Source organism: Salegentibacter maritimus (assembly GCF_016236975.1).
Classification (GTDB): Bacteria; Bacteroidota; Bacteroidia; order Flavobacteriales; family Flavobacteriaceae; genus Salegentibacter; species Salegentibacter maritimus.
Genome location: NZ_JAEHNY010000014.1, coordinates 1 through 57,671, shown reverse-complemented (window position 1 = coordinate 57,671; position 57,671 = coordinate 1). Strand labels below are relative to the sequence as shown.

Sequence of the window (57,671 nt, the reverse complement as noted above, 5' to 3'; positions counted from 1 at the left end):
TTCCTTTAATTACATTAGCAAGGCTATCGGCCAATGCTTCAGCTTCTTCTTTGCTTCTGGTTACATCTGGTGCAAATTGTTGCCCCTGGTAAGCCACAAGAATATGACTTGCTTTTATAGAATCTGGAACCTGCTTGGTTTCTACCAATTTAGAAAGCTTAAAATAACCTTCGTGTTGGTATGGCCCAAAAGTTTCACCTTCATTTAAATTGAAAAGCTCATCAGCAAATTCTGAAGGCAGTTCGTTTTTGAATTTAAACCTATTATCGTAAGGAAGGTCTGAATTTGCCTCTACAAAATCTTCATAATCGGTTGTTGAATTAAATCCAGCTAAAGTATCATTGCTGCTGGTTACTGCATTATATTCTACACGGTTTTCCAACAATGCATTTAAAGCTTCTTCTGTTTCTTTTACATCTTCATCTGAAGCTGTTTCTTCAAAATAAACATATCTGATATTTCTGGAAGCTTCGGTTTCAAACTGTGCAGCATGATCTTTAATATAAGCTCTAATTTCATCTTTACTCACCTCTACTTCATCATCTGAAATAGAAGAATACGGTAATTGAACAAAACGAAGATCTACCGTATTATTTTGAAAACGGTAAGCTTGTTCAGCCTCAACAATAGTTGCGCCAATCCCGGCAGTTACCATTGAGAAATACATATTTTGACGAGCAATATCGCCCATATTTTCTTCCATTTGTAGCCATTGTTGGTATGCCTCCGGCTGTGTAGACCTTAAGCTTGCAATATATTCACGCACCCGGTTTTCATCAAACATACCAGCTTCATTTCTAAAGGCAGGATTACTTCCCATCTGTGTACGCATCACCTCTCTAATTTGAGCTTTACCAGCTCTAATGCCAAGCTTTTCAAGCTCTTCTTTAAGAATAGTTTCACGAAGGGTTTGTTCCCAAACCTGGTTTACAGCCTGGCTGGTACTTACATTTGCCCCCATTTGGCGTTGAAAACCTTCTACCTGCCGGGCAAAATCTTCCCTACTCACCTCTTCACCATTTATGGTTGCTATGGTGTTTTGGTCTTTTTGCGAAGAAAAGCCTCCGTTACGTATTACATCGGCAAGCACAAAAGAGAAAAGTGCCAATGCAATAATGATGATCAAGAAAACAGAACGCTGTCTGATTTTATTTAATACTGCCATTTGTAGTTGTTATTTATCAAAATATAGTGGGCGAAAATAATGTTTTTAACCTAATTATAAAACTTATAATTAGCAAAATACTAACTAATCCTTATTTAATCTGCCGACTTTATTTTTAATTCTATTAATTCTATTTTAGTATTGGAAACTTCCAATATTTTAAATGAAAAATTATCTATCTGTAATTCTTCATCTTGTCGGGGAATTTCTTCGGTATGGTTTACAATATATCCCCCAAGGGTCTCGTAATTCTCCCCTTCAGGAATATTCAGCTTATAGTTCTCATTAAGATAATCTACCTCTAATCTTGCTGAAAATTTATAATGCCCTTCTCCCAATTCCTCTTCGGTAAGTACGGCGGCATCATGTTCGTCTTCAATTTCTCCAAAAAGCTCTTCCACAATATCCTCTACCGTAATCATTCCGCTGGTACCCCCATATTCATCTATTACAACCGCAATACTTTTTCGCTTTTTGGTAAGATTGTTTAAAACATCTTTTACCCACATTGTTTCCGGTACAAAAACTACCGGCAAAAGTATAGACTTTATAGATTCGGGTTTTTTAAAAAGCTCAAAAGAATGCACATAGCCAATCACATCGTCTATGGTCTCGTTGTAAATTAAAAGTTTAGAAAGTCCTGTTTCGGTAAAAGTTTCCACAAGGTCTTTAGGTGCCAGGTGTTGATTTACAGCAACAATTTCGGTTCTAGGCACCATCACTTCCCTGGCTTTAATATCTGAAAACTGAAGAGCATTTTGAAAAATTTGAATTTCAGAATCAACCTCCTCATCATCCTCTACCGTCTCCATCTGCTCATTGATAAAGTTACCTAATTCAACTTTACTAAAAGCTAATTGCACCTCATCTCCTTCGGTTTTAAAAAATCTTTTTAAAATAACGTCGGAAACCCATATTACAAAAGAAGAAACGAAACTAAAAAGTATGTAAAAGATATACGCAGGAATGGCAAAAAATTTAAGCATAGAATTTGCGTAAATTTGAAAAAACACCTTCGGAAGAAATTCAGCAGTAAGTAAAATAACCAGTGTAGAGATCACGGTTTGTGTAAATAAACTTAAATCGACCACCAAATATTCTAAAAAGGCACTGTTTAAAGGCTGAAGCCCCTGAAGCCAATTCATTAATAAGTCTCCCATAAAAAAGCCATAAACCACCAGGGCAATATTATTCCCCACCAACATGGTAGCTATAAATTTTGAAGGCTTTCTTGTTAACCTTTTAAGAATAGTTGCCAAAAAATCATTTTGGCGCTTTTCAATTTCAATATAAATTTTATTGGAAGAAATATAAGCAATCTCCATCCCGGAAAAGAAAGCAGACAAAATTAGGGAAAGAATAATTATAAGAATTTCAGCTTCCATTATTCCTGCTTATTACGCTCTTCAATCTTGCGCCTAAATCGTCTTTTAAAGAAAAACATAAAGATAGATATTACCACAAAAAAGATAAATAAATAGGCCCTACTGCGCTCTGTATCCCAAATTCTAAAACTTTCAAAAAGAAAAAAAGCTGCTATAAATAAGTAAGCGTATTCAAAATATTTAAAATATTTACTCATCGGGTTTATCGTCTTTTATTATTTGAACCCCTACATTGGTTCGCGATCGAAAATTACCGAAATTTTGATTAGCATCAAAACCTTCACCTTCGTTAAGCGCTCCATTAGGAAATTTTATGGTATTAGGTTTATCGGTAAAAATCCAGTTTATATTTTGATCCCAATATAATTGTGAAGCTTCAAGCCGCATGCTATCGGCGGTAAAAACCACCACATTTCCCTGTAAATCTATGAGATTGGTACCATCGTAAATTATCCCGTAATCTGAGGTAACCGTGCTTTTCTCATTATTTTCATCGTAAATTTCCAATTCCAATCCGTCGGGAAACTCACGGTACGGAAACTCTTTATTATTAAAATCCATCATTTTAGGGCTTTTTAAATTAGCCACCATCCTACCGGAATCGGTATATTTTAGATTAATTCCCTCGGCAATGGCTTGCGGAGCATCACCCTCTATATCCAGGGCTCTAATTTCATTTAAATTACCCTGACATGAAAAAAGCATTGTCACGCCTATTAGCGTGACAATGCCTGTTATTATTTCCTTGTATGTTATACTCATATTACATTTGCGGGATACGTACAGTTTCCCCTATCCAACATCCAATTTTTATAGCTTCACCGGCACTTCTACCCTGCTGAAAAACATCGGCTTTTTGCGGAGCTCTACCTCTATAAGCAGTTGCTGTTTGATTTGCATTAGAAGCGATAGATGGATCTACTCTTGCAGCCCTTGCAGCGTAATCGGCCGCTAACCAGTATACAGCTCTTTTGTCAAATGCTGTTTCACCACAATTATTGGCACTTTGCGCAATCATATTAGCAATTTGCAAGTATGCTCTTCCTAAAGATGGTTTAGCGCTAATTGCCTTTCTAAAAAAGTTTCTAGCTTGAGAGAAGCTACCTCTTTCTTTATAGTTAGATGCAATTCTATAGTAAATTCTAGCCTGATCGCTTGGATCTTCTTCTAATTCTGCTGCTTCATTATAATACTCCAAAGCTTTAGCTCTATCACCATCGGCTTCAGCTAACTGCCCTAAAGAGTATGCAGAATTTGCAGAAGGCTTTAATTGGTGCAATGCTTCAGAAACCTGGAAGAACAATGGATCTTCTGTACAATCCTTAGCAGACAACCTTGCGTTTGCATTCTGCAACCAATCTACATCAGACTTTTTCTCTTCAAAATCTTTCTTATAAAGCGGGATTAGGTTATCGCAATCTGCTCTGGCACCAAGCTTAGCATTCAAAGCACCTTTAACCATGTTATAGTTTTTCAGGTTAATTTCAGCATATTTAATCTGTTTTTTCTCCTTGGAAGTAAGCTCATCGCCTGCATCCTGCTTTTCAATAAGCGGTGCCAGGTTTTTAGCTGCCTTATTTTCTTCTTCTTCAATTTTCGCCATTACTTTATCGTAATTATCAAAAACATCCTGAAGCTCTCTTTCCCCGGCATCCTGCATATCTACCATTAACTGGAAATAAGCATAAAGACCTTTTGGGCTGGTAAAGTTATCTCTATCTTCGGTATATGCCTTATCAAAAGCATTATACAATTCTTCTGTATTTCCTATTTTATGATCAAACTTCAACTGAGCAATATCAGCATAGATTTTTCCTTTAGAAGTTTTACTCGGAAACAATTCTAAACGCTCTTCCCATAAACCAATAAGCTCTTTTATATATTGCTCCTTCTCTGCACCTTCGGCATTTTCAATTTTATAATTAAGAGCACGCTCTCCATATTGGAAAGTAGCTAAACTATATTTTGGACACTCTTCCCTAACTTTCATTAAGGGTTCGTAAGCAGCATCATAATTTTTAGCCTTAGCATCATCATACGCCAAAGCAGCCATTGTTGCACAATCATTAGACTGTGCGCTTAAAACACTTGAGCCTAAAACAGCCCCTGTAATTAATGCTATAAATCTCGCTTTCATGTTCTTGTTTTATTATCGTGGTTAATTAAATTTTCTTCTTTCGAACCATTTTCTAGCTGCAGTTAGGGAAAGCCCTACTGAAAGCCTAAAGTAATCTTCCTGAATTAAACCTGAATCTGTGGTACCGCGCTGTCCATACTCCAATCCAAGGTTTATATTAGAATTTCCCGGCCCTACAGGTAGTCCAACTCCAAAAGTAATGCCAAACTCATTAATATCCTGATTGTTGAGATTTAAACCTGTCTCTTCATACCTAAACCCAGCGCGATAAACAATGCGCTTAAAGTAATTGGTAAAAGAATCATACTGTGGAATAAAATACCCACCAAATTTATATTGGGCAGCATTTGCAAAATTTGCGTTAGTGCCCCCTGCTCCATTCACACTTAAAAAGGAATTATCGTCTGTACTCACATACTCACCACCAAAAAACCATTTATTAGGCCTTCCAAGACCAAGACCTATGGTATATTTTGCTGGTAAGCTAAGTTCAGAATCTGCAACATCTATATTGCGTTCTTCCACCACTGTTTCACCTCCGTTTCCTGAGAAAGCTATAGTTGCCAATCGTCTTGAGTTTTCTGCATCAATAGTAGTTCTGGGAGAATAAGAAGCCGCTGCATGTAACTTAAGTCCGTTTTTAAATTTTTGCTGAAAATCGGCACCAAAATTATAATTAAAGCCTAATAAATCTGTTCTACTTACATCACGGGAACCTAATTGCACTTCGTTACGTACCAGGGTTCTTTGATTTTGGAGGTTTCCAAAGTTGTATTGCGCATCAACCCCAATACTCAAAGAAGGAATAATTTGATAACCAGCTGAAAGAAAAACTTTATTCATTCCGCCACGACCTTCCAGCCTACTGGCTACAGACTCCCTAATATCTAAAATTTGATATCCAACCGAGGTATATGGCAACACACCAATACCAAAACCGAGATTTCCTCCCACGGGCACCCCAATGGCCAGGTAATCTAAAGAAGTAACCTTTGCATTATCTTCGGCCGTAGCCGAGCTTAAGTTTACCCTTTCATGAGAACCCCCTACCGCATAGGTTGTTCTTCTTAATCTCCCATAACCAGCGGGATTTCTAAGGTTTAGATGAATACTATCTGAAAACACACTTAAGCCACCCATAGATCTGTTCTCTACGGTTCCTTTAAAAGTTGTAAGGCCAATCCCGTAATAAGAATAGGGCGATGATACATTCTCCTGCGCTGAAGCAACCACTGTAAAAAAAACAGCTACGATTACTATAAATCGTTTAATCATTGAGTTTTGTTAAATTCTAAAATGTAGTTTAAACCCTCAAAAAGAAAATTCGGGTTGGCAAATATGCTATTTTTTACCCGCTTTGACAAAATTTGCGTATCTCCACCTGTTAAAATAACTGTTAAATATTTATAATCAGCTTTATAGCGATCAATAATTCCATCCAATTCTGCGCTCACACCGTTCAACACTCCCGATAAAATACTGTTTTGCGTAGAATTTCCAATTAAAGGAGCTTTTTCATCTAAGCTTACCAGCGGAAGTTTAGAAGTAAAATGTTGCAATGCCTTTAAACGCATTTGCAAACCGGGAGAAATAGCACCTCCAAGATATTCATTTGCAGCATTTTTAAAATCGAAAGTTATACAGGTACCCGCATCTATTATCAAAACATTCTCGTATTGAAAGTTTAATGAAGCGGCGGCGGCCAATGCCAATCTATCTTTCCCTAAAGTTTGAGGCGACCCATAATTATTTTTAAATGGGAGTTTTGTGTTTTCACTTAAAACATACAGATTGGTTTCTTCCTTAAGAATTTTCTCAAAAGCTGAAGTGTCCTTTACAACCGAAGATAGCATAGAAAAGCTTATTTGAGGATAATCTTTTTTTATTTCTTGAATTTTTTTAAAAAAATTTTCAGCGACACACACATAAGACCTAAGAAGTTTAGACTCCTGAAAAACAGCAACTTTTACATAGGAATTCCCTACATCAATAATTAAATTCATAGGCATTTGATTGAATTGGCTAAATTACAAAAGCATTTTTTTAAAATTTCCTTTGTGAGATTATAAAAATGGATATATATTTGCACCCGCTTACAACAAGCAACTGGTGCCTTAGCTCAGTTGGTAGAGCAAAGGACTGAAAATCCTTGTGTCCCTGGTTCGATTCCTGGAGGCACCACCTTTAAAAACCCGTATGAAGCTAAAATTCAGCTGATTACGGGTTTTTATATTTTATTAGGGTGCTTGGAAGGGTGTTTTGAAGATGGAACTCCAATGAGCTCAACTTTATTTTCGAACTTTAAAAATTGGAAGCCGTTGGAAAAAACCAACTATATGTTTTATAGGGGGGAGTTAGGGAAAAATAACCTTTCTACACATCTATCAATAAACCGGCTGTTATTAGGGAGGCGCATTCAAGATTCCGCTTACAAAAAAATTAATTTATATTTTATTACTTCACACGTAGCATAATTAATTCTTCAATTAAATCGTGTAAAGACTCTCCTTCATTATTTAGAGTACCATCCACAATCCTCCAGTAAGCTATTTTATCTAATAGTTTGTTTCTTTTAATCTCTTCTATCTCACTTCTCTGTTTTAATTTATCTAGCCTAAAAAATTCATTTCTTTCCTGTTGGCTTGGCTTTCTTTTTATCACTTCTTCCAAATTGCTTCCCACAAATTTTTTAATCGTTAAACTATCAGCAATCCCTTTTTTAATTTTCTTTTCGAGAATTAATTGACGCTCTGAAGCAACTTCCTTTTGCGAAGGAAAACTTTTCCCTTCAGGTTCAGTATTTGTCCTTTTTGAAGGATTAACCTTGGAGAAAATACTGCCTGCTTTTAAACTCTCAATTTCTAAAATCGCCTCATCCTTATTAATCGCAAAAACTATATCATTATATTTTTCATTCTTTAGATGATAAACTGTATGTAATTCTTTTTTTACAGGAAATCTCATCAAGTGTAAAAACATATGTGAATGGAGCGATTTAATTTCAATTTTTGCAGAATCACCCTGATACTCATTTAGATAAACAAGAACTTCCACAGGTTCAATTCTATTAATATTTACGCTTAAATTAACTTATCTTGAGAATTCTGATTGGAAATAATATTGTCCAATTAAAGTTCGCTTTTCAGGCTTATAACCCATATTTTTTTTAAACCAATCTATCATTTCTAAATATTTTGAAAACTATATTCATATTAAGAGACTATGAAACGCATTAACATTTTAGGCTTTGAAATGTCAATACAATTTCTATTTTACCACCCCAAAAACCGTTAAAAAAACCATTAAACCTAAGAAATTAGCTGAAAATAACTATGAAAATTCCAATCACGGCCAGTACATTCAATAAAATATGAAGATTTTTGGCCGTCTGTGAATTTCCTCTTAAGTGCTGCGGTGTATCGGAATAAGCAATAAAATTTATTAGAAAACCTATAACCAGCCACCCTACTATAATCCCAATAATAGATAAAATCATAATTATTTATTTTGAAGTTCTTCAATTTTTTTATCAGCTTTAGATTCTTCCATAAACACAGAACCAACTTGCTTATAAACCATTCTTTCCCCACAGACATTTAAAGAATAGGTAGCACCGTGCAAACCTTTAACACTATCTACAACTTCAATATTTTCTTTATCGCAATCCTGTTCAATAGCAACAGTTTTTACTAGGGTTTTTTCGGTAGTTCCAAATAAAGTCCGATTTACTGAACCACAGGAAATAAATAAGATGATTGTTAAGGCTGAAAGAAATACTTTTTTCATAAATATTTATTTAAATTAGTGTTATTGCTTAACCAGAATTGAATTTGCCACCTGATTCCAAGTTATTTCGCTACTTGATAGTTTTGAAAATCTTAGATTCACAGTTGGAGCGTTATTAAAATCAAGATGTAAAGAATAGTGTTCCTCTGAAATATTTTCAATCACTTCAATTTCTTGCCCTAATTCCCTAGAGTTTTCAATTAGTTCCCGTTGACTGGTTTCAGTAAAAACTTGAATTAATATTAAATCATTTGAAGTGAATCTTACTCCGTTATCTCCCGTGGTAGACCCTTGAACTAACCAAGTTCCCTGAATCCATTCTGGAGGATTAATACTACTTGCATTTATTTCATCATTATCTGAGGAACAGGACAAAACAATTAAAGGGAAAAGAAATAAATAAATTATTTTTCTCATAAAATGAATTTTAGTTACAAAGCTATCACCATTGAATGCTTTAAAAATGTGGTTTTCCACATATCAAGTCAAGAAAACAAAAATAGCGCATATATGAGTTCATAATAAAAACAAGCATTTTTCACCTTTAACGGGTGCAAAAAATAAAAGATCAATCCTTCATTAAATCATTCGGCAATAAGCTTCGAGAAACAAGAAAACTCAAGAATTTTTCTCAAGAACAACTTGCCTTTGAAGCCGATATTCCCATTTCGCAGGTAGGGCGTATTGAAAGAGGGGAAGTCAACACAACTATTAGCACTGTTTCTGTTTTGGCGAAAGCTTTAAAAGTTTCACTAAAGGAATTATTTGAATTCTAATAGTCATAATTTACTGTATAGATAAAACATTTATTTATAAAAAAAAAATCCCCGCATTTCTGCGAGGACATTTTTTCACTATTCCTATAACATACATTATCACCTAAGCAGCCATAATATAGGTATTACAATCTAGATTATCCTGGAACTGTTTAATTAATAAATCTCTTACTTTTCTTTTTGATTTATCAAAGGAATAAAACTGTATATACTCATTACATTTTCTTCTCCTTTTATAATAAGCATTAGCCGACAGCTCTTTTTGCAGATTTAACCAGTAATGAGAGTTAGTATATTGCTTTAATATATGGATTTCATCCTCTCTAAGGGCTTTTCTCATTATTTGGTAGTCAACCATTAATAATTTCTCATATTGCTCTAAGAGGAACTCAAATAACCTTCTATAGCTTTCTGATTCATATAAATCTACCAAACTAAAGATTCCTAAATCCTCCAATTTCCTTTTACTAGTAATTTTAACCTCTATTCGCAAAATATTTTCTTTCCGCTTATATTGTTTTCCCTTATTATAAACCTTAAGAGAATAGTCACTTTTCTTAAATTGCTTTAAATAGCCTTTAGAAGAAAATGTTTCAATTACCGACGGAGCCTTAAAATCCCACATCAAACAATTATCAATAAAAATGGAGGGGTCATACTCCAATGGAATATTTAAACCAAATTCTAAATTCGTTATTTTAGTTTTATCTGGTCTAATATAAAACTGGTCAATTAATATTTCTAAAGCCTCGTAATTGTCACACAGACTTAAATTATTGTAATTATGTTTACCAAACCCAAATTCAGTATTCCGCATTTTGTGCAAACTCCCCATTATATAAGATGATTTTTCCGTAATCCGCAATTCCATATTATGAAACCTCCCAATTTTAGGATATTCAAGAAATTCACCCGATTCATTGTCAATTTTGGAAAATAGCGGAATTACTCTTTTTCTTTCCGTTCTAAAATCAAAACTCTCTTTATCTATGTTATAAAATCTTATAAAATCTATCATCTTATGCAGCAATTTTATAGTTAGACAATTCAATTTGCTTTAACAATTCCTCATAAAGATATAGGGGTTTCCTACCTACCTTATGCGTTGGTACTAAAATTTTCTTTTGTTTTAAGTTGTGAAGGGTGACTAGAGAAACACCCAGTAATTCACTAACTTCTTTTCTGCTTAGCAGTTTTTCATTTTTACTCATAATTTTCTGTTTTTAAATTAGGAGTGCAATATGACACTGTATTAAGGGAAGGAAAGGGGAGAATTTTCAATCAAAGTCTATAGGCTTGAATCACGTCAACGAAATACCTAAAACATTGAATAACGGTAATTTAAAACAGGAATTAATATTAAAAAAAAGGGAATTAAGAGGGAATGAGCTTTAATTCAGTAATCAATTCTTTAATTTCTAGCTGAAATTTAGGCTGAATTTCTTGATTATTTAGCTTATTCAGCAATTTACTAATGTCGTCTTTTGTTTTCTTCTTATCATTAAAATAGAACCTCTCGCACCACCAGTTATGATAGTTACCTCGATTGGCAATTAACTCAGGTATAAATAAACTCTCTAACTCTAAAATTAAAAACGCATAATCAGCTAACCGACCCCCTTTTAAATTAATTCTCCTAGATATTCGTGAATTATGTGGATTAAATATCAAAAGGAAATCATATAATTCAATGTTTTCAGGAACAAAATAAATTTTTAACCAAGCATATAAATTTTTTGATATTTGTAAATTATTTCCAAAAACCGAATAGGGTACAATCTTAGAATTTTGTAGCCGTATAGCTTGGAACTTCTTATTATTTTCTTCCAAGGTTTTATTTAAAAAAAAATCAATCTCTTCCAATAAGATAAAATTCAGCTTTAATAACTCTTTATAATGATGAGAATTAGGAACGCTTAAAACATTTCTTCTTACTTGCTCACTAAATTTAAGCTTCTCTAATTTAATCTTACTCAAAAGCTTTTCTGCGACAGATTCCACCTTAACAATATCATATTCGTTTAATAAATACAACTGGTTTATTTTAGCTATAACACGTCGTTTTATAGAAATATTTCTCGCCTGAATATCACCTTTAATTTTACCCCAATCGTTAATTGGTTCAATCGTATAAGGCTTTTCTTTTTTCCCTCTACCTAGAACCTTTATTACAGCATTCCTTTCCTCAACTTGACGGCTTAAATTAGGACTTACATCTTGGAACTCTAAGTGATATTCTTGTTGTAAAAAGGCTTCTATTTTTGATCTTTCATCCAATAGCTTAGTTAATTCAAACTCAATTTCCGAAATAATTGACTGGATGTTATCATCTAAAACACTCATAAATTAAAATATCCGCTTTTCGCTATATGAATAGCCCTATCCTGTTTACTTATTCTAATATATTTATAAAATTCTTTTTCAGTTGTATGCCCTGAAAAATACATAATATCGTATATAGGCATTTTCTCCCTGTATTTATTTGTACAAAAACTTCTTCTTGCTGTATGAGTACCAATTAAATTATATTTGAATTCAGGTTTTCTTTCCTTCTTACCGTTCTCAATATAATTAATAAAAATTTTTTCATTAATATCAACCATTTGCCCAACTTGTTTTATATATAAATTTATTTTTTGGTCAGGCATTTTAGGAGGCGGACTATTATTATAGCGCTTCATTATCTCTCTTATCTCAATTGTAATTGGACAAAGGACTAAAGTTCCTGTTTTCTTTTGTCTTATTTCAAAACATTCTATTCCATCCTCAATTACGATATCATCACGAGTTAATCCATTATAATCGCTTACACGTTGACCTGTATAATATCCAATTAAGAAAATATCCCTAGCCCTTTCTAAGTTTTCATACTTACTTAAATCTTTATTTTTTATCGCTTCTATTTCATCAGGTGTAAGATATATAGCTTTAGTCAATTCAGATATTGCTTTAAAATCTCTTGCTTTAAATCGCATATTAACCTCTATACCCTCCATATTAGCACTATTTAATATTGCTTTCAAATTACCAATATGTTTACCTATTGTATTTACATTGTATGACTTTTCAGTTAAGTAGTGAGTAAAATTATTATAAAAGGCTTTGTCAAAATTTAAAAAATTCAATCCATCTTTTTTATCTGAACTATATTCTTTTAATAACCGTACAGTTTGTTTATAAGATTTTAGAGTGCCTGGTTTAACTTCCTTTTTCTTCAATGAAATAAAATAATCAGTAAACTGTAAAAAATTTAATTCACTCTTATTTTCTCTTTCAATATTCCTATGGGTAAAATCATCAAGTAATTTCCTCAATTCAGATTTCTTAATTCCCTTACCCTCCGCGATAAGTCTAGAAAACTGCTTATATATATAAGTCTCTAAATTACTTAGATGTTCATTTACTTCATTAGCATTAAGAATTCCAGCTTTCGTAGTTTTTATTCTCTGTTTTTCAAAATTCCAATCGTTATAACAAGATTTATAACCTGTTGAATATTTAAATCTTTCTCCATAAGAAAAATGCAAAAAGATTAAGCTTTCCTTTTTTGGATTCTTTTTTAATATGGTAATAGAATCCTTAAAAGCAAATCTAACTCTACCCCTTAAATTCTCAACTGTTCTCATTCCTTAGATTTTAATACAAATATCGGAAAAATAAACATAGGGTGCTTCTTAGGGTGCTTATAATTATTAAGGAACTGGAACTTTAATTAATCACTATAAATCACAAAAACTCCATAATACTTTTATATATTGATATTAACAAGTAATACTAATTAAACCGAGTTAATCAAGGTTTAAACACAAGTGGTACTGGAGGCACCACCTTAAAAGCCCGATACACTTAGTGTTTTCGGGCTTTTTTAATTTTAGGCTGTTATAGGATCAATCTCAACTGGGATCAAGAACATTTTCGGATCAAGACCATTTTCTGGGTTTTTGATTTTTTAAGCAAATAATTTTTCGAGTCGAAATAGGAAGAACTCGGTATTTCGGATCAAGAACATTTTCTGGGTTTTTGAGTTTTTAAGCAAGAATTGTAGTTTACTCCATAATTAAAAGCAAACTCCTATTAGCTTGTAATTTTTTTAAGCTTGCGCATCTTACTTGCTACCGACCCTAATTCTCCAAGCCTAACAACACCGATTAAAAAACGTATTCGGGGTGGGTGATTTGTTATAATATCGGCAACTTTAGCCACCGCGATATCCCTTTCTAAAACACAATCTTTGTAAGATTTTCCCTGCGGTGCGTGTAATGTCTTAGCAAACCGCCAGGCACCATCACGAGCCAATTGCATACTAAAATTGGTCATAAGATTATCTACCTGCCCGGTATGTTTTAAAATATAGCCCAGCGGAGGCCATATAGTTGCCAGGTTATGCTGTACCTCTTCTACCAAATCGGCCAAAATCTGGTTAATTCTATTAAAATCTGCTTTTAAATTTTCAATATTTTTTCCTTCCGAAACCTTGGCCGCAGCAATTCCCAAGTCCAGGTTTATATGGGCATTCATCCCTATCAACAAATGCTGTAAAGTAATTGGCCAAAAATTTGTAGCCAGGTCAAAGGCTTTTTGCCAGGACCTTGCTACCGGTAAATTTCTTTTGTAATTATAATAAGCAACAATATATCTTTCAGCAAAAACAACATCCAGCTTCTCCATTCTTTCTGCATCGTCAAAGTGGCGATTTTCTATGGCTTCTTTTACTTTCCAGGTTACCCTACGATACAAAACGGCAAAATAACCAAGTACATTATTCTCTTTTTCCGTCTCGTTTATAATTTCATCTAAGCTTTCTAATACCTGGGATATATTTTTCATAAAAAACGCTTGGTTAATAGTTAAAATAGGCACAGCCACTTTTTAAAATTCATATAAACATTTCATTTTACAAGACTTAGTATTAAATATAAAAACAAGCCTGTTCTATGTTGGTGTAAATTTATTTATAAAAAAGGATGTTTTTCCCCTTCCTTCAGATAAGAATTTAAGATAATTTCATATAGTTTTCTAATTTTTATAGCTATGAAAAAAATAATATTCAATTTTTATCTTATAATTATTGCAATATCCTTAGTTTCTTGTGCTAGCATACCCAGGGAAGCTCCGGTACTCTCTCAACAACTTAACACAGAAATCCAGGAGCTTGAAAATTCGCACCTTGGCCTGGTTCATAGCTTTTTTGAGCTAAAAAGAAAAAATGCCAAAGATTATATAAACACCGTATGGCTACCCTTATATGCTGAAAAATATTTTAGGCAACAGGATATTAGCAATATGTGGAATATGGTTGTTAATGAAGGTAGTCCCGAAGACAGGTTACAGTTTATCCTGGCCACGGCTCCCGCCCTGCAAGAAGAAATTAATTTGCAATATGAAACAATGATAGCCCCCCTTGATAAATTAGAATATAAATTAGAACAGGCCCTCAAGGAAAAATATACAAATGCCAGGAGCATCAATAACACCATCACTTCTTTTCTTTTTTCGGCTTCTGAAATTGATGAAAACCGGCAGCGGTATCTCAACATGATTGGTATAAGCGATGATAAAATAAGCAAAACGATTAACGAGACAGCCTTAATCACTGAAAAAATGCTCAATACCGCAAACAGTGTAGATAGCAGGTATAATGCGATTCGGGAGAACATTCAAAACTATACAGAACAATTAAATAATATCCTAAATCAAATATAATGGGAAATAGCACAAAAATAGATTGGGAAGAATTTCGAAAAAAAGCCAGGAATGCTGCTGTAACGGCTGCAGCTGAAACCAACCGGGAGCTAGCAGGTGAAATGTCTTCTATTACGCATCTTACCAAAAAAGAAATTCAGGAGATTTTTCCCGAAAAGAGTGAGATGGAAGATTTCTCGGAATTAATGGAAATCGTTAAATCCAGCACCTCTCGCAACAATAAGGTAAATAAGATCGCAGCTAATTCTGAAAAGTTCAGTAAAGTTATGCTCTCTCTTTTGGGTAAAATTTTTTAGTATGGGAAACAATAGATTTTTAGACAATCCAGAAGTACAGCAAATAGTTAAGGAAGCAATTGCTCTTAAAGAACAACATAAGCCTTATTCTGATATCGTAGATTCTGAAGGCAATCAATATGTAGACCTGGTGCAGGAAGGAGGTGGCGTTTTGGGGATTGCCTTAGTGGGTTACACCTATATTATGGAAAAAGCAGGAATACGCTTTTATAGCCTGGCTGGAACATCGGCAGGTTCTATAAATACCATATTGATGGCCGGCGTAGCCAAACCAGGGGAACCCACTTCAGAAAAAATAATAAATATAATAGGAGATAAGAATTTTTTCGATTTTGTAGATGGGCCTTCCGGAATTAAAAGACTGGTTCAAAAAAAGATAGAAAATAACAGCAGTATATTCTGGAATGTTGTTTGGAATGCCCGGAAAATTTTTAAGCTGTTAAAAAATAAATTGGGTATAAACCCCGGCAATCATTTTGAAGAATGGCTCACTGAAGCCCTGGAAGAAAATGGTATTCACAGCCTGGCAGATTTGGATAAAAGAAGAGCTACTCTTCCAAAATTAAAGCACTTAACCAATACCGCATACCAATTTAAAAAACCGGGATTAGCCATTATCACCTCCGAAATTACAACGCATAGCAAGGTAGAATTTCCAAAAATGCGAAAATTGTATTGGCAGGAAGCTGAGGATATTCATCCAGCAAAATTTGTTCGGGCTTCTATGTCTATCCCTTTCTTCTTTTATCCGTTTACGGTAAAGGACATTCCCAATGCCGGTAAAATTAAAGACAAAAACTGGGTAGACCTTGTTAGTTATAGCGGCCCTGTGCCGGCATCGGTAAAATTTGTAGATGGTGGAATGTTATCTAACTTCCCAATAAACACATTTCATATTCCAAGCGGGAAACAACCCTCAAGGCCCACTTTTGGAGTGAGGTTAAGTACATATAGAGAGTCTTATGCTAAAACTAGCGGCACATTTGGATACTGCGGAGCTATGATAAGTACCATGAGGCAAATTCATGATTATGATTTTATCCTTAAAAATCCCGATTATGAAAAACTTATTTGCCGTATTGATGCAGATGAAGATTACAATTGGCTAAACTTTGGCATGACAGAAGAGCGCCAACAGCAACTATTTCTTTTAGGAGCGAAAAAAGCCCTGGAATTTCTTCAAAAATTTGACTGGAAACAATACAAAGAAATCCGTGCAAAAATTGGTTGTGATTAAAAGGAGTTAAAGAAAAAGCTAAAGTTTAATGGAGGATCGCATTAGTGATAAAACGAATACCGGCTTTTAGTAAGAAATTAAATAAACGAAACTAAATTAAAAACTTTGAATTATGGAATCGAATTTTATTGTAGATCTTCACTGCCATCCATCCATGAAACCATTTGCAAGATCTTTTGCAAAAACACCCGGCTTACAATCAAGAAATCCGCGGCACAAGCATTCTATCTGGTTTCACGATGCTCCCAGCTTTTTTGATAAAATTAAAAATTATATCGCAACGCTTACCAATTTCGTACAAAGTGATGGCACCAGTCTAAAGAGGGGCCGGGTTGCTGTGGTTTGCCTGTCTTTCTACCCTCAGGAAAAACAGTTTTTTAAAAATAAACTTGGGAAAGCGCTAATTTCGGATGTTCTCACTATGCTGGCAACCGAATTTGGGAAACAGCGTATAGACCATATTCAGGATTTAAAAAGTTATTGGGAAGATTTAAAATTGGAAATGCGATTTGTAAAGCAGGAATCGGGAAATAAAATAAGCATAGACGGACAAAAAGTATGTTATCTAATCTCCAATTCGTATGCTGATATAGAAATTGCCGAACGTAATAATGAACTGGGGGAATCAAAAATAATATTTATTCCTACCATAGAGGGAGGCCATGTTTTCGATCAGGTTATGAATCCCAATGAAGCCTGGAATACCTACCCAGATGGGGTAAACAAAAACGAATTAAAAAGCCTGGTAAAAAGGGTTAAAGAATTAAGGAGGGAAGAAAACGGAATGATAAGACCGGTTTTTATAAGCCTTGCCCATCACTTTTGGAATGGGCTATGTGGCCACTCCAAAAGTTTAGGCGGACTTGTAAAGTGTATTGTAGACCAGGACAATGGCTTAAACGAAGGCCTAACTGAAGCCGGCAGGAGTGCCATAAGAGCTATGTTAGAAAAAGAAACCGATAAAAACGGGCATATTGTGCCGCCTATTTATATAGACATAAAGCATATGAGCCGTAAAGCACGGCTTGATTTTTTTGATTTCCTAAAGGAGTTCAAGGATCAAAACATCCCAATTATTGCCAGTCACGGTGGTGTTACCGGACTTTCAGAACCCGGGGGCATCAACCAAACACCGGCTGCCCAGCAAGGTCTTTTTATGATCGATGACATTAATTTTTATGATGACGAAATAATTAAAATAGGGAAATCTAACGGCCTTTTCGGAATTCAATTAGACGAACGCCGCATTGCTTCTAAAGTAGTTTTAAGAGAAGCCCGTGGCAATATTAAACGACGGGATATTCTCTATTCGTGGTCAAAACTGGTGTGGAACCAAATAAGACATATTGCCGAAATTTTAGATCTAAACAACCAGTATGCCTGGGGGGTACAGGCCCTGGGAACCGATTTTGACGGAATAATAGATCCAATTAACGGTTATTGGACTTCCCAGGAATTAAACAAACTTGATGATTATCTATTAATGCACGCTTATAATTACCTCAAAGAAGTAAAAGAACCCTGCCCTTTAATACAGTCGAGAAACAAAGCTATTTCGGCAGAACAAATTGTGGAAAGGGTAATGACCGGCAATGCCCTAAATGTATTATCTCGAATAATGTAAATAAAAAACCAAATGTATTTAAGTAGGCTGAACTAATAGTCAAAAGCGTAAATATTAAAGGGCACCATTAGGATTAAGATAATGATTTTTGTTGTAAAAAACAGATGAATAAAGTGAAATCAAAGACAATAGTTATAGCTGTAAATTAATTGTTATTCTGCCAAATAATTGCCAAAAAACATCAAAAAGACCAGATTAATTGAATTTTATTCTTCTAAAATAGCAATCAGTATTAGAAAAAATTTTAAATTGTTCACCAAAACCGGTCCAGGCCAAATATAAGGATCCCTACTTCCATAACTTATTTTAACCCAGGCTGCAGTTCTAAATTTGTATCATTAAAAAACATCTATTGCGCTTAAAAGTTTTACGCTACTTAATTATATTTTGGTTTATTACTGGCTTACCTCAAACATCATTCGGTCAGGTAATAAATAATCAAACTAAAATCTATATCAGTAAGAACGGTAAGAAAACTACAAAAAAAACAATTCTGGTCCAGGTAAACAATAAGGAAGAAAACTGGCTATCTCATATTGAAATGAGGCATAATCCCCAACAAGAGTTTTCGTTTAATTATGCCTACCTCACCGACGTAGAAGGCGAAAGAATAAAAAAATTAAAAAAGAAAGAGCTTACTACCAGAAACAAGCTTTCCTACCAGGCATTTTATCAAGATGATCTAATTACTGAATTTGATCTTTATTGGAACCAATATCCATATAGGGTTGAATACAGTTATACTATCGAAGAAGAAGAGTTTTTATATCTAGCCTGGTGGACACCCTTTCTTTATAGTAATGTGCCAACATTAAAAAGTTCATTAGAAATAAACCTGCCGGCAAACTTTGGGTTCCAGGTTGAATCTTCAAAAAATACTGAATTCCACGAGTCTGAATTTGACAATCGAAAAATCCTAAGTTGGAAATCTTCTGCTTTGAAAATACCTAAAGAAGAAATTTATTCACCAGCAAGAGAGAAAATAATCCCTATAGTTAGGGTAATACCTCACCACTTTAAATATGGTGTAGAAGGTATTTCAAGCTCCTGGTCCAGTTTTGGAAATTGGTTAGATAAATTAAACGATGGCCTTGATGAACTTACCTTTTCTGAAGAGCGAAAAATAATAAAAATAATTGATGGTGTAAGTTCAAAAAAAGAAGTTATTAAAAAGCTTTACTACCATATGCAGGACCATACAAAATATATCAATGTTGCTATAGATGTAGGAGGGCTTAAAAGTTACCCGGCTTCATATGTTTGCGAAAATAAATATGGAGACTGTAAGGCACTTACAACTTATATGAAAGCAATGTTGAAAAGTATGGGAATCAAATCTTTAAATACAATAATAAAAGCAGGGAGCAGTGAGGCAGAAATAAATATAAATTTTCCCAGCCAACAATTTAATCATGTTATATTAATGGTTCCATTAGAAAAAGACACTATCTGGCTCGAAAACACATCCAGTGCTTTGCCCTTTAATTACCTGGGCACATTAACTCAAAATAGGTATGCATTAGCTGTTGACGGAGAAAAGAGTCGACTAATCAAAACACCTAAGCTTCTACCTCCAGATGTGCTGAGAGAGAGAAATTATAATTTTCAGTTATCGAAAAATAGTGAAACAAAAATGGAACTCGACCTTAAAGTAAGAGGTGAGGAGTTTGAAACTTTAAGATATTTAATTTCTGAAAAAGAAGAAAAACTACTGGATAAGGAGATACTTAAGCTTACCGGAGCCAGAAACATCCAGATTAGAGACTGGAGTACGGTAGATTTAGAAAGAGATAGTTCGTTTGTACATATTAAAACTTTTGGTAAGTCTGCCTCGGTTATTCGTGAAATTGGTTCGTACAAGGTAATTAACCCTTTGAGAATTAAGTTACCCGACTTTGAAAAGCCATCAAAAAGAGAACTGGATGTGGTCATTAATCTTCCAGTTAATAGGTCAGACAAAAGTCTTTATGCATTCGAATTATTAGAGGCAGAAAGAATACAAATTCCCGAAGATATAAGCATAGAGAGTAAGTACGGTTTGTATAACACCCACTACAGCAAAGAAAAGAACAAGGTAATAGTTGAAGAGAATTTCACTTTACTTTCCTCTAAAATTCCTGTTGAGGAATATGGCGATTTTTATCGTTTCCTTCAATCCATAGTTAATCATAAAAAGAATTCAGCAATACTTATAAAATGAGAAACCTTTTATTTATCAGCCTTTTGCTAAGTCAATTTGTTTTTTCCCAGAAAAAAGATTTGGAGTTTGGGGTAATTTCCGATTCAGAAATTGAGATGAAGTATTATGAAAAAGACAAAGAAGCCAAGGCGGTTGTACTTTACGACAAGGGAGAGTCTATTTTTTTTGATATTGATAATGGTTACAACATTCAATTTAAACGGCATAAAAGGATCAAGATATTTGATAAGTCGGAATCTCAGCACGCTGAAATTGCTATACCTTTTTATGTTGACGGATTTGGGAAAACTGAAATCATAAAATCTATAAAGGCATTCACCTATAATACAACCAATGGCAAGCTAACCCGAAAAGCATTATCCCCTTCTAATATTTACGAAGAGCGTATTAACGATAGATGGCGCCATAAGAAATTTGTTTTTCCAGATGTTCAGGACGGTGCCATATTAGAGTATCGTTACATTTTAGAAACACCATTTCACTTTAATTTACCAGACTGGCAATTTCAAGATAAAATTCCGACTCTTTACAGCGAATATCAGGTTAGCATGATTCCATTCTATGAATATGTTTTTATTGCTCAGGGTGTTAACGATTTTGATTATCAGAATTCGGTGAAAGGAAAAACAAAACGATCCTGGGGCTCTATAAATAAATCATACGGTAAAAATATTGGTAGCGGAATAGAATTTCAAGATTATATTCATACCTACGTTTTGACTGATATACCTGCTTTTACTGACGAATCATACATTTCATCCATAAATGACTATATAATTAAAATGGACTTTCAGCTTGCTAAGTTTCACAGTCCTAGAGGCGGAACAACCGATATAATTTCCACCTGGCCGGAACTAAATGAATCACTCTTGAAGAATGAAAAATTCGGAAAGTATATTAAAAAGAGTTCAAGGCTTGCTAAGAAAATTTTACTGGAAGAAATAAATTTTACAGGCAATACCAGTTCACAAAAAGCAAAAGACATAATTGAATATGTTAAAAACAACTTTGAGTGGAACGGTGAATATGGTAAATATGCTTCACAAGATGTGAAAGATTTTTTTAATAGTAAACGCGGAAATGTAGCAGATATAAACCTATTTATGATTGGCCTTCTTAATGAGGCTGAAATCAAGACGAAACCAATTATACTAAGTACTAGAAATCACGGAAAAATTAGTACCGGTTACCCATTTGACCACTTTACCAATTATGTTGTTGCCCTTGTAGAAAGCGACTATTCTTTCCTTGCAGATGGGACGGAAGATTTACTATCTTATAATAAACTCCCAACCAGATGTAACAACGAAATTGGGTTGATAGTAGAAAAAGAGGCTACGCCAAAATGGATAAGTCTTAAAAACAATTTTCCTTCTAAAGAGAGGAATACTATTACAATGATTCTGGATACGGTAACTCAAGATGTTAAAGCTCAGGTTTCCATAAAGAACACAGAATATGAGTCATATGCGGCAAAAAAAAGATTTAAGAACGATTCTGTAGAAATTAGAAAGTTCTATGAGGACAAGATTGGAGATATCAAGAGGTCAAGAACTAATGGTTATAAAAGGAATGATTTCCCTTATTCCATGTTATTTGAAACAAAATATGAGACAGAGAAGTTAGGTAATAATATTGTTATAATGCCGTTTTTGAACCTTCCCTTATCTAAAAACAGCCTTACTCAAAAAGAGAGGACATATCCGGTAGATTTTGTTTATCCCTGGGAAAATCAGTTCAGGTCTTCATTGGAAGTGCCTAAAAACTATTCAGTCTTAGATATGCCAAAAGATTATAAGGTAGATAACGGTTTAGTTGAAATTCAACTTAAGTACTCCCTTACCGATAATACACTTTTTGCACAAGGAAGTTATAAGTTTAAAAAATCAATCTACCTGGCTAAGGAGTACGCCCAAATAAAAAATTCTTTAGATGAGATTGTAAAATATTTTAATCAACCTGTAGTACTGGAGAAAAATGAGGATGCTATAGAATAATATAATTGCCAGGATGCAGTTATAACTTCTTTAGGCCTTGAGTAAATGAATATTAAACAGCGTTGCCGTGGCAAACAAACATTTACTGTTGTCTAAAAACTGTATTCCAAATAACAACAGTAAAAATTAGTCAAAAAGCTCGATTTTGGAGTCTCTACTTATTTCGATCAAAGTTTAAAAGAAAAAAGCCTCTTCCCGAATACACGGAAAAAAGCTTCTCATTGGTTAGCCTAAATCTTCACAACACAAGATATTAACCGGCTAACTACACATCCCGACAAATGCGGGACAAACAACACAACTTAATCTTACTCTTATATCAACATTCGGTGATTTTTACCACTTAAATGCTAATTTCATTTTAAATTTTAATCGCTCCTTGTTTTAAAACAAGGCTGGCAAATATACAACATCTTATTTCTATTAAACAAATAAAAAATTAGGTTTTATCAAAACTTAGATTGTTTATTTTAGTAAAAACACTATAGAAAATTATCAATAACATAATTTTCAGCTGCTTTATACTTTTAGCTAATCCAAAAACAAGCGAGTTTTGTAAAACCGTTATATTTATTTCATTGGGATAGAGCAATTAAATTTTAAAACAGCAAGATGCCTAAAAATGTATTTTTTCTATAGCCCATTTACAAGACTGCAATAAAGCCGGCTTAAGACTAAAAAGCGCTCTAGAGTCAAAATCTTGTTAATTTTCATCATTCTGAAATCAGTATTTTAAAATATCTCTCAATGAGCTTGATCTGGTATGAAACATAGAAAAAGTTTTGTAGCAGAAGTGCCAGGAAACAATGTTTTAAAGATTTCACAAAGAGTTTAATCCCAGCACCAATCTGCATCTTATTGGCATCATGAAAGACCTAAGATTAATTTAGAATTCTGTAAAACATAGCCTGCTTCCTAATGGCAGAAACTCTATCCCGGCCTTCATTAGGAACCGGGAATAGAGACAAAATAGCTTTGGTAAGGGGCATATATAAGCCCCTATTCGCTTATTTGCTTTTTGTTTTTATTGATTTTAAGCTGTAGTAACAGTAACATAGCCACAAAGCTTATAATAATAATTATTAGCAACATTTTAATTTCTGGAAATATATCGCTAATATCACCTCCATAATAGGCTACTTTTCTAAAAGCTGCTAAGAAATGGGTAACCGGAATAGACTGGGAAATACCATTTATAAATTCAGGAATTGCAAGACTTGGCCAGGTAAATCCGCTTAAAATAAATGCCGGGGTAGAGATTACCATTAAAAGTTCGGTAGCTTTTAATTGATTTGGAATTATCACCGAGAACAACATACCAATTCCCATAGAAGCTAAGCTCAATAGAATAATCAATATTAGCATAGGTATATTAAAAATTGCTGCTTCTACATTAAAGAAAATAAAAAGTCTACTTACTACAAACCACATTACCGGAAGAAATAACAGAAAAGGAGTTGCTTTTAAAACAATAAGATACCAGGATGGTTTATTCTTTTGGACCAGGCTTTTAAAATAGCCATCTTCAAAATCACGAGAGAACACTAACGCCATTGCCAGAAAAATTACCTGCTGCATAATGGCCCCTAATAATCCCGGAAGCATAAAGCTTAAGTAATTACCTGTAGAATTATAGAGTTTGTTGAAATTCACCTTAAAACTCTCATAACTTGCCCTCGCCTGATCTGGAGATGCACCCTGCTTTTGTAGGCTTTCTATCTCAATGCCCGCATTTAAGGTCATTAACACTTGCTGAATGTTCTTACTGGCAATATTAGCATTAAGAATATTGGCCATATTAAGATCTACCCTTATTTCAGGATATCTTTTTTGAAGTATATCCCCCTCAAATCCTGAAGGCAAAGTCACTACAGCTGCATACTGCTCTACCGGCATCTCTTCCAGGATATCGCCGGGGGTATACCTACGGTCTTTTACCAGAAGTGCTTCATTATCTTCAAAAGCATCAATTATACTAGTGGATAGCGGGCTGTTGTCCTGGTCTACTATTACAATGGGTAAATTTACCACTTTTGCCTGCTGATAAACATACCCAAACAACACCCCATAAAGCATTGGTGCACCAAAAAAAATAGCACAAAGTACAGAGTTGGAGAAAATTCGTTTGAATTCTATTTTTAATAAGTCGAAAAACTTTTTCATACTAATAGTCTTTTAATAGAATAGTAGCATTGGTATAAAAATTACTTCCCGAAACATCTGAAGTTGGGATCACCTTAAGTTCATAGACAGATTCCGAAAGATCATATAAAGGAGCGGTACTTGTAATCTCTGCATATTGAGGTAACTGTTTTATGCTTACTATTTTTCCTTTAAACTCCTCCTCGGTGTATGGGTTTACCAGGTTTAGTTCATCTCCTTTCTTAAAATCGTAGATGTTGGATTCATTTATGGTGAATCTAAAGTAAAGGCTACTTTTTTTATACCCGTTAAACAGGGTATAGCCGGGACTTAACAATTCTCCTTCCAAAAGGCTAATGGTTTCAATGCTCATATTGGCAGGAGCAATAAGGTACATTTCATCTGAGGCTGTCAATACCTCTTCTTTTGCGCCCCGTGCCCTATCTAGTTGCCCTTGCGCCTGATCTATCTTTTCTGTCCTGGCTCTTTTCCCGGCCTCATGGTGTTTGGCTTCCACAGCGCTTACCTGGGCATTGGCCATCTGTAACTTCATTTTTACCTCATCAAGTTGCTGGAGACTTACCAGCGAATCTTTATACATGTTATAAAGCCTATTGTAGGATTCCTGCGCAAAGGCCTGTTCTGCTTTCGCAGCATTCAATTTTCCTTCTATCTGAATTAATTGTTCTTTTGTTGCCCCCATATTAGCCATAGTAAGCTGCCCTTTAGCAGCCTTCATAGCTCCTTCGGCCTGTAACATTTTTGCATTGATTTCTGGAATATCCAGAAATGCCAGGGTATCTCCTTTGCGCACTTCATCTCCTTCAGCAACAAATAACTTTTTAACCCGCCCCGCAAGCTTACTGCTTACTGAAATAGTTTCAAATTTCACTTTTCCTCTTACCGGAGAAATTTCTTCCTGATTATTGCAAGATGCCAGGCTAAAAAGACCAAGCAGTATAAAACCAATTTTAATGTTTTTCATATCTTTTTTTATGATGTATTTAGTAATTAAGTATTCCTTTTGCATGCATAAGTGTAGTGGCAGCTTTGTTTTGAGCGAAATAAGATTCCTGAAGCTTAAAGTTTGCACTTTCCAGGTCCCTTAACCCATCCAACACTTCGCTTATAGAAGCAAGATCATTTCTATGCTGTTTCTTTAGCATTTCAAAAGTGGCCTTTGCCAGTTCAATCTCTTTATTTGCAATTCTCGTATTTTGAAGTGCAGCCTCATAAGACATTTGTGCCTTCACAATACTTAAAGAGATCATCTCTTCAGCTTCTTTAATTTGTTCCTGATATTTTTGTGCCTCTAGCTGAGCTTTCTTGCTTTTTAATACACTTTTCCCACCATCAAAAACATTCCATTTAATGCCAACTCCTACATACCATTGCGGGTCAAGCAGCGAAAGGTCATCTTCCAGAAATTCATAATGGCCCTTCAATGCCAGCTTCGGAATAAAATTGCTTTTCTCCATTTTAGATTTGAAGCTTGCAGCTTTTTCAGCCTCTTCCAATGCGTGTATTTCTGCCCTCTTTTCAGCTGCACTTCCGGTAGAGGAAATAGCACTTAGTTGGGGAGAAAGCGAACGCAAAACTTCCCTGTTTTCACCGGTAATCTGATGTAGCACCTCAATAAGCAAGCGCTTGTTCTGCTTAAATTCAAGCTGTTTTCCTTCTAGTTGCTGTTGAGCCAATTCGATCTTTTTCCGACTTATAGGAGTAGCAAGACCATTTTCTATTGCCTTCTTGACAAAGCGTTCCTGATCCCGAAGCTGATTTTCTGAAGCAGCCAGTACTTCTTGAGAGGCATTTACCAGAGCTAGCTTGTTATAGGTTTCAATAAGATTTAGAACTAGCTTATCCTTTTGGGCCTCACCCGCATAATTAAGGGATGCTTTTTTATGTTTTCCAGCTTTTCGTGCATTTGTCGCTTCAAATCCGCTAAAAAGTACCCAGTCTAAATCTACCGAAGACTTTAAAATATTTTTATTCTGAAGATTATTTGCCGGCTGCAGTGGAACATTCTCTGGAAAAGCAGCGTTAAAAGGAAGTCCGGCAGCTTCTTTGATTAGCAATTTCTGAGTAGACATCAATAGCTTTTGGGTATCCTCATCAAAAGTTATATCGTCATTAAGCCTGGTATAGCTTCCATTTAAAGTAATCTCGGGTAGAAACACCGCTTTGGCTTGTTTTTGGTCTATCCTGGCCTGCTCGCCTTCCAATCGATTAATATTCAAACCGTGGTTCTTTTCAAGCGCTTTTTGGATAAGCATATCCAGGACCGGATCTATCTCCTGGGAGAAACCAATGGCCGGAATAAGGCCGGTGAGTAAAACGCATAGCAACTTTGTTTTTAGTAATCTCATTTTCATTACACCAATTTATTATTAGTGCAAATTTCATTACTAAAAGAAAGCTTTCCTTTGACCTATATCAAATAGTGAAATTCAAGAATTTCTTGAAGTACCACCTCGCCGAATTCGGCTAAGGGTTTCCTGGGTCATACCCAGGTAAGAAGCAATTGACCCTAAAGGGACCCTGTTTGAGATAGATGGAAATTCAGTAAGCATATAATCATAGCGTTGCTTTGCGGTCTGGAACTGAACGGCATTTAATTTATTTACTACCCGGGTTAGCATCTCGGTAGACAATAATCGGCCTAATTTTTCCATATTGTGATAACGTGCAAATAACAAATCGAGGTTTTCTCGTGTTATGCTATAAAGAACAGAATCTTCCAGCATTTCCAAATAATAAAGACTTGGCGTTTGCTGGAAAAAACTTTCTATACTAGACATAAATTTTCCTTCTATAAAAAACCATTGCGTCACTTCTTTCCCATCTTCTTTTAAATAATAACTTCTTCCCACACCCTTTTCAACAAAAAAAAGTTTGGTACATACCTGGTTTTCTTTTACCAGGGTTTGATTTTTTGAAACATTTTCCCGCTCAAAATGAGCAGTAATATCTGTTAACTCTTCAGAAGAAAAAGGAACAATATTTCTAAGAAAATCATGGAGGTTCATATAAAGTTTTTCCGCTTTAGGATTTAAATGTAAACAATTGAAGGCTATTTTTTCCAGATATCCCTGGTACATCATCAAATTGAAATCGATTTTGGTGATAAGATCTCACTGAAGACCAGAAATAAGTACAATCATAAATTAAAATAGATTTATCTTTAACAACCAAAAATCAGATAATATGAGTTTACTAAATAAAATTATGGGAAATGCGGGCAGTATTTCTAAAGAACAATTAGACGAAAGATATGGGCGATTACTTACTGCATCTGAAGAGATTGAATTGGGTTTTTCCTTGCTACGTGATATCTTTATGTTTACCAACAAACGCCTTATCCTCATAGATGTTCAGGGTTTAACAGGAAAGAAACAAGAATACCTCTCGCTTCCTTATCGCCATATATCCCGTTTTTCCCTGGAAACAGCCGGTACGTTTGACCTTGATGCCGAACTTAAGATCTGGATATCCAGTGAAAATGTTCCTAGCGTAAGTAAAAAGTTTAATAAAAGCATTGATATTTATGCGGTACAACGCTATTTAGCGGAAAAAGTAATTTAGGTGATCTTTTTTATAGCTTCAGATTAATGGAAAGCTTAATTCCCAGGTTAAGGTCTCGGAAATTTTTATAGAACTCCCCTGGCATAGATGTGCTAAATAGAGAGTGTAAACAATTAATGAAAGAATACTGTCTGAAAGGTTTATTTTCGCCAGCTTGACTTCTTCTGGAACTTTTCAGACAGTATCTTTTAAGCCTTACTTTTTAGATTCAGCAATAGAAACTTTACGGAATTCTTTTAAAAGCTTCTCTAACTCTAAAGAAGATTTTCTAGCTCTGGTTCCGGCACTTTTATTTCCACTTTCTAATTGTGCATTAGCTTCCGTTTGGAAATTTTCAAAAGTGTTCTGGATGTTTTCAACAAGTTCTTTCATTATAATAGTTTTAAAAATTTAAAACGCTAAAATAGTAGAATAATGCAGCGTGCGCCCGGTTTTTTGAATATTTCTTATAAACAACCCGAACGGAGGCATCTTAATTGGGATTGATTTAAAGATAGGCTGTTTTCTTTCACATAATTATAACAGTAAAAATTAATTAGTTACGCCTTTCCTTAAAATCATATTCACAACTCTTTTCATAAAAAGCTTTTAAAAATATTAAACAGTTATTTAACAAAATCGCTCTCTAAAAAGGCTGTTTTTCTGAGGTATGTTTTATTTTAAAGCTCTTAAATACTATTAAATCGGCACTTAGACATTTCCTTAACGCCAACTTAGAGCAAAACCGTACCAAATTCAACACTATTCTTTTTCACAGCCTATTGTTTCCCTGGTATGCAGAAACACTTCGTATATAAAGGGAGGGAGTAAATGGACTAATTCTTAGCTTTGATCGGTTATTGCATATTTATGAGTGAAATCATATCAATTATGCTAGCCAGAGGTTTATCTTTGTAAATTGAATGAAGAACCGGCAATCCATAATTGTTTCACTTTTTGTGTTATTGATCTCCTTCAATAGCATTAAGAGTGGGATTATGATAAGTTTTTATATGGTAGATACTAAAAACTTTGTGGAATTGTTTTGTGTGAATAAAGAAAAGCCAGAATTGCAATGTAACGGAAAGTGTGAACTTTCAAAACTTGCTGAAGGGGATACTTCCAAAGAAAAACCAGGCTATTTGGATATTCTTCAAAAAGAAATTATTTTATTCTATGCCAGTGCTTACAACACGATACCTAAAAATATTGTGCAAAATTCTCTGGTGAATGATGCCTACTTAAATAATTACTACTTTCTTTTTGTTCCAGATTTTATAGATCCTCCCATCGTATAAGTTTTCTTTCTAAAACCACCTGTTAACCGGAAAGTTTTCTCTCTGGCAGGGATACATATTTAATTACAACAAATTTTTATACGATGAAACTCTTAAAATATATCAGCTTTTTTGCTGCAACAATATTATTCTCTTGCTCGTCTAACGACGACACCCCAATTCAAATTAATGAAACCAAGGATTTAATTCTTGTTCAGGAAATACAAAACGAAGCTCACAGCATTAAAATCTTCACCGAAGACGGTAAGCTCAAACAAGGCTATAACAAAATCTATTTTCAGATAAAAGATGAAGATAATTTTATTTCTAATGCCGAAGTTAGCTGGACCCCGGTAATGCATATGGAAGCCATGTCTCATAGTGGCCCTCATTCAGAAATTAACAAAAAGGCTGGTACAGAAACTCTTTACGAAGGCTATATCATTTTTCAAATGGCCCAAAACAATACCGAATATTGGGAGCTTGATTTCAATTATAGTGTTGCCGGCCAGGAATATTCCGCAAAAGATATTATTGAGGTAATACCAACCGAAAGAAATCGGGTAAGTGTATTTACAGGAAGTGATGGTGTTCGCTATATCGCGGCTTTAATTGAACCACAAGCCCCAAAAGTAGCCGTAAACGATATCTCTGCTGCTATTTTTAGAATGGAAAATATGATGAGCTTCCCTATGGTGAACAGTTATACTTTAAAGATTGATCCGCGTATGCCCAGTATGGGGAACCATAGTTCGCCAAATAACGAAGACCTTTTTCAGGCCGGTTTAGATGATTTTTACCACGGAAAATTAAGCCTCACTATGTCGGGTTATTGGAAAATCAACTTGCAATTACTCAATGAAGCCGGAGAAGTATTAAAAGGCGAGGAAGTCACTGAGACCAATGAATCGAGTAGTATTTACTTTGAAATTGAATTTTAATTAACCGGGCTGTCTGGGAAGTCTATTTTTTGGAAACCAAATTCGTTTCAGTCTCAAATATGTTTATAGATCGAAAAACATATTTCAGTTAATACAAGAAATGAGGGTAAACTCTAGAAGTTACCAGGGAATCAGAGTAATACAAAAATTTTAAGCCTTTTCAGACAGCCAATTTTTTAAAAAAAGCCATGAAAAAGTATCTTATATTTTGGCTCGTGTTTACATTCAGTTTTGGAATTAGAGCCCAGGAAAAACATACTAAAAAGCAAGACAGCCTTATAATTCCGCAGGAATTAACAGAAGTTATTCTAATTGGTAAGAATTCAAATAAGCACCATCTTGAAAATAAGTCTTTGGCCACTATTGAAACTTATTTAGAAGAAGCAAACGCTGTAGATTTTATAAAAAGAGGCGCTTATGCCTGGGAGCCAATGATTCAGGGCATGGCATCAGAAAGAAGTGTGGTGACCATAGACGGTATGCGCATCTATGCAGCCTGTACAGATAAGATGGATCCTATAACTTCTTACGTAGAGATTTCAAACCTGGCAAAAGCGGAAATTAAAAAGGGACAGGCCGGCGCCGAAAATGGTGCTACCATTGGTGGGGCCATAGACTTAGAGCGCCAAAAAAGTGAGTTTGAGAATACCGGCTGGAGCGGAAATGCCCAATCTGGAATAGAGAGCATCAACGAACAAAAAATTTTAGGAGCTGGCCTGCAATATGCTTCGAACAAAGTTTTTACCGATATTGATTTTATGTATAGGGATGCCGAAAATTACAAAGCCGGCGGGGATAAAGAAATTAACTACTCACAATTTACCAAATATAATTTTTCAGCAACAAGCGGATTTAAGCTAAAAGAAAATAAAAGCATAGAAGCTTCCTTTATTTTTGACGAAGCCCAAGATGTTGGTTATCCCGCACTACCTATGGATGTTTCCCTGGCAAGGGCATATATAGGTTCTTTAGAATATATAACCAATTATAAATATGGTTTTTTTAATGAATGGAGAACCAAGATTTATTATAACGACGTCACTCATATAATGGACGACTCCCAGCGCCCCGATGTGCCTATAAGAATGGATATGCCCGGCTGGAGCAAAACCGCAGGAATGTATTCTAAGTTAAAGGGAACTACTAAAAAGCATACCTGGGATCTATCTTTAAATGGGCATTTTAATAAGTCTTTGGCCGAAATGACCATGTTCCCCGAAGATCCAAATGAAAAAGATATGTTTATGTTAACCTGGCCCGACGTAAATACTATTTATACAGGTTTCTTTGGCAAAGATCTATACCAGATAAAAAAGGAATTTTCGGCAGAAATTTCCCTGGGCATGGGAGTACATAACAACAACATACAAAATGAGTTTGGGCTGGAAAGTTTACGTATATTTTATCCTGAAATGGAAGATTCAAACACCCGTTTTTTGTTGAATACCGGGGCACAACTAAATTTTTCTACTCACCCCTGGACGCTTAGTATTGGTTTGGGCTATGGCGAAAGAGCACCTTCGGTTTCTGAGGCTTATGGATTTTACTTATTCAACAGTTTTGATGGCTTTGATTATATAGGAAACCCTAATATGCGCAATGAAAAATCTTCAGAAATAAATATTTCCACCCAATATGAGCATAAGTCTTTTTCTTTAAGTTTTAATTCCTCTTTGTACCATATTTCAGATTATATAATAGGAAAACCCGATCCTAGCCTATCCCCAATGAATATAGGGATAAACGGCGTTAAAGTGTATGAGCAATTAGCACACGCAAAATTATGGAGTAACGATATGCAGGTAACATATAGCTTTTTAAAAGATTTTACAGCAAAAGTGAAAGCGGTTTATCGTTTGGGGAGGGATGATTCAAATACCAATTTACCCCTGGTACAACCCTTCACTTTTGAAGCCGGCTTGCGTTACAGGAAGAATTCTTTTTATGCAGAAGCAAGTATAGAAAGCGCTACCAAACAATTTGATTATAGCCCCGAATTTGGCGAAAACCAAACGCCTGCTTACTCGGTGGTGAATTTGGCCTTATCAAAAATATTGTATGTCAACACTCAAAAAATGGTTTTAAAAGTTGGCGGGGAAAACCTATTTGATGAATATTATTCTACCTATTCAGATTGGAATAATATACCCAGGCCGGGCAGGAATTTATATGCCAACCTAATCTATAGTTTTTAGGAAGTTCCTTTCTTTAAAAACCCGAAGAGCAAAAAAGAACTTTAATGTTCCCCATTTATTTAAGAAAGACCTAAAAAATGATGGTTTTCAGCATTTTTTAGGTCTTCTACTAATTAAAATTCTTTTAAAGCTATTTCAGCTTTACTCGATAATTAAGGTTTACTGCCTCCTTAACTTACCAGAAAGTAATCTACTGTCTGGTCACTACGCCAAACGGATTTTCGATACTGTGGGCAGGCTCTGTAAACCATTTTGGGCCTTTTTCTGTCATATAAATATGGTCTTCTAAACGAACCCCAAATTTTTCGGGCACCACAATCATGGGTTCAATACTAAAAGTCATTCCCGTTTGTATCTTAATTTCATTGCCTTTAAGAATAAATGGGTGCTCATGAATTTCCAGGCCAATACCATGGCCCGTTCTATGAGGTAGGCCCGGCAACTTATAATCGGGGCCCAGCCCGTCTTTTTCTAATTGCACCCTAACCTGGTCATCTATATATCCGCAAGGTTTACCGGTTTGTGCAGCATTAAAAGCGGCTATTTGTGCCAATTTCTCAGATTGCCAAATATCTTTTTCAGCCTCAGTGGCTTCCCCATAGCAATAGGTTCTTGTAATATCTGAGATATAACCATTGTATTGGCAGCCGGTGTCCACCAATACCATATCGTTTTCTTCCAGGGTTTTTGGAGATTTTACTCCGTGAGGAAAACTAGAATCTTTACCAAACAATACAATGCAAAAATAGGAACCGCTTTCAATCCCCAGTTTTTTATGGGCCGCATCAATAAAGTTTTCTACCTCAGCGGTACTTATTCCGGGTTTTAGAATCTTGGCAGTGGCTTTATGCACCTGCATCGTTAAATCCATCGCGTATTGAAGCTGGGCTATTTCCCCTTCACTTTTCAGCATTCTAATATCCCTTATTATTTTTTCGCCGCTGGAAATTTCAAGTTTTGGATGCTCCTGAAATTTTGAAACCAGGCTAAAAGGCGTTGAATCATCAATAGCTAAACGGGTATTGTTTTTTACAACTTCAGCTATCTTTTCAATAGGAGATTCGTGTTCTAGCCACGGAAGAAGCTCTCCTGAAATTCCGATGAAATCTTTAAAAGTGCCTATTTCAAATTCAGGAAGCACATAATAAAGGCTTCCATCGGCAAAAAGCAAAGCCCCAACCAAACGTTCTGAAGGGTTCCATTTTGTATTGGTAAAATAATATAAATTGGTGCCGGCATTTATATAAAGCGCATCCAGGCCGTTTAATTTCAAGGCTTCGCATGCTTTATTTATCCTATTTTGAAATTCTTCATCCTTAATTGATTCAGGTTTGTGGCCTGGTTCTTTTAACTTTAAAATTTCTTCACCAACCGAGCTTCCGCCAATACCATATATTCGATTACTATTCATAAGTTTTGTTTTTTGAATTACTGCTACTAATAACAATTCAGCATATATAAAAAGCTTCCTTGTATAAAACTAAGATTTCTCCAGAATTTAAAGAAGTTTTTAATCCTTGTTCAAATAGATAGCCCTAACCAGAATGACTGTAATGAGTCTTCTTTAATTTTTGTTATTATAGGGGTTTTCCCAAAAAGAACTTTTACATCTACTTAAAAAGGAATAAATAAAAAATCCGTTTCCTAATTGGGAACGGATTTTTTCATTTTATATAATCTCAATTGCTTTCTAACCTACAATATTTACAATTTTACCGGGCACTATAATTACCTTTTTAGGGATTCTTCCATCCAATTGTTTTTGGGTGCGCTCATCTGCCATAACTGTTTTTTCAATCTCATCTTTTGGCATATCCAATGGTAACTCTATCGTAAAACGCATTTTTCCGTTAAAGGAAACCGGATAATTTTTGGTGCTTTCCACTAAAAATTTTTCCTCAAAAACAGGATATTCGGCAGTTACTATAGATGTTGAATGTCCTAATTTACTCCATAATTCTTCGGCAATATGCGGGGCATAAGGAGCAATAAGCACTGCAAGGGGTTCTAATACTTCCCTGCTTTTACACTTTTGCGCCGAAAGCTCATTTACACAAATCATAAAGGTAGAAACCGAGGTATTAAAACTGAATTCCTCAATATCTTCTGTTACCTTTTTAATGGTTTTATGTAAAGTCTTTAAAGAATCGGCTGAAGCTTTTTCTTCTAAAACTTCAAACTTTTCACCATTATGATAGAGTTTCCAAAGTTTTTTAAGGAAGTTATGCACGCCGGTAATTCCCGCGGTATTCCAGGGTTTTGCCTGCTCTAATGGCCCCAGGAACATCTCGTACATCCTTAAAGTATCGGCACCGTAGTCTTCACAAATATCATCGGGATTAACCACGTTATATTTAGATTTCGACATTTTTTCGACTTCACGGCCAACGATATAGGTACCATCTTTTTCAGTTAAAAACTTAGCATCTTTAAACTCGGGACGCCACTTTTTAAAGCCTTCAATATCTAATTCGTCTGAATGATTTACCAAAGAAACATCGGCATGGATAGGCTGTACATTATTTTCTCCTACAAGGTTTTTAGAAACAAATACATTTTCTCCTTCCAGCCTGTAAACAAAAGCACTTTGCCCTAAAATCATTCCCTGGTTAATCAGCTTTTTAAAAGGCTCTTCAACCGAAAGATAGCCGCGGTCGTGTAAAAATTTGGTCCAGAAACGGGAATACAATAAATGGCCGGTGGCGTGTTCGCTACCCCCAATATATAAATCTACATTTTCCCAATATTCCTGGGCTTCTTTAGAAACGAATTCTTCTTTATTTGCGGCATCCATATAGCGGAATAAATACCAGGAACTTCCTGCCCAACCGGGCATGGTGTTTAATTCTAATGGAAATACCGTTTCGTCATCAATTTTTTCATTGCTCACTATCTTATTAGCTTGCGTATCCCAGGCCCAGGTACTTGCATTTCCCAAAGGCGGCTCCCCGGTTTCGGTAGGAAGGTATTTTTCAACTTCTGGAAGCTGCAATGGCAAATGTTGTGCATCTATCATTTGCGGCATTCCGTTTACGTAATACACCGGAAACGGTTCTCCCCAATAACGCTGGCGGCTAAATACCGCATCTCTTAGCCTATAATTGGTTTTGCCGTAGCCGTGACCTGTTTTTTCCAATTCTAAGATCACCTTTTGCAGTGCCTCTTTATATTCGAGTCCGCTAAGGAAATCAGAATTTGCGATTACTGTTCCCTCTTTTCCGGAAAAAGCCTGTTCAGATATATCTACATTATCAAAAATATTAGGAATGGGAATTTCAAAATGTCTTGCAAAATCGTAATCCCGCTGGTCACCACAAGGCACGGCCATTACCGCACCGGTTCCGTACCCGGCAAGCACATAATCCCCAATCCAAATTGGAATAGGTTCTTTTGTAAAAGGATGCTCGGCATAGGCTCCGGTAAAAACTCCTGTTATACTCTTTACATCGGCCATACGCTCGCGTTCGCTGCGTTTGGCACTGGCGGCAATATAGGCCTCAACTTCTTCTTTTTGCTGCGGTGTGGTTATCTTCTGTACTAAATCATGTTCAGGCGCCAGGGTCATAAAACTCACACCAAAAATAGTATCGGGGCGCGTGGTGAAAACACCAATTTTATAACCGGAATCCTGAACATTGAAATCTACGTGCGCTCCAACCGATTTTCCGATCCAGTTGCGCTGACTTTCCTTTAAACTCTCGGTCCAGTCCAGCTGATCTAAACCTTGCAATAAACGTTCTGAAAATGCCGAAATTCGCATACTCCATTGCGTCATTTTTTTACGAACCACGGGATAACCGCCACGTTCGGAAACGCCGTTTACAATCTCGTCGTTAGCTAAAACGGTTCCCAGTTGCGGACACCAGTTTACTTCGGTTTCCGCTAAATAGGTTAGTCGGTATTTTAATAATATTTGTTGTTTTTCTTCTGAAGAAAACGCATTCCAGGCATCTGCTGAAAACTCCACAACCTCATCATCACAAGCTGCTTTTATACGAGAATTCCCTTCTGAAGCGAAAATATCTTCCAGTTCAGTAATAGCGCGTGACTTTTCAGTTTCCAGATCATACCAACTTTCAAAAAGTTGAATAAAAATCCACTGTGTCCATTTATAATATTCGGGGTCGCTAGTACGCACCTCTCTGCTCCAATCAAAAGAAAAGCCAATTTTATCTAACTGTTCGCGATATCTTTTAATATTTTTTGCCGTGGTAAGTGCCGGATGTTGTCCTGTTTGAATCGCATATTGCTCGGCAGGCAGGCCAAAACTATCGTAACCTTGTGGGTGCAATACATTGTACCCGGTATGGCGTTTATAGCGTGCATAAATATCACTGGCAATATAACCCAATGGATGCCCTACGTGAAGCCCTGCCCCCGATGGGTAGGGGAACATATCCAGTACATAATATTTAGGTTTATTAGATGAATTGCTGGCGCGAAAAGTTTGATTTTCTGCCCAGTATTTTTGCCATTTGGCTTCAATTTCGTTGAAGTTGTAACTCATTGTTTTATTTTTCTTACCTGCTAATTACGCGCTATGCGACTTTCTATATAATGCCTGCAAATTTACAATTTTAAACCACTTATGGGAATTTACAGCCAATGGATTAAGCGACCTATTATTAACCGAAATCTAAATGTGCCAGGAATAGCTGCGACAAAATTTATTGATAGGAGGCCGGGGCTAATTATGAAGTTCTGGCCAATCTATCCATAGGCCGTAAACACTCATATATCATTTTATTTACCGGAGTTTCAATCCCTAACTTTTCAGCTTCTTTTACAATAAACCCGTTGAAATTTTCTAATTCTGAAGGTCGTCCCGCCATAAGGTCTCGCTGTGTAGAAGCGGTAGTACCTGCTGGTTGATTTTGAATAATTTTAAAAGCCTTTTCCAGATGTTCCTTGGCTAATGGAACACCTTTGGCATTTGCCAACAATTTTATTTCCTGTGCGGTTTTTAATAACAAATCGAACAAATAGTCGCTTTCCCTAATTTTATCTATAGAAACCCGGGTTAGACCACCAAGCCCGCTAATTGTAGCGATAAACAAGAACTTCTTCCAGATTTCCAGTTGAATATTTTCAGGATTAAAATTAGTGATTCCGGCTTTGTCAAAAATTACTTTTAAGTTTTGAATTCTTTTAGAGTTTGAATTATCTATTTCACCAAAAGTAATTCTTGGCTCAAAAGAAACGTGCTTTATTTTCCCCGGACTTTCTACAAAACTTACAATATGGCATAGTCCGCCCAATACATTATTCTTTGGAAAGTTCTCCAGTAATTTTTCAACATTATTAGCACCATTTTGCAAAGGCAAGATCATAGTTTCAGCTGTAATGACAGGCTTCAGTTGTTTAGATACCTCAGGAATTTGCCAGGATTTAACACCTAAAATCACGAGATTGGGCGTGGGAACTTCAGCTAAATTATTAGTGATTAGCCGGGGTTTAACCTTAAAGCTACCGTGAATACTCGTTACCTCGAGACCGTTTTTCTTAATGGCTTCAAGGTGTTTTCCGCGCGCAATCATACTAACATTGTAACCTGCTTTGGCGAGTTTCCCGCCAAAATAACCACCTACACCTCCAATTCCAAAGATTAAAATATTCATAAGTTCTGTTTTATTTTAAAGAAAATTAAAAAGCATCGCTAAAAAATGTTTTAACTTGTTTTGCTAATAAAATATGGGATATACAAGCATTTAAGTCGATAGACTTTTTAGCTGTAAAATCCAATTTAGCTTAACGAAGTTAGAAATTTTCAAGTTCAGTTTATCCAGGGTTAGTATGAAAATAATTTTTGTCTTTGCTAATTTTTTCAAACTTTAAACGTTTTAAAGGCATTGAATGTTTATCTTTTTTATTTTTACACAAAAACTGTAATCGACCTATGAGCACATCCTTTGAAAAATACCAGAAACGTCGCCTGGTATCTTCTTATTTTTCGGTAGTGATAAGTATAGCTTTAGTACTTTTTTTATTGGGAATGCTGGGATTGCTGGTTTTAAATACTAAAAAAGTAGCCGATCATTTTAAAGAACAAATTGCACTTACCGTATACCTAAAAGATAATGCCAAGGAAGTTGAGATAGAACAACTCAAAAAAAGCCTGGCTATGGCCGATTACACTAAATCTACTACTTATGTTTCTAAGGAAGAAGCTGCCGAGGCCCACAGTAAAGAGATAGGGGAAGATTTTATGGGATTTTTAGGTTATAATCCTTTACAGAATTCTATAGATGTTTATATGAATGCCGATTTTGTCTCGGGCGAACAGGTAGATGCCATTGCAGCCGAACTGACTTCTAAAAATTTTGTAGATGAGGTGGTTTACGACAAACCACTTATTGCACTTTTAAATGAGAACGTTAAGAAAATTAGTTTCTGGGTACTTATTGCCAGTGGAGTTTTTACGTTTATTGCAGTTTTGCTTATTAACAGCTCTATAAGGCTTTCGGTATATTCTAAGCGGTTTATTATAAAAACAATGCAAATGGTAGGTGCCACCAAAGGATTTATTCGCAGGCCGTTTATTTGGCAGAGCATAAAACTGGGCATTATTGGAGCTATAATTGCCTTGATAGGAATGGCAGGTGCTTTATACTATCTTAACAATATTTTTCCCCAGCTTGCATTAACTTCAGACCTTAAAATACTTGCCGGCCTATTTATTGGGGTGTTTGCGATGGGGATCTTGATTACCTGGTTAAGTACATTTTTTGCCACTTCACGGTTTTTAAACCTAAAAACTGACGAGCTTTATTATTAAGCGGTTTTAACCAGCTCTAAAATTCACAGAATTCCTACATCATTTTTATTAGTTTTGTGCGTGAACAAATGTTAAAATAGGCTAATCGCAAACGTTTTAGCTCATGTAAAAATTTGATTATAAGTCTTTTGAAGTTTTGTATGGTTTAGACAAGTCTTAAATCAAAACTGCAAAAACCTGACTCTCGTCATAATTATTGCTGAATTTCTGCCCCAACTTTGTATCAACTTAAAAACCTAATATCATGAAAGTTTTAAAATCATATCAGTTGCTGCTCACAGGAGTGTTTTTTATGTTGTTAACCGCAGGAAGTATGGTTGGCCAAAGTTTTAAAATGGATAATTCATCAGAAATTATCGTTGAAGGAACTTCAAATATCCATGACTGGGAAATGAAAGCCAATTCTAAAAATGGTAGTGCCACAATTACTACCGAGGAAGGCAAACTTACCGGCATGCCTAGCTTAAAAGTTACAGTTCCTGCAGAAAGTTTAGATAGCGGAAAAGGTGGGATGGACAAAAATGCTTACAAGGCACTTAATACTAACAAGTATAAAAATATAGAGTTCCAGTTAAACGAAGTTAAAAATATTGAAGCTAAAGCTGCCGATTCCTATCAGGTAAAAGGGCTTGCTTCCTTAAAAATTTCAGGAGTAACCAAGCAGGTTCCGGTAGAATTTACGGTAAAATTAAGTGGAAATAAATTACAAATTAATGGTAAACAACAAATTAATATGACGCATTTCAAAGTAGATCCCCCTACGGCTATGTTTGGAACAATTACAACAGGAGAAGAACTAACTATTAAATTCAAATCAACATTTACTAAATAACTATTCAATTTAAAAATTACTACAATGAGAAATTCAATCAAATATTTTGGAATTGCTTTAATGATGGCCGCAGGCTTTCAGGCACAAGCACAAGAAGTAGAAGGAAAAACTATATGGGACAGAGACCTTCCTAATTTTAGAGAGAACGATCAACGAGGCATCAATGATTTTGAAGCTAAAAAAGATACCGACACTGAGTTTGACGGGGTACAGGTAAGATTAGGTGGAGCATCTACTATCCAGTTCCAGTCTTTAGATCACGAATCTGATGCTGCTGAACTTCAAAACCTGGAAGCAAACTTTAACCTGGCTACTGCCAACCTGGATCTTGATATATTGCTTTATGATGGTGTGAGAATGCACTTAAGAACTTATCTTTCTTCACAGCACCATACTGAAGCTTATGTAAAGGGAGGTTATATTCAGATTGATAAATTAGACTTTATAAGCGAAGGTTTTGCCCAGGGACTTATGGATAACCTAAGAATTAAAATAGGTCACATGGAAAACAACTATGGTGATGCTCACTTTAGAAGAACAGACAACGCTCACTCACTTCACAACCCATTTGTAGGAAACTATTTAATGGATAGCTTTACTACCGAAGTAGGTGCCGAAGTATACTATTTTAGTGGCCCATGGTTAGGGATGGTAGGATTTACAAACGGTAAATTAAACCAATCTACTGCCGGTGATGGTGAAACAGATCCTTCTTTCCTTGCTAAATTAGGATATGACAAACAATTTAATGAAGATTTTAGATTTAGATTAACAGGATCTCTTTTACACAGTGGGCATAACTACGGGCGTGGTAACTACCTATACACAGGAGACCGTGCAGGTACTCGTTACTACAACGTAATGACTGATGTTGACGGAAATGGCCCTGGATTTAGAGCCGGACGTATTAACCCATCTTTCAAAAACGAGATGACTTCTGTAATGATCAACCCATTTATTAAGTATGGCGGACTTGAGTTCTTTGGAGTTATTGAAACCATAAGCGGGCAGGACAAAGGTGATACTGATACAAGAACATACAATCACTATGCAGGAGAGCTTATCTACAGATTTGGTGCAAACGAAGATTTCTACCTAGGAGGTCGTTACAGCACTGTAGATGGTGAACTTGACAACAGTACTGATATTAGCGTAAACCGCTTCCAATTAGGTGCTGGTTGGTTCTTAACCAAAAACATCCTTGCAAAATTGGAGTATGTTAACCAGGAGTACAACGACTACCCTGCAGGTAACTTAAACAATGGAGGTCAATTCAACGGAATTACGCTAGAAGCAGCGATTAGTTTTTAAGTTGAATGTTGAGCCCCGGGTGTTATCTCTAAGAGATTCCCCGGGGCTTTTTATTTTCTGTTTTTAGCAAGTTTTCAATACAGAATCTATTGCGTATCTTTATACAAATGCCTTAATTTAATCAGGATGAAAACTTACTTCATACTTTTCTTCACTCTAATTTTTGCTATCCCTGGTATAGCACAGGCCAATTTTGAAACCAAAGAAATATCAATTCTTCCTAATAGTAATTTAAGCATTACCGGAACTACAAATATCACAGATTTTGAATGTGCTTTTAATACACTTTGCTTTAAAAATGACAGTTTTAAAGTGCATTATTCAGAAAACGACAATATTCTCTACTTTAAAAATAGCGTTCTACCTTTAGAGAACATCAATTTTGATTGTGGAAATAGAAAAATAAACAAAGATTTTCATGACCTGCTAAAGACTGAAAAACATCCGAAAATTTTATTAAAGCTGAAAGAAATAGACATGAGCCGTGGGAAAGATGCCATGGTTACATTAACTTTCAATATAGCAGGAATAGATAGGGATTATGAATTTCCGGTTGAGATTACCCGGGATAAACAACTTTGTTTTGACGGGAAATTGCAGTTAAATATAGAAGATTTTAATTTGGAAGCCCCCAGTAAAATTTTTGGCTTAATTGTAATACACGAAGAAATTGAAATCAATTTTAACCTGAATATTCAAATCTAAATTCGTGAAGAATCTTAAGATATTGTCAGCTCAGCAAGCGGTTGCCATGGTAGAGTCTGGCAATCGTATATTTTTTCAGGGTGCTGCAATGACCCCTGTAACGCTAATTGATGCCTTGTGCGAACGTTATAAGGAGTTAACAGAAGTAGAAATTTTTCATATTCATACTGAAGGAAAGGCGAAATACACTGAAGCTCCGTATTCACAGGCTTTTAATATTAACAGCTGTTTTGTTGCCGGAAATGTTAGAAATGCTGTTAATTCTAATAAAGGTGCCTACATTCCTATTTTCTTAAGTGAAATTCATAATCTCTTCAGAAGAAATCTACTTCCGCTGGATGTTGCATTTATACAGGTTTCCCCACCCGATAAACATGGTTATTGCTCACTTGGCGCTTCTCTAGACATTACGCTTCCGGCCATTCAAACAGCAAAAAAAGTTATTGCCCAAATTAACCCAAAAGTTCCAAGAACGCACGGCGACGGCATTATTCACTGTAGCAAAATTGATGCTGCCATTGAAGTTAATAAACCCATTCTTGCCAAAAGCATTACAGAGCCTACCGAAATTGAAAGGCAAATTGGTAAACACGTAGCTGAATTAATTGAAGATGGTGCTACCCTACAAATGGGGATAGGAGGTATTCCCAATGTGGTTTTAAGTAATCTCCAAAATCATAAAAACCTGGGTATACATACTGAAATGTTTTCTGACGGAATTTTACCTCTTGTTAAATCGGGTGTAATCACAGGTGCCAATAAAGAAATAAAGACCGGAAAACTGGTGACTTGCTTTGCGTTGGGATCGCCTAATTTATATGATTTTATAGATGATAATCCCATAGTTCATTTTAAAGAAGCAGCGTATACCAACGATACTGCTATTATTAGGCGAAACCCAAAAATGACCGCCATTAATTCGGCTATAGAGATAGATTTAACCGGGCAGGTTTGTGCCGATACCATTGGTAAATATCAATATTCTGGAGTTGGTGGGCAAATGGATTTTATAAGAGGTGCTGCTCTTTCTGAAGGTGGAAAACCTATTATTGCGATGCCCTCAACTACCAAAAATGGAATCTCTAAAATAGTACCTGTGCTAAAAGAGGGTGCCGGTGTAACCACCACAAGAGCTCATGTGCATTATATAGCAACCGAATATGGCGTTGTTAACCTCTATGGAAAAAACCTAAAGCAAAGGGCTAAAGAGCTAATCTCTATAGCGCATCCCGATCATAGGGAGCAACTAGAAAGGGAGTCGTTTACTCAATTTAACTAAAGCATTTTTTTAATGAATTTAAAGCCTGAAAGAATCTATATTCTTTCAGGCTTTTTTTTGGCTTATGATTTCACTCATAAGCCGGGTTTTGCTCATGCCGTAAATTTGATCTCAAATCAAAAAATTATGAAACTTTACAATAATTTACTGAGAGATTTTAAAGAATTGAGCTTAGCCCATTATGCCTTGGGGATTATTGCCTCCAGTTGCCTGGGATCTGTAGCTGCTATGTTAATTTTAATGAAGGGACATACGCTTTTTGATATGTTTCAACTATTTATTGTTGTAAGTGTTTGTATGGGCTATAACGCTTTGGTTTTAGCTCAATTTAAACCAAAAATCATATTCAATTCCTTATTAATAAGTCTGGCAACATCTGCTATCTTTATCATTATTAATATTTTTTAAAAGCTTTTTATGCCAGCCGATATCAAAACCCGGGAAGATGTTTATTCACTTGTTTGCAATTTCTATAAAAAAGTAAGAAAAGACCCTGAGATTGGTCACTTCTTTAATGAAGTTATACGAGATTGGGATGCACATATTGAAAAATTAACCGATTTCTGGGAAAGCAACCTTTTTTTTAAGGCTCTGTACAAGGGAAATCCGCAAAAAGTCCATGTAAAGGTAGATAAGGAAAACAATCAGGAAATTGCTTCTTATCACTTTGGAATATGGTTAAACCTGTGGTTTGAAACTATAGACCAATTATTTAGTGGAGAACTGGCAAACCGGGCTAAAAATAATGCCCGAAAAATGTCTTCACATTTATATTTAAAGATATTTCAGGCAAGGGAAAAATAATATTAACTAACTATTAAAGCTTGTTAGAGGTAAATTTAAAATGATTTACAACTGAAGGAGTCTTTAGAATTAAACAGATTAAAGCTATTAAAAATACCTGAACAAGTTCACGAAATACTATTTATTGGCACCGCCAAAGAGTGTAATACCTTTTGGTTTGACTCGAGTTTAAAAACTTGTTTCCAACAAATGATTAGTGGGTTCGCCCCCGAGGTAGTTGGCTTAAGTTTATCACAATAAAAAAAAGCCCTAATAATATTAAATTTTAGGGCTTCTTTACTCTATAGTCAACATTTTATAATTTAAAAATAGGCTTACAATTAAATTTTTATCTAATTCTGCGTTGGTCAGGTGTCAGGCGTTAATTTGCTATAATTTCCTTTATAAAAAATCTACAACTCCTGAATCTAAATTATAATAAGCTGGTACTATTTTAACTTTTCCGCTTTCAACAGCATCTGTAATAATAGTAGAACGTGTTTTTAGTTCCTCAGCAGTTAGTTTTGCATTCTTTTTCACTACTTCATTAACCGCAGCATCTTTGCTCGATGCAGCAATGGCAGGAGCTATATGAGACACTAAATGGTTTAAATTATAACCATTATCGCCTCCATTCATAGCAGCAGTAACAGCGCCACAGCTTTCGTGCCCCATTACCACAATAATCTCGGTCCCTAAGTTGGCCACTGCATATTCTATGCTGGCAATAGAGGAGCTATTGGCAATATTACCGGCAACACGCACAGTAAACAATTCTCCAAGTCCAGTATCGAAAGTTAGCTCAGGTACTACGCGGCTGTCTGCACAGCTTAAAACTATGGCATAAGGCGATTGTCCAGAAGTCAAATCTTCTCTTCGTGCTTTATCCTGTAGTTTTCCTTCTTTCTTATCTTCGGTAAAACGTTTATTACCTACTTTTAATCTATCTAATACTTCGTCTTTAGTCATAAAGTTTTCTTTAATTTTCTGTTTTCCTTTTAAATAAAAAGTTTAAAACAGCTCTAAATTTTCGGTATAAACATAGGGTTTTCTTCTAAAATTAGCAAAAGCACAATTATCTAAAAGCTATATTTTAATAAGCTAGTGAGAAACTTTAACCAAACTTTAAAAGTCTACTCATGAAGTATAAGCACGGGAAGGTTTTGTTTTCTTGTTTCTACCGTAGAAAGCCTATTTAAAAGCTTCTCTGTTATATGGAGTTGACGGGCAAAAAATAAGATTAAATTGGCTTTTGAAGTGGCTTCGGGCCAAAAACTTTCCAGAAAATCTGATTCATGTTTTAAAATTTGCTGGTTTATTTTGTAGTCAATCAAATTAAAATCATCTATCTCTATACCAGAATCTTTTAAATCAAAGCCCCATACGTTTAGTGCAGCATCTTTTACCACCGGCAGTTTTTGAAGTAATTGCAAAGCTTCGATATTCACCGGGAAGCGTAAGTCTAATGGAAGGTATAGTTTTTCCCATTCTTTAAAATCGCAATTAGGGACTACCAAAACCGGGCATTTCACTTTTTTGGCCACACTACAGGTATTACCGCCAAGCCCTTGAAAATTAGACGTATTTTTCCCTGAGGCCCCCATAACAATAAGGTCTATGTGATTTTCTATAACAGCCTTACGGGTTGCATAAATAAGGTTGTCTGAAAAAGGAAGTGTCGAAAAACGATGCTTTTTAGATTCAGGTTGCTCTTTAAGTTTATCTACTAATGCTAAAAGTGATTCCTCTACCTGTGTACCCTCCCCATTAGATGCATGAAGCACGTAAAAATGGGAGTTCCCAGAACTTAAGTTCAGGGCATAATTGGCAGCATGAAATGCCTGAGTAGAAAAATCTGTAAGTATTAAAACGTTCATGAGCTTGAAATTCAGCACTAAATTTTTGCCAAAAATAGCGTGAAAGATCAATCCCAAATATGATTGCCGTCAGGTCTTTATGAAATTAACTAATATGCTCCAGTTTTTCAGCGTCCAGTAGTTTTACATTTCTTCCTTCAATTTCTATAAGTCCTTCTTTTTTAAAATCGGAAAGTGTTCTTATTAAAGTTTCTGAAGCAATACCCGCTACCCCCGCCAGATCGGCCCGGGAAATTCTAATACTATGCAACGGGTTTTTCTTTATTTTATGTGCAAATAATAAAATGGTGCGTGCTGTTTTTCTTCTTACCGAAGCATAAGCAACTTCCATTAATTGTTCTTTTACCCCCATTAGATGATCTCCCATTTCCTGTAGCAATTCTATGCTAATAGTACTGTTGTTTTTTAATATATCGCGTAAATCATCTTTAGAAACCACATATAGCAAACTATCTTCCATCGCTGTAGCATATTCTCCATAAGCCGAATTCTTATTAAAGCTTAGGTTTCCAAAGAAATCATCTTCTTTATATAATTCGGTAATCATTTCTTTTCCACGACTATCAAACTTATGAGCTTTTACCACTCCGCGGCCCACCATATAAAAATGAAGTGAAGATTTTCCTTCTTCATAAATATTTTCTCCGGCTTTGAAATGTACCTGCTCCCTGGTTTTCATCATGCTTCTAAATGCCGATAAATTTTGGATAGCTTCCTTCTCATTAGTATTCTTCTGTGCTTTTATAATTGCTATTTTAGCCAACCGGCTCTCAATAGCGCTTACCAGGTCTTCCTCTTCAAAAGGTTTGGTGAGGTAATCGTCTGCGCCAAGGTCCATCCCTTTCCTTACATCTTTATGCTCTGTTTTTGCCGAAAGAAAAATAAAGGGAATGCCTTTCGTCTCCGGATCTTCAGACAGTTTGTTGAGTACTCCGTAGCCATCAAGTTCTGGCATCATAATATCGCAAACAATAATATCGGGGATCTCTTTTTTAGCCTTTTCTACCCCTTTTTTTCCATCGGGGGCAGTTACTACTTCATAATTTGACAACTCCAATAATTCTGCAGTGTTCTCTCTTACAGTTACATCATCTTCAATTAAAAGTATTTTTTTCATTTTAAGCTATTTTCAATTAACACCCAGACGATATTTATCTGTTTTGGTTGGGTAGTATTACGGTAAATTTAGAACCTTTATTTTCTTCACTTTCAAAAAATATGGTTCCCCCCATATTTTCAACATGTACTTTAACGATATTAAGCCCAATACCCGTACCCTGATTCAATAAGGCATTTTCGGCTCTAAAATAACGCTCAAAAATATGTTTTTGATCTTTTTGGGGAATTCCCATGCCTTCATCTTCTACCTCAAAAATAATTTTCTTATCCTTTGAATAGATCCTAAAATAGATAGTAGAATCCTCTGGTGAGTATTTTATAGAATTTCCAATTAAATTTGATAAGATAAGCTCTAATATTTTTTCATCCTGATACAGGGTTATATCCTCCATATCAATGTTATAATCTATTTCCTGCCCATACTTGAGCGTAACATTGGCATTGTAAATTACCTCATTTACTAATTTGTTGAGACTAAAGGCTGTGTATTTATAATTTACATTTCCTGATTCCAGGCGTTCCAGTGAAAGAAAATCATTAAGAATATTATTTAGATAATGCACCTTGTTTTTTATTGTGGTAAGGTGCTTGGTTCGTTTTGCCTGTTGCTCGGTTTGGGTATATTTTTCAGCCAAAAGAGCAGACGTAAGTATTCCGCTAAGCGGAGTCTTAAATTCATGCGAAACCAGGGAGAGAAACTTTGTTTTCAACTCGTTGAGTTCTTTTTCCTGTTTTAAAGCTAGTTTAATACGCTTTTCTGCCTCTTTTCTTTTGGCGATTTCTTTTTCAAGGTTATCAACTGTGTTGCTAAGCTCCTGGGTTCTAATTTTTATCTTGCCTTCCAGTTCAGTGTTTAATTCTCTAATCTGACGCTGATTCTCTTTTCTAATTGTAATATCTACTATTAAAGACATTACAAAACATTCTCCATCAACTTTAAACGGATTTAATCCTGCTTCTACCGGAAATTGTTCTCCACTTTTTTTCACTCCGAACAATTCCCTGCCATGGCCCATTCTTCGCTTTTCGCTATGTTCCATGAAACTATCAAAATGTTCGTAGTGATTAGCCTTATACTTTTCTGGAATAAGAATGTTGAGGTGCGCTCCTAAAAGTTCATTTTTACTGTAGCCAAACATTTCTAAGGCCGCTGTATTTACCGTGACTATTATTTGCTTTGCATTTACAACCACAACACCTTCAGAGGCCGCTTCAAATAAGGTATTAAATACTTGCTCGTTTTCTTTGAAAAATTCTAGAGGCACATTTTATTACTTTAGATTTAAGGAAACTAAATTACAAAGTGTTGAACAAATTATTAAGAAAACGAGGCTTTAATTTCAAAGAAAAGCAAGCAAAAAAATCAGTGGCAATGGGTTCTAACTATAAATTATTCCTTCAAATAACCTGATTTTTTATACAACTGGTGATTTTTACCCTTAAACACAATTAAAGTTTATAGTTTAAGCTGGTTTTGTGGTTCTTTTTGCTTATTCTTTAACAGATGGATACGTGCTTTAATATAGCAGATTTGTGTAGTAAACTTTCTAAAAGCAAATTATCACGGGGTGAGCCTCTCGAGGTATTCGTTGGAAACAAATTTTAATTTCGAGGCAGGCCCCGGGGTATTATACCCTGTGGTGGTGCTAATAAAAAGGCCTCTTGTTTTCCAGGTGGGGCAATAAGAAAACCGGATAAGAAGATCCTGCGGTTCAGGAGTTCTCAATTAAAATAGGGTATAGTATTAAAGTTAAAATGATTAGCGGCTTTATAATGCATTTTAGAATTATGCATACCTATTATAGTAAAAGCAGGATACCTCGAATACTTGCTACCCAGCTAAATAATTATTAGTTTGTAGTGAGCAAAAAATTAATTCAAATACAATTCCACCAGACCTTCCGGGGTACTTACATAAATAGCTTTATTTTCTTTGTCTATTTTGTCTATAAACTCATCGTTTATAGGAATAAGGATTTGCTTGCCATCCTTTTCTATTTCAAAGAGAGCTTGTGCTGTACTGTCGTTTACAGAGGTGACTTTTCCAATATTGCCGTGAGTGGCGTCTATTACGTCAAAGCCTATAATTTCGTGAAAGTAAAATTGATCGTCTTCCAGTTCCGGAAGCATAGTAAGTGGAAGATACGTGAGGGCGCCTACCAGGTCTTCGGCATCCTCCTCAGTTTCAATATCTTCAAATTTAACACGCAGTAAGCTACTTTTCTGCAGGTTGCTACGTTCAATAAAAAATGGAACCAGGTTCTCATTATATTCAATGAGTACTGATTCCATTTCTAGATACATTTCGGGAACATCGGTGTCTAATTTAATAAGCACCTCGCCCTTAAAGCTAAATTTACTAACGATTTTACCTAAAAAGAAACACTCGTCTTTAGTCATCGCCAGTTAAGGTTTTAGCCTTTTTTCTCTTCGGTTTTTGCTTCTTCGGCAGTCTCTTGATCAACTTCCTTATCAGCATTTGCCTCTGGTTCACCTTCTTCGGTTACTGCTGCTGCTTCAGCTTCAGCTGCCGCTTCTTTAGCCTCAGCTTCACGCTTGTCGCTAACCTCTTTTTCAGCTGCAAGAGCTTTCTTTCTAGCTTCTTGCTCTTCTTTAGTTAGGTTATCTTTTTTAGCGGCGATTTTAGCTTCTTTTTCTTCCAACCAGGCTTCGAATTTCTTCTCAGCTTCTTCTTCAGTTAAAGCGCCTTTTTTAACGCCACCAGCAAGGTGCTTTTTAAGTAAAGCTCCTTTGTAAGAAAGGATAGCACGAGCCGTATCGGTTGGTTGTGCACCATTTTCTAACCACTTTACCGCACTGTCTACATCTAACTCAATAGTTGCAGGATTGGTATTTGGATTGTAAATTCCTATTTTATCTAAAAATTTACCATCTCTTTTAGCACGCGCATCTGCGGCTACGATCCAATAAAAAGGTTTTCCTTTTTTACCGTGTCTTTGTAATCTTAATTTTACTGGCATAAAAATTAAATTGTGGGGTTCCCGACCCCGGTTATTAATAAGGCCGCAAAGATACTATATTTTTCTAACACACAAGAGGTTGGCCGAAAATAAATTTATAGTCTTGAAATTGGCATAGAACCAGAAAAATCAAGAAATACTTTTTCTATAAAAGTAACATAGTTGTTAAAAGCAGTTAATTAGTGCTAAAGCCTGTTAAACAGCTTTTTGCTGTAAGAATTGCGTTTTATCTTTAGGGTTCAATTTTACGTTAAAAAGATTGCCTATGAACTATTCTGAAAAAGTTGCCGGCGAGCTAAATACATTATTGAAAAAGAACAAGGACGCCGAAAAAGGTTATCAATATGCCGCTGAAAACGCACAAGATTCGCAACTGAAAGCATTTTTCTCTGAACGGGCCCAGGAACGTTACGATTTTGGGCACGAACTTGAAACTGAGATTCGCGATTTTGGTGAAAATCCTGAAAGGGGCAGTAGTTTGGCCGGAGACGCCCATCGTACCTGGATGAACCTTAAGAGCAGCCTATCTTCTAATAAAGATGAAGCTGCCCTGGAAGAGGCGGTTAGGGGCGAGCAGGTGGCGGCCGATGAATATGAAGAAGTTTTAAAAAACCCGGAGATACCACCAACTACAGCAAATTTATTGCTGAAGCAAAAAAACGGAATTGTTGCAGCCCTCAATAAATTAAAAGGAATAAAATTACAGGCCTGATAAGAAAAATAAAAATTATGCGAACAGATGTTTGATTGAAGTAGTAGTTTTTAGTGTTCGTATGAGCCTCACAGTATATCGTTCAACGGTTTCTGTGAGGTTTTTTTATCTCCTGGCCCAAAAACATACTAAATCTGAAGGGGTATAAATCGTTAATAAATCCTGAAAGATAAGCTTGAAGCTGCGCTAAATTATATGTAATTTTAGCCTCAAATCAATTGGTTTGAATTCCTGGGTCAATCGACTGATATTCAGATTAATTCCTAATATTTACCATACATGTACCTCATATTTGATACTGAAACTACCGGTCTTCCCAAACGTTGGGACGCCCCTTTAACCGATTCTGACAACTGGCCAAGATGTATTCAAATTGCCTGGCAGTTGCACGACGATATGGGTAGGCTTGTAGAAAGTCAGGATTACCTGGTAAAGCCCGAGGGGTTTAATATTCCCTATGATGCCGAAAAGGTGCACGGGATTTCTACCGAGCTTGCAGCCGAAGAAGGTATTTCGCTTAGCGAAATGCTAGAGAAGTTTCAGGAAGCTTTGAGTAAAACAAAGTTTGTTGTTGGTCAAAATGTGGGGTTCGATATTAATATAATGGGTGCCGAATTCCATAGGGAAACCATGGAAAATAACCTGCAGGAATTACCGGTTTTAGACACCTGTACTGAGGTGACCGCCCAAATGTGTAAAATTCCCGGCGGGCGTGGCGGTAAGTTTAAATTACCCACCCTAACCGAATTACACGAATATTTGTTTGGAGAGCCTTTTGGAGAAGCGCATAACGCCACTGCCGATGTAGAGGCTACTACCCGATGTTTTTTAGAGTTGGTGCGCCAAAGAGCCTATACCAGTGAGCAACTTGATGTTGCTGATGATTATTTTGAAAATTTTTCAGAGGCCAATCCGCAGCCTATAAAACTCATTGGCTTAAAGCATATCAATCTTAAAAAAGCTTCCGATAAAATAAGGAAAAAGCTTCAGAAACAGGAGCCTTCCGAAGAAATTACTACCGAAGAAATTGAAGAAAACCTCGAAAAACTTGATGAGGTCCTTTTTTCACATTTACATAACCATTCCCAGTTTTCCGTATTACAGTCAACCATAAGTATAAAAGATTTGGTAAGCGTTGCAGGAAAAGAGAACATGCCTGCTGTAGCCCTTACCGACCATGGGAATATGATGGGGGCTTTTCACTTTGTAAAAGAAGTAGGAGATTATAATAAAGCCGTTAAAGCAAAAAATGAAGCTGCCCTGGCCAATAACGAACCTGCAGATGCCCGGGAATTAAAAGCTATTATAGGTTGTGAATTCTTTATTTGTGAGAATCACGCCGATAAATCCAGAAAAGATAATGGTTACCAGGTGGTGATGCTGGCCAAAAATAAAAAAGGCTACCACAACCTGGCTAAAATGTCTTCTAAAGCCTATACCGACGGGTTTTATTATGTGCCCCGAATAGATAAAGAGATTGTAAAGCAATACAAAGAAGATGTTATTGTGCTTACCGGAAACCTTTACGGGGAAGTTCCCAGCAAGGTATTGAATGTAGGCGAGAAACAGGCAGAGGAAGCTTTGCTATGGTGGAAAGAAGAGTTTGGCGACGATCTCTATATCGAAATTATGCGCCACGACCAGGAAGATGAAAATCGCGTAAATACAGTGCTGGTAGATTTTGCCAAAAAGCATAACGTAAAACTGGTAGCTACTAATAACACCTATTATTGCGCAAAAGAAGATGCCAATGCCCACGATATTTTACTCTGTATAAAAGACGGTGAAAAACAGGCAACGCCAATTGGCCGCGGACGTGGTTATAGGTATGGTTTACCCAATGAGGAATACTATTTTAAGAGTGACGAAGAGATGAAAAATCTCTTTAAAGATCTGCCCCAGGCTATTAGCAATGTGCAGGAAGTTGTAGATAAAATTGAGCCTTTTGAGTTGGCACGAGATGTTCTCTTACCTGCTTTTACCATTCCTGAGGAGTTTTTAGTAGAAGAAGATAAAGTAGACGGTGGTAAACGTGGAGAGAATGCTTATTTAAAGCACATTACCTTTGTTGGTGCCAAAGAGCGTTACGGGGAAATCACACCAGATATTGAAGAACGACTAAATTTTGAGCTTTCGGTAATTGAAAATACCGGGTATCCCGGTTACTTCCTTATTGTGGAAGATTTTATTAGGGAAGCCCGAAACCTGGATGTTTCGGTAGGTCCCGGTCGTGGGTCGGCTGCGGGAAGTGCAGTGGCCTATTGTTTGGGAATTACCAATATAGATCCTATTAAGTACGATTTGCTTTTTGAGCGGTTCCTGAACCCAGATCGTGTGAGTATGCCCGATATTGATATTGACTTTGATGATGAAGGTCGAAGCAGGGTTATGGACTATGTAATTGAAAAATACGGTGCTAACCAGGTTGCACAGATTATCACCTACGGTACCATGGCCGCAAAATCTTCCATTAGGGATACCGCCAGGGTACTTGACCTTCCGTTAGGTGATGCCGACAGGATTTCTAAATTGATCCCTACCATGTCCAAGCTAGGAAAGATCTTTGGATTGGACGACAAAGACCTTAAAAAGAAATTTAGGAGCGAGGATTTAGAAAAAGTAAATGAACTTTTAAATATTGCGGAAGGAGACGACCTGGAAGCGCAAACGGTAAATCAGGCCCGAATCCTGGAAGGTTCGGTTAGGAACACCGGTATTCACGCCTGTGGGGTGATTATTACCCCGGGTGATATCACTAATTATGTACCTGTTTCGGTCGCTAAAGACTCTGATCTTTATGTAACCCAGTTTGACAACTCGGTGGTGGAAAATGCCGGACTGCTAAAAATGGATTTCCTGGGTTTAAAAACATTAACCCTAATTAAAGATACCGTTCAAATAGTAAAAGGCAGGCATAATATTGATTTGGTGCCCGATGAATTCCCGTTAGATGATGAAGAAACCTATAAGCTTTTCCAACGTGGGGAAACGGTAGGGATTTTTCAATATGAATCTCCGGGAATGCAGAAACACATGAAGGATCTTAAGCCTACGGTTTTTGATGACCTTATTGCCATGAATGCCCTGTACCGTCCGGGACCTATGGAATATATTCCGAGTTTTATTGCACGTAAGCATGGAGACGAAGAGATTTCCTACGATTTACCCGAAATGGAAGAATACCTGCAAGAAACTTACGGGATTACCGTTTACCAGGAGCAGGTGATGTTGCTCTCGCAAAAACTGGCGGGATTTAGTAAAGGTGAAGCCGATGTTTTACGTAAAGCCATGGGTAAGAAAATCTTTGCCTTACTGGAGCAACTAAAACCAAAATTTTTGGACGGTGGAGAATCTAAAGGCCACCCAAGAGAAGTCTTGGAAAAGATTTGGAAAGACTGGGAAGCATTTGCTGCCTATGCATTTAACAAATCGCACTCTACCTGTTATGCCTGGATAGCCTATCAGACAGCTTATTTAAAAGCACATTATCCGGCAGAATATATGGCTGCGGTGCTTTCAAACAATATGAATGACATTAAGCAGGTGACCTTTTTTATGGAAGAATGCAAACGCATGAAACTAGAGGTACTTGGCCCCGATGTTAACGAGTCTTTTTATAAATTTTCGGTGAATAAAGATAACGCGGTTAGGTTTGGGATGGGAGCTATTAAAGGAGTAGGCTCTGGCGCTGTGGCAACTATTGTAGAAAACAGAAAAACCGCAGCCGGACCGTACAAATCTATTTTTGATATGGCAAAACGTATAGATTTACGGGCGGCCAACAAGAAAGCTTTTGAAAACCTGGCACTCGCGGGTGGTTTTGACGGATTTGGAGATACCCATCGTGCACAATATTTTCACGACGACGGCGATGGAATTACCTTTCTTGAAAAGGCGATAAAATATGCGGCCAAATTTCAGGAGAATGAAAATTCTTCTCAGGTAAGTTTGTTTGGGGAAGCCAGTGAGGTGCAAATCCCAGAACCGGTAGTGCCGCCTTGTGAAGAATGGGGTACTATGGAGAAGCTTAGAAAAGAACGCGAAGTGGTAGGGATTTATATTTCAGGCCATCCGTTGGACGATTTCAAGTATGAGATGAATTATTTTTGTAATTCTAAGCTTGGAGAATTCCAGGATCTTGAAAAATGCGTAAATCGAGACCTTACTTTTGGAGGCGTGATAAGCGATGTGCAGCACCGTGTTTCAAAAATGGGGAAAGGTTGGGCTATGTTTACGGTAGAAGATTATACCGATACATATGAATTTAGGATGTTTGGAGAAGAATATCTCAAATTTAGGCATTTCTTGGTTCCAAATTCTTTTGTGCATATCAAGATTTTTGTGAAAGAAGGCTGGACTAATAAGGAAACAGGCAAAAAAGGAGAGCCACGTATTCAATTTAACAATATTTACTTGTTGCATGATGTGATGGACCAGTTTGCTAAAAAGCTTACTATACAGCTGGATATTGCCGATCTTCAGGAAGAAAAAATCGATTGGTTTAAAGATGTTTTTAGAACCCATAGGGGAGATCATAAATTGAATTTTGTGGTGTATGAGATGAAAGAACAGGTGAAACTGCATATGCCCAGTAAAAAGCAAAAGGTGAAAATATCGCAAGAGCTATTACATACGCTGGAAGAAGAACAGGTTATGTATAAGTTGAATTGATTTCAGTTCTCAGTTGTGAATTGTGAATTGTGAGTTGTGAGTTGTGAGTTGTGGGTGTGGCAATCTTTTGTTCTCTGTTATTTTAATTTCTTTGGGAACTTGCAGTTGTCTATATAGGTCACGTATTCAATAATAATTATTTTTACTGTAACTGCTTACTGCCAACCAGCCAACTGCTCACTGATTTTTCCGGTTAGGGATTGAAGCCGGCTACCATGTAGCGCTGAAAGCCCGACCCCGGGCTACAAGCCTGGGGTAACCGCCAAATAAATCCCTTGAATAAGTATATAACCAAATACAATATCACTTGTGTAAGGAAAGCAAAAATAATTGACTAATTTTGTGATTTAAGTATAACAGAAAAAAATAAACAATTATGGCTATTGAAATAACTGATGCGAATTTTGAAGAACAGGTGCTAAAGAGCGAAAAACCTGTTATGGTAGATTTTTGGGCTGCCTGGTGTGGACCTTGTAGAATGGTAGGCCCAATCATTGACGAGATTAGTACTGAATATGACGGGAAAGCTGTTGTAGGAAAACTAGATGTTGATGCCAACCAGGAATTTGCTGCGAAATATGGAGTAAGAAATATTCCTACCGTACTTATTTTTCAAAATGGTGAAGTAGTAGGCCGCCAGGTAGGCGTTGCGCCAAAAAACACGTATGCTGAAGCTTTAGATGAATTGCTATAAGTTTTAGCATTTATAATGATAAACCCGGTCTTGTGCCGGGTTTTTTATTGGTGCCGCCAAAGGGTGTAATACCCCGAAGCTTGCCTAAAAATTAATTTTTTTTCAGCGAATGTGTTGTGGGCTTGCCTCGAGGTAGTTTATTTGGTTTTAACTGCAGTGCTTTAACTCGGGCTTTTCTTATATTAGAGGCTTATGAATTTAAAGGAAGAAATATATAGTTCGGCTGGGGGTTTTATGCAGTTAGAGCTTTTGGCAAGACAAATTGTAGAAGGTTATATCTCGGGAATTCATAAAAGTCCGTTTCACGGATTTTCGGCTGAATTTGCTGAGCATAAGATTTACAATAATGGTGAAAGCACCAAGCATATAGACTGGAAGCTTTTTGCTAAAACCGATAAGCTTTATACAAAACGCTACGAAGAGGAAACTAATTTACGTTGCCATTTTATTTTGGATAATTCGGCTTCCATGCACTATCCCCAGGTGAATAAATTCTCTATAAATTCGCTTAATAAGATTGGGTTTTCTGTGCTATCTATTGCCAGTATTATGCAAATGCTAAAGCGCCAGCGAGACGCTATGGGCCTTAGTATTTATAGCGACGAATTTGAGTTCTATTCCCCTGAAAAAGGCAGTGACCGGCAACAATATAGGCTGCTAGATGCCTTAAACAAAAGCCTGGAGGTGAAAACCGGGCACAAAGAGACCAAAACTTATACGTTTCTTCACCAGATTGCTGAAAAATTAAAACGACGTTCCCTGGTTTTTTTATTTACCGATATGTTCCAGGCCGATACCGAAGAAGCGGCCCTTTTTGAAGCGTTAAGACACCTAAAGTATAATAGGCACGAAGTGGTGTTGTTTCATGTTATGGATAAAAAGCGTGAATTGGAATTTGATTTTGAAAATATACCGAAACGATTTACCGATGTGGAAACCGGAGCAGAAATAGATCTCTATTCGGATAATATTAAGAAAAGTTATCAAAAAGCGGTGAAAGAATATGTTGAAGACCTTAAATTGGAATGTGCCAAATATAAAATTACTTATGTAGAAGCCGACATCAATAAAAACTTCGATAAAATTTTGATGGCTTATTTTGTTGAAAGACAAAAGTTTGACTAATTCGCCGAAAAAAAACTTAAAAAAACTTTTAAAAAAGGTTTGTGTAATTATAAAACAGGTGTATATTTGCACTCGCAATAACGCAACGGTCTGGTAGTTCAGTTGGTTAGAATACCTGCCTGTCACGCAGGGGGTCGCGAGTTCGAGTCTCGTCCAGACCGCAAAATTGCAAAAGCCTCTCAGAAATGAGAGGCTTTTTTTATGGGGTAAATTGGGATCAATCAGGGATCAAGAACATTTTCTGGGTTTTTGATTTTTTAAGCAAATAATTTTTCGAGTCGAAATAAGAAGAACTCGGTATTTCTTACTCCTCTTAATTGTGCTCTAAAGGCTTTTATTTTTGCATTAAAAGATTCAGCTGAAGCATTGGTGCTTCGGTTTG

At 36.0% G+C, this 57,671-nt stretch carries 52 protein-coding genes and 2 tRNA genes (1 of these 54 running past the window's edge); 24 read left to right on the top strand and 30 right to left on the bottom strand.

The window, feature by feature from the left end:
• The 7 genes from I6U50_RS14265 to I6U50_RS14235 all read right to left on the bottom strand — a co-directional run.
• Positions 1 to 1,165: the 5' portion of a peptidylprolyl isomerase gene (locus tag I6U50_RS14265; RefSeq protein WP_198639336.1), read on the bottom strand. 956 nt of this gene lie to the left of the window's left edge; 1,165 of the gene's 2,121 nt are visible here — the first part of the coding sequence; its start codon is at positions 1,163 to 1,165; its stop codon lies off the left edge, out of view.
• Between the two features lie 95 nt (positions 1,166 to 1,260).
• Entirely contained in the window at positions 1,261 to 2,550 is a 1,290-nt protein-coding gene (locus I6U50_RS14260; RefSeq protein WP_198639335.1) for a hemolysin family protein, read from the bottom strand.
• Positions 2,550 to 2,747, bottom strand: coding sequence for a hypothetical protein (locus I6U50_RS14255; RefSeq protein ID WP_193711297.1), 198 nt, complete (start codon positions 2,745 to 2,747; stop codon positions 2,550 to 2,552). Before I6U50_RS14255 ends, I6U50_RS14260 begins: the two co-directional genes overlap by 1 nt.
• Positions 2,740 to 3,312 carry an LPS export ABC transporter periplasmic protein LptC gene (gene lptC / locus I6U50_RS14250; RefSeq protein ID WP_193711298.1) on the bottom strand — a complete coding sequence of 191 codons (573 nt, stop codon included), beginning with the start codon at positions 3,310 to 3,312 and terminating at the stop codon, positions 2,740 to 2,742. The genes I6U50_RS14255 and lptC overlap by 8 nt, the downstream gene beginning before the upstream one ends.
• 1 nt (position 3,313) lies before the next feature.
• Entirely contained in the window at positions 3,314 to 4,687 is a 1,374-nt protein-coding gene (locus I6U50_RS14245) for a tetratricopeptide repeat protein (RefSeq protein WP_198628448.1), read from the bottom strand.
• 21 nt (positions 4,688 to 4,708) lie between these two features.
• Positions 4,709 to 5,962 carry a hypothetical protein gene (locus I6U50_RS14240; protein ID WP_198628447.1) on the bottom strand — a complete coding sequence of 418 codons (1,254 nt, stop codon included), beginning with the start codon at positions 5,960 to 5,962 and terminating at the stop codon, positions 4,709 to 4,711.
• Positions 5,959 to 6,690 (bottom strand): type III pantothenate kinase, encoded by a 732-nt coding sequence (locus I6U50_RS14235; RefSeq protein WP_198639334.1) that lies wholly within the window; start codon positions 6,688 to 6,690, stop codon positions 5,959 to 5,961. Before I6U50_RS14235 ends, I6U50_RS14240 begins: the two co-directional genes overlap by 4 nt.
• 105 nt (positions 6,691 to 6,795) lie before the next feature.
• Between I6U50_RS14235 and I6U50_RS14230 the strand changes: the two genes are divergently transcribed.
• Positions 6,796 to 6,868: transfer RNA gene (locus tag I6U50_RS14230), tRNA-Phe, on the top strand.
• 273 nt (positions 6,869 to 7,141) lie between these two features.
• Here I6U50_RS14230 and I6U50_RS14225 read toward each other — a convergent pair.
• From I6U50_RS14225 to I6U50_RS14215, 3 genes are all read right to left on the bottom strand, one after another.
• Entirely contained in the window at positions 7,142 to 7,741 is a 600-nt protein-coding gene (locus tag I6U50_RS14225; RefSeq protein ID WP_198639333.1) for a hypothetical protein, read from the bottom strand.
• A 444-nt stretch (positions 7,742 to 8,185) separates the two neighbouring features.
• Positions 8,186 to 8,473 carry a hypothetical protein gene (locus I6U50_RS14220; protein ID WP_198639332.1) on the bottom strand — a complete coding sequence of 96 codons (288 nt, stop codon included), beginning with the start codon at positions 8,471 to 8,473 and terminating at the stop codon, positions 8,186 to 8,188.
• A 21-nt stretch (positions 8,474 to 8,494) separates the two neighbouring features.
• Positions 8,495 to 8,890, bottom strand: a complete 396-nt coding sequence (locus tag I6U50_RS14215) for a hypothetical protein (protein WP_198639331.1) — start codon at positions 8,888 to 8,890, stop codon at positions 8,495 to 8,497.
• Between the two features lie 134 nt (positions 8,891 to 9,024).
• On the opposite strand from I6U50_RS14215, the gene I6U50_RS15950 reads away from it, so the two are divergent.
• Positions 9,025 to 9,249 carry a helix-turn-helix domain-containing protein gene (locus I6U50_RS15950; RefSeq protein ID WP_198639330.1) on the top strand — a complete coding sequence of 75 codons (225 nt, stop codon included), beginning with the start codon at positions 9,025 to 9,027 and terminating at the stop codon, positions 9,247 to 9,249.
• Between the two features lie 103 nt (positions 9,250 to 9,352).
• On the opposite strand, the gene I6U50_RS14205 is transcribed toward I6U50_RS15950, so the two are convergent.
• The 5 genes from I6U50_RS14205 to I6U50_RS14185 all read right to left on the bottom strand — a co-directional run bounded on the left by I6U50_RS14205 (position 9,353) and on the right by I6U50_RS14185 (position 14,076).
• Positions 9,353 to 10,267, bottom strand: coding sequence for a hypothetical protein (locus tag I6U50_RS14205; protein WP_198639329.1), 915 nt, complete (start codon positions 10,265 to 10,267; stop codon positions 9,353 to 9,355).
• A 1-nt stretch (position 10,268) separates the two neighbouring features.
• Complete coding sequence (locus I6U50_RS14200) at positions 10,269 to 10,460, bottom strand: MerR family transcriptional regulator (protein ID WP_198639328.1); 192 nt, start codon at positions 10,458 to 10,460, stop codon at positions 10,269 to 10,271.
• A 163-nt stretch (positions 10,461 to 10,623) separates the two neighbouring features.
• The gene (locus tag I6U50_RS14195) at positions 10,624 to 11,592 is read right to left on the bottom strand and encodes a hypothetical protein (RefSeq protein ID WP_198639327.1); all 969 of its coding nucleotides are present in this window, start codon (positions 11,590 to 11,592) and stop codon (positions 10,624 to 10,626) included.
• Positions 11,589 to 12,875 (bottom strand): tyrosine-type recombinase/integrase, encoded by a 1,287-nt coding sequence (locus I6U50_RS14190; RefSeq protein WP_198639326.1) that lies wholly within the window; start codon positions 12,873 to 12,875, stop codon positions 11,589 to 11,591. Before I6U50_RS14190 ends, I6U50_RS14195 begins: the two co-directional genes overlap by 4 nt.
• Positions 12,876 to 13,323: 448 nt before the next feature.
• Positions 13,324 to 14,076 (bottom strand): DUF5995 family protein, encoded by a 753-nt coding sequence (locus tag I6U50_RS14185; protein ID WP_198639325.1) that lies wholly within the window; start codon positions 14,074 to 14,076, stop codon positions 13,324 to 13,326.
• 204 nt (positions 14,077 to 14,280) lie between these two features.
• On the opposite strand from I6U50_RS14185, the gene I6U50_RS14180 reads away from it, so the two are divergent.
• The 6 genes from I6U50_RS14180 (at position 14,281) to I6U50_RS14155 (ending at position 22,306) form a co-directional block, all read left to right on the top strand.
• The gene (locus I6U50_RS14180; RefSeq protein ID WP_198639324.1) at positions 14,281 to 14,952 is read left to right on the top strand and encodes a hypothetical protein; all 672 of its coding nucleotides are present in this window, start codon (positions 14,281 to 14,283) and stop codon (positions 14,950 to 14,952) included.
• Entirely contained in the window at positions 14,952 to 15,248 is a 297-nt protein-coding gene (locus tag I6U50_RS14175) for a hypothetical protein (RefSeq protein ID WP_198639323.1), read from the top strand. Before I6U50_RS14180 ends, I6U50_RS14175 begins: the two co-directional genes overlap by 1 nt.
• A 1-nt stretch (position 15,249) precedes the next feature.
• Entirely contained in the window at positions 15,250 to 16,485 is a 1,236-nt protein-coding gene (locus I6U50_RS14170) for a patatin-like phospholipase family protein (protein ID WP_198639322.1), read from the top strand.
• 112 nt (positions 16,486 to 16,597) lie between these two features.
• A complete protein-coding gene (locus tag I6U50_RS14165; RefSeq protein WP_198639321.1) occupies positions 16,598 to 18,109 on the top strand; it encodes an amidohydrolase family protein in 1,512 nt (503 codons plus the stop codon).
• Between the two features lie 352 nt (positions 18,110 to 18,461).
• The gene (locus I6U50_RS14160; RefSeq protein WP_198639320.1) at positions 18,462 to 20,309 is read left to right on the top strand and encodes a DUF3857 domain-containing protein; all 1,848 of its coding nucleotides are present in this window, start codon (positions 18,462 to 18,464) and stop codon (positions 20,307 to 20,309) included.
• A complete protein-coding gene (locus tag I6U50_RS14155) occupies positions 20,306 to 22,306 on the top strand; it encodes a DUF3857 domain-containing protein (protein WP_198639319.1) in 2,001 nt (666 codons plus the stop codon). Before I6U50_RS14160 ends, I6U50_RS14155 begins: the two co-directional genes overlap by 4 nt.
• Before the next feature lie 999 nt (positions 22,307 to 23,305).
• Here I6U50_RS14155 and I6U50_RS14150 read toward each other — a convergent pair.
• The 4 genes from I6U50_RS14150 to I6U50_RS14135 all read right to left on the bottom strand — a co-directional run bounded on the left by I6U50_RS14150 (position 23,306) and on the right by I6U50_RS14135 (position 27,477).
• The gene (locus I6U50_RS14150) at positions 23,306 to 24,469 is read right to left on the bottom strand and encodes an ABC transporter permease (protein WP_198639318.1); all 1,164 of its coding nucleotides are present in this window, start codon (positions 24,467 to 24,469) and stop codon (positions 23,306 to 23,308) included.
• Between the two features lies 1 nt (position 24,470).
• The gene (locus tag I6U50_RS14145) at positions 24,471 to 25,433 is read right to left on the bottom strand and encodes an HlyD family secretion protein (protein WP_198639317.1); all 963 of its coding nucleotides are present in this window, start codon (positions 25,431 to 25,433) and stop codon (positions 24,471 to 24,473) included.
• 19 nt (positions 25,434 to 25,452) lie between these two features.
• Positions 25,453 to 26,823 carry a TolC family protein gene (locus I6U50_RS14140; RefSeq protein ID WP_198639316.1) on the bottom strand — a complete coding sequence of 457 codons (1,371 nt, stop codon included), beginning with the start codon at positions 26,821 to 26,823 and terminating at the stop codon, positions 25,453 to 25,455.
• A 75-nt stretch (positions 26,824 to 26,898) separates the two neighbouring features.
• A complete protein-coding gene (locus I6U50_RS14135; RefSeq protein ID WP_198639315.1) occupies positions 26,899 to 27,477 on the bottom strand; it encodes a Crp/Fnr family transcriptional regulator in 579 nt (192 codons plus the stop codon).
• Positions 27,478 to 27,655: 178 nt separating this feature from the next.
• Here I6U50_RS14135 and I6U50_RS14130 point away from each other — a divergent pair, with 178 nt between their 5' ends.
• Entirely contained in the window at positions 27,656 to 28,033 is a 378-nt protein-coding gene (locus I6U50_RS14130; RefSeq protein ID WP_193710198.1) for a PH domain-containing protein, read from the top strand.
• 195 nt (positions 28,034 to 28,228) lie between these two features.
• Here the strand turns inward: I6U50_RS14130 and I6U50_RS14125 are convergent, their stop codons facing one another.
• Complete coding sequence (locus I6U50_RS14125; protein ID WP_193710199.1) at positions 28,229 to 28,405, bottom strand: histone H1; 177 nt, start codon at positions 28,403 to 28,405, stop codon at positions 28,229 to 28,231.
• A gap of 530 nt (positions 28,406 to 28,935) precedes the next feature.
• Between I6U50_RS14125 and I6U50_RS14120 the strand changes: the two genes are divergently transcribed.
• From I6U50_RS14120 to I6U50_RS14110, 3 genes are all read left to right on the top strand, one after another.
• The gene (locus I6U50_RS14120; RefSeq protein WP_198639314.1) at positions 28,936 to 29,310 is read left to right on the top strand and encodes a hypothetical protein; all 375 of its coding nucleotides are present in this window, start codon (positions 28,936 to 28,938) and stop codon (positions 29,308 to 29,310) included.
• 83 nt (positions 29,311 to 29,393) lie between these two features.
• On the top strand, positions 29,394 to 30,230 hold the full coding sequence (locus I6U50_RS14115) for a hypothetical protein (RefSeq protein ID WP_198639313.1): 837 nt from the start codon (positions 29,394 to 29,396) through the stop codon (positions 30,228 to 30,230).
• 188 nt (positions 30,231 to 30,418) lie between these two features.
• Positions 30,419 to 32,425, top strand: coding sequence for a TonB-dependent receptor plug domain-containing protein (locus tag I6U50_RS14110; RefSeq protein ID WP_198639312.1), 2,007 nt, complete (start codon positions 30,419 to 30,421; stop codon positions 32,423 to 32,425).
• Positions 32,426 to 32,615: 190 nt separating this feature from the next.
• Here I6U50_RS14110 and I6U50_RS14105 read toward each other — a convergent pair whose 3' ends face one another.
• From I6U50_RS14105 to I6U50_RS14095, 3 genes are all read right to left on the bottom strand, one after another.
• Positions 32,616 to 33,836 carry a M24 family metallopeptidase gene (locus I6U50_RS14105; RefSeq protein ID WP_198639311.1) on the bottom strand — a complete coding sequence of 407 codons (1,221 nt, stop codon included), beginning with the start codon at positions 33,834 to 33,836 and terminating at the stop codon, positions 32,616 to 32,618.
• A gap of 279 nt (positions 33,837 to 34,115) precedes the next feature.
• On the bottom strand, positions 34,116 to 36,932 hold the full coding sequence (gene leuS, locus I6U50_RS14100) for a leucine--tRNA ligase (RefSeq protein ID WP_198639310.1): 2,817 nt from the start codon (positions 36,930 to 36,932) through the stop codon (positions 34,116 to 34,118).
• Positions 36,933 to 37,116: 184 nt separating this feature from the next.
• Positions 37,117 to 38,043, bottom strand: coding sequence for a ketopantoate reductase family protein (locus I6U50_RS14095; protein WP_198639309.1), 927 nt, complete (start codon positions 38,041 to 38,043; stop codon positions 37,117 to 37,119).
• A gap of 278 nt (positions 38,044 to 38,321) precedes the next feature.
• Between I6U50_RS14095 and I6U50_RS14090 the strand changes: the two genes are divergently transcribed.
• The 7 genes from I6U50_RS14090 to I6U50_RS14060 all read left to right on the top strand — a co-directional run bounded on the left by I6U50_RS14090 (position 38,322) and on the right by I6U50_RS14060 (position 44,131).
• Positions 38,322 to 39,200: a cell division protein FtsX gene (locus I6U50_RS14090; RefSeq protein WP_198639308.1), complete on the top strand. Its 879-nt coding sequence runs from the start codon at positions 38,322 to 38,324 to the stop codon at positions 39,198 to 39,200.
• 244 nt (positions 39,201 to 39,444) lie between these two features.
• Positions 39,445 to 40,032: a YceI family protein gene (locus tag I6U50_RS14085; protein WP_198639307.1), complete on the top strand. Its 588-nt coding sequence runs from the start codon at positions 39,445 to 39,447 to the stop codon at positions 40,030 to 40,032.
• A gap of 24 nt (positions 40,033 to 40,056) precedes the next feature.
• The gene (locus I6U50_RS14080) at positions 40,057 to 41,343 is read left to right on the top strand and encodes a hypothetical protein (RefSeq protein ID WP_198639306.1); all 1,287 of its coding nucleotides are present in this window, start codon (positions 40,057 to 40,059) and stop codon (positions 41,341 to 41,343) included.
• 126 nt (positions 41,344 to 41,469) lie between these two features.
• Positions 41,470 to 42,048: a YceI family protein gene (locus tag I6U50_RS14075; RefSeq protein WP_193710209.1), complete on the top strand. Its 579-nt coding sequence runs from the start codon at positions 41,470 to 41,472 to the stop codon at positions 42,046 to 42,048.
• 4 nt (positions 42,049 to 42,052) lie between these two features.
• The gene (locus tag I6U50_RS14070; protein WP_198639305.1) at positions 42,053 to 43,327 is read left to right on the top strand and encodes an acetyl-CoA hydrolase/transferase family protein; all 1,275 of its coding nucleotides are present in this window, start codon (positions 42,053 to 42,055) and stop codon (positions 43,325 to 43,327) included.
• Between the two features lie 12 nt (positions 43,328 to 43,339).
• On the top strand, positions 43,340 to 43,735 hold the full coding sequence (locus I6U50_RS14065; RefSeq protein ID WP_232805950.1) for a hypothetical protein: 396 nt from the start codon (positions 43,340 to 43,342) through the stop codon (positions 43,733 to 43,735).
• 9 nt (positions 43,736 to 43,744) lie between these two features.
• Positions 43,745 to 44,131, top strand: coding sequence for a group III truncated hemoglobin (locus I6U50_RS14060; protein ID WP_198639304.1), 387 nt, complete (start codon positions 43,745 to 43,747; stop codon positions 44,129 to 44,131).
• Positions 44,132 to 44,512: 381 nt separating this feature from the next.
• On the opposite strand, the gene I6U50_RS14055 is transcribed toward I6U50_RS14060, so the two are convergent.
• The 6 genes from I6U50_RS14055 to I6U50_RS14030 all read right to left on the bottom strand — a co-directional run bounded on the left by I6U50_RS14055 (position 44,513) and on the right by I6U50_RS14030 (position 50,087).
• The gene (locus I6U50_RS14055; protein WP_198639303.1) at positions 44,513 to 45,079 is read right to left on the bottom strand and encodes a carbonic anhydrase; all 567 of its coding nucleotides are present in this window, start codon (positions 45,077 to 45,079) and stop codon (positions 44,513 to 44,515) included.
• A gap of 164 nt (positions 45,080 to 45,243) precedes the next feature.
• Positions 45,244 to 45,987 (bottom strand): universal stress protein, encoded by a 744-nt coding sequence (locus tag I6U50_RS14050; RefSeq protein WP_193710214.1) that lies wholly within the window; start codon positions 45,985 to 45,987, stop codon positions 45,244 to 45,246.
• Between the two features lie 85 nt (positions 45,988 to 46,072).
• Entirely contained in the window at positions 46,073 to 47,104 is a 1,032-nt protein-coding gene (locus I6U50_RS14045; protein ID WP_193710215.1) for a response regulator, read from the bottom strand.
• A gap of 34 nt (positions 47,105 to 47,138) precedes the next feature.
• On the bottom strand, positions 47,139 to 48,371 hold the full coding sequence (locus I6U50_RS14040; RefSeq protein WP_198639302.1) for a PAS domain-containing sensor histidine kinase: 1,233 nt from the start codon (positions 48,369 to 48,371) through the stop codon (positions 47,139 to 47,141).
• A 607-nt stretch (positions 48,372 to 48,978) separates the two neighbouring features.
• Positions 48,979 to 49,506: a ribosome maturation factor RimM gene (rimM, locus tag I6U50_RS14035; RefSeq protein ID WP_198639301.1), complete on the bottom strand. Its 528-nt coding sequence runs from the start codon at positions 49,504 to 49,506 to the stop codon at positions 48,979 to 48,981.
• Between the two features lie 14 nt (positions 49,507 to 49,520).
• Positions 49,521 to 50,087: a 30S ribosomal protein S16 gene (locus I6U50_RS14030; protein ID WP_193710218.1), complete on the bottom strand. Its 567-nt coding sequence runs from the start codon at positions 50,085 to 50,087 to the stop codon at positions 49,521 to 49,523.
• 265 nt (positions 50,088 to 50,352) lie between these two features.
• Between I6U50_RS14030 and I6U50_RS14025 the strand changes: the two genes are divergently transcribed.
• The 5 genes from I6U50_RS14025 to I6U50_RS14005 all read left to right on the top strand — a co-directional run bounded on the left by I6U50_RS14025 (position 50,353) and on the right by I6U50_RS14005 (position 57,450).
• A complete protein-coding gene (locus I6U50_RS14025) occupies positions 50,353 to 50,799 on the top strand; it encodes a ferritin-like domain-containing protein (protein ID WP_198639300.1) in 447 nt (148 codons plus the stop codon).
• 279 nt (positions 50,800 to 51,078) lie between these two features.
• A complete protein-coding gene (gene dnaE / locus I6U50_RS14020) occupies positions 51,079 to 55,470 on the top strand; it encodes a DNA polymerase III subunit alpha (protein WP_198639299.1) in 4,392 nt (1,463 codons plus the stop codon).
• Positions 55,471 to 55,846: 376 nt separating this feature from the next.
• A complete protein-coding gene (gene trxA, locus I6U50_RS14015) occupies positions 55,847 to 56,164 on the top strand; it encodes a thioredoxin (RefSeq protein WP_057482647.1) in 318 nt (105 codons plus the stop codon).
• 192 nt (positions 56,165 to 56,356) lie between these two features.
• The gene (locus tag I6U50_RS14010; protein WP_198639298.1) at positions 56,357 to 57,289 is read left to right on the top strand and encodes a DUF58 domain-containing protein; all 933 of its coding nucleotides are present in this window, start codon (positions 56,357 to 56,359) and stop codon (positions 57,287 to 57,289) included.
• Positions 57,290 to 57,376: 87 nt separating this feature from the next.
• Positions 57,377 to 57,450: transfer RNA gene (locus tag I6U50_RS14005), tRNA-Asp, on the top strand.
• A 96-nt stretch (positions 57,451 to 57,546) separates the two neighbouring features.
• Here the strand turns inward: I6U50_RS14005 and I6U50_RS14000 are convergent.
• A partial coding sequence (locus tag I6U50_RS14000) for a transposase (protein ID WP_198639297.1) occupies positions 57,547 to 57,671 on the bottom strand: 125 nt, incomplete at its 5' end.

Coding starts and splice junctions, on each gene's coding strand:
- I6U50_RS14240 (WP_198628447.1), bottom strand. CDS start 5,962: ATGATTAAACGATTTATAGTAATCGTAGCTGTTTTTTTTACAGTGGTT.
- I6U50_RS14080 (WP_198639306.1), top strand. CDS start 40,057: ATGAGAAATTCAATCAAATATTTTGGAATTGCTTTAATGATGGCCGCA.
- I6U50_RS14065 (WP_232805950.1), top strand. CDS start 43,340: ATGAATTTAAAGCCTGAAAGAATCTATATTCTTTCAGGCTTTTTTTTG.
- I6U50_RS14255 (WP_193711297.1), bottom strand. CDS start 2,747: ATGAGTAAATATTTTAAATATTTTGAATACGCTTACTTATTTATAGCA.
- I6U50_RS14220 (WP_198639332.1), bottom strand. CDS start 8,473: ATGAAAAAAGTATTTCTTTCAGCCTTAACAATCATCTTATTTATTTCC.
- I6U50_RS14085 (WP_198639307.1), top strand. CDS start 39,445: ATGAAAGTTTTAAAATCATATCAGTTGCTGCTCACAGGAGTGTTTTTT.
- I6U50_RS14105 (WP_198639311.1), bottom strand. CDS start 33,836: ATGAATAGTAATCGAATATATGGTATTGGCGGAAGCTCGGTTGGTGAA.
- I6U50_RS14030 (WP_193710218.1), bottom strand. CDS start 50,087: ATGCCAGTAAAATTAAGATTACAAAGACACGGTAAAAAAGGAAAACCT.
- I6U50_RS14235 (WP_198639334.1), bottom strand. CDS start 6,690: ATGAATTTAATTATTGATGTAGGGAATTCCTATGTAAAAGTTGCTGTT.
- I6U50_RS14115 (WP_198639313.1), top strand. CDS start 29,394: ATGAAACTCTTAAAATATATCAGCTTTTTTGCTGCAACAATATTATTC.
- I6U50_RS14200 (WP_198639328.1), bottom strand. CDS start 10,460: ATGAGTAAAAATGAAAAACTGCTAAGCAGAAAAGAAGTTAGTGAATTA.
- I6U50_RS14075 (WP_193710209.1), top strand. CDS start 41,470: ATGAAAACTTACTTCATACTTTTCTTCACTCTAATTTTTGCTATCCCT.
- rimM (WP_198639301.1), bottom strand. CDS start 49,506: ATGACTAAAGACGAGTGTTTCTTTTTAGGTAAAATCGTTAGTAAATTT.
- leuS (WP_198639310.1), bottom strand. CDS start 36,932: ATGAGTTACAACTTCAACGAAATTGAAGCCAAATGGCAAAAATACTGG.
- I6U50_RS14140 (WP_198639316.1), bottom strand. CDS start 26,823: ATGAAAATGAGATTACTAAAAACAAAGTTGCTATGCGTTTTACTCACC.
- I6U50_RS14165 (WP_198639321.1), top strand. CDS start 16,598: ATGGAATCGAATTTTATTGTAGATCTTCACTGCCATCCATCCATGAAA.
- I6U50_RS14150 (WP_198639318.1), bottom strand. CDS start 24,469: ATGAAAAAGTTTTTCGACTTATTAAAAATAGAATTCAAACGAATTTTC.
- I6U50_RS14195 (WP_198639327.1), bottom strand. CDS start 11,592: ATGAGTGTTTTAGATGATAACATCCAGTCAATTATTTCGGAAATTGAG.
- I6U50_RS14205 (WP_198639329.1), bottom strand. CDS start 10,267: ATGATAGATTTTATAAGATTTTATAACATAGATAAAGAGAGTTTTGAT.
- I6U50_RS14155 (WP_198639319.1), top strand. CDS start 20,306: ATGAGAAACCTTTTATTTATCAGCCTTTTGCTAAGTCAATTTGTTTTT.
- I6U50_RS14185 (WP_198639325.1), bottom strand. CDS start 14,076: ATGAAAAATATATCCCAGGTATTAGAAAGCTTAGATGAAATTATAAAC.
- I6U50_RS14180 (WP_198639324.1), top strand. CDS start 14,281: ATGAAAAAAATAATATTCAATTTTTATCTTATAATTATTGCAATATCC.
- I6U50_RS14130 (WP_193710198.1), top strand. CDS start 27,656: ATGAGTTTACTAAATAAAATTATGGGAAATGCGGGCAGTATTTCTAAA.
- I6U50_RS14145 (WP_198639317.1), bottom strand. CDS start 25,433: ATGAAAAACATTAAAATTGGTTTTATACTGCTTGGTCTTTTTAGCCTG.
- I6U50_RS14190 (WP_198639326.1), bottom strand. CDS start 12,875: ATGAGAACAGTTGAGAATTTAAGGGGTAGAGTTAGATTTGCTTTTAAG.
- I6U50_RS14135 (WP_198639315.1), bottom strand. CDS start 27,477: ATGAACCTCCATGATTTTCTTAGAAATATTGTTCCTTTTTCTTCTGAA.
- I6U50_RS14215 (WP_198639331.1), bottom strand. CDS start 8,890: ATGAGAAAAATAATTTATTTATTTCTTTTCCCTTTAATTGTTTTGTCC.
- I6U50_RS14125 (WP_193710199.1), bottom strand. CDS start 28,405: ATGAAAGAACTTGTTGAAAACATCCAGAACACTTTTGAAAATTTCCAA.
- I6U50_RS14175 (WP_198639323.1), top strand. CDS start 14,952: ATGGGAAATAGCACAAAAATAGATTGGGAAGAATTTCGAAAAAAAGCC.
- I6U50_RS14110 (WP_198639312.1), top strand. CDS start 30,419: ATGAAAAAGTATCTTATATTTTGGCTCGTGTTTACATTCAGTTTTGGA.
- I6U50_RS14050 (WP_193710214.1), bottom strand. CDS start 45,987: ATGAACGTTTTAATACTTACAGATTTTTCTACTCAGGCATTTCATGCT.
- I6U50_RS14055 (WP_198639303.1), bottom strand. CDS start 45,079: ATGACTAAAGACGAAGTATTAGATAGATTAAAAGTAGGTAATAAACGT.
- I6U50_RS14045 (WP_193710215.1), bottom strand. CDS start 47,104: ATGAAAAAAATACTTTTAATTGAAGATGATGTAACTGTAAGAGAGAAC.
- trxA (WP_057482647.1), top strand. CDS start 55,847: ATGGCTATTGAAATAACTGATGCGAATTTTGAAGAACAGGTGCTAAAG.
- dnaE (WP_198639299.1), top strand. CDS start 51,079: ATGTACCTCATATTTGATACTGAAACTACCGGTCTTCCCAAACGTTGG.
- I6U50_RS14245 (WP_198628448.1), bottom strand. CDS start 4,687: ATGAAAGCGAGATTTATAGCATTAATTACAGGGGCTGTTTTAGGCTCA.
- I6U50_RS14010 (WP_198639298.1), top strand. CDS start 56,357: ATGAATTTAAAGGAAGAAATATATAGTTCGGCTGGGGGTTTTATGCAG.
- lptC (WP_193711298.1), bottom strand. CDS start 3,312: ATGAGTATAACATACAAGGAAATAATAACAGGCATTGTCACGCTAATA.
- I6U50_RS14170 (WP_198639322.1), top strand. CDS start 15,250: ATGGGAAACAATAGATTTTTAGACAATCCAGAAGTACAGCAAATAGTT.
- I6U50_RS14060 (WP_198639304.1), top strand. CDS start 43,745: ATGCCAGCCGATATCAAAACCCGGGAAGATGTTTATTCACTTGTTTGC.
- I6U50_RS14120 (WP_198639314.1), top strand. CDS start 28,936: ATGAAGAACCGGCAATCCATAATTGTTTCACTTTTTGTGTTATTGATC.
- I6U50_RS14095 (WP_198639309.1), bottom strand. CDS start 38,043: ATGAATATTTTAATCTTTGGAATTGGAGGTGTAGGTGGTTATTTTGGC.
- I6U50_RS14025 (WP_198639300.1), top strand. CDS start 50,353: ATGAACTATTCTGAAAAAGTTGCCGGCGAGCTAAATACATTATTGAAA.
- I6U50_RS14090 (WP_198639308.1), top strand. CDS start 38,322: ATGAGCACATCCTTTGAAAAATACCAGAAACGTCGCCTGGTATCTTCT.
- I6U50_RS14260 (WP_198639335.1), bottom strand. CDS start 2,550: ATGGAAGCTGAAATTCTTATAATTATTCTTTCCCTAATTTTGTCTGCT.